Raw genomic sequence first — 55,536 nt, 5'->3', positions numbered from 1 at the left:
ACAACCGTGATGCAGGGGGGCCCGGTGGCTGGGAGAGGTCGTCGTGCGGGACGTGCGGGACGGGAACGCTGGGCGAGGGCGGAGCGCGTCGTGACCAAGGCGCTGTTGCTCGGCGTGTTCCTCCTGGGCATGCTCGCCCAGTTCGTGCAGCCGGTGGGGGACGCGCTGGAGGGCAAGGTCTATGCGGGCGGTGCGATCCTCAGCCTGGTGGGTTACGTGCTCTACGACGCGATGTCCGACCTGAACCAACGGACGCTTCCCGAGTCCGGTTCCGAGATCCGCACGGCTGAACTGAACGAGCACATCGAGCGGGTGCTGGGAAACAGGCGGACCAGGCGGATCCGCATCGACGCCATCGGCTACACGGGAGAGACCGTCCAGGCGCCGGTCAGCCGGAGCCTGGAGGCCCTGGAAGAGGGCGCGCGACGGAACGTGCGGGTTCGCATCCTTGTGCCGGACTTCACCGCGCCGATGGCGATACCGGGGACGCTGGACGCGGACGGCAGAGCGGTGGACGATCCCGCGTACCGCGCGTACCAACTGGACCGGGTGCGGTGGAACATCCGTGAGTTCGGGGGAGCGGCCCGGAGCCTCAGGGGGTCCCGCAGGGCCGAGATGGACGTGCAGTTCCGCATGCTGCGCATCACGCCCCTTCTGAAGTTCTGCCTGATCAACGGTGAAGAACTGTTCGACGGCATCTACGACAAGGTGGTGCAGGAGCCCGCCCCGATACCGCCGGAGCGGCAGATCCTCGACCTCAAGGGCTATCAGGCGGTCCTGACCCACTGGCGCTCCGAGTCGGGGGCCGCGGGGCGCGAGAAGGTCGCTCAGCGGCAGGATCTCTTCGACACGCTGTGGCGTCTGTCCTCGCCGCTGCCCGACGCGAGGGCTTCCTGAGGAGCCGCTCACCGGCAGCCGGGTCGGTCACGCGTAGCGCGTGAGGCCCGTGCGGAGTTGGTCGAACGCCCTGTTCGCCGCCGTCACCGCCGCCCGCCCGACCTCGTCCACGGGCTCGCCCGCCGAGACGCGGCGCCAGGTCTCCTCCGCGAGGATGCGGTGGACGGCCACGATCTGGGCCGCGGCCAGGCGGGCCTCCAGGGGGTTGCCGCCGTGGGCGTCCAGCAGGGCGGTGGCCAGGGCCTGTTCGGAGCGGTCCTGGTAGCCGTAGAGGCGGGCCACCAGGGACGGGGTTCCGTAGAGGAGGCGGTGGAAGGCCAGGACGCCTTCGGCGTCGTTGAGGCCCGTGACCGGGTCGTGGCGCTCCAGGCCGTCCAGGAAGTGGTGGTGGAGGGCGTCGAGTGCGGTGAGTCCGGCGGGGCGGTCGGCCACCGTGCGGGCCGCTTCGTCCTCGTGGTCGGCGAAGCGGTGGAGGACCAGGTCCTCCTTGGACGCGAAGTAGCGGAACAGGGTCGGCTTGGAGATCTCGGCCGCCGCCGCCACCTCAGCCACGGACACCTTCTCGAAGCCCTTCTCCAGGAACAGGGCGATCGCCGTCTCCGAGATCGCCTCGTATCTGCGCTGCTTCTTGCGGGCGCGCAGCCCCGTCGGGCTCGCGGTGGTCTCCTCGGCAGGGCTCATGGGGGGAGTGTAGCGGGGCTTCGGAACTCGGTTACAAATTTAACTCGGTTACATTATTCTGGGCGCATGACGACGACACCCGACGCCCTCGCCCAGGAACGCAGCTACCACGACGCCTGCCGCGCCGCCCTGGCCCGCATGGTCGAAGGCGCCGAGGAGCGGGTGGTCGGCGGGGCCGACGTGTCCGCGTCCGGTGCCGATGCCGAGGTGCTCGGGTACCAGTTCCGGAGCCACGCCAAAGCCATGCGCGAGCTGCCGGAGGCGCCGCTGTTCTTCGGGCGGCTTGACTTCGCCCAGGGGGAGGAGGGCGGTGCCGGTGCTGGTGATCATCGGGGGCAGCGGTACTACGTCGGGCGGCTGCGCATCAGCGAGCATCCCTCCGCGCCGCCCCTCGTCGTCGACTGGCGCGCCCCCGTCTCCCGCGCCTTCTACCAGGCGGGCGCCCGGGACCCGCAGGGCGTCGCCGTCCGGCGGCGGTTCGGCTGGGCGCCCGGCAGCAAGGGGGAGTCGAGCGACCTCACCGGGATGGAGGACGAGTCACTGAGCGAAGGCGCGGAGGGGCGGGAGGCCCAGCAGGCCCAGCAGGTCCAGCAGAGTCGCATTCTTGCCGGGGAGATCGAGCGGCCCCGCGTCGGCCCCATGCGCGACATCGCCGCCACCATCCAGCCCGAACAGGACGACCTGGTCCGCGGCGAGCTCGCCGCCTCCGTCTGCGTGCAGGGCGCGCCCGGCACCGGCAAGACCGCCGTGGGACTGCACCGCGCCGCCTATCTCCTCTATACGCACCCGCAGCGCGTCCAGCGCTCGGGGCTGCTGATCCTCGGGCCCAACCGGACCTTCCTGCGGTACATCGCCGAGGTGCTGCCCTCACTCGGGGAGACCGGCGTGCGGCAGTCCACCGTGCAGGACGAGATCGGGCGGCACCCCGTGCGCGCCCACGACGACGAGGCGGCCGCCGTCGTCAAGCACGACGCCCGGATGGCCGAGGTGCTGCGGCGGGCGCTGTACGTGCGCGTCGCGCCGCCCGTCGAGTCGGTCGCGGTGCCCGACGGGTCGTACCGCTGGCGCGTCTCGCTCGGTGAGCTGGAGCGGATCGTCGAGGACGTGCGACGGGAGGAGCCGCCGTACGCCGTCGGGCGCGAGCGCGTGCGCAGCCGGGTCGTACGGATCATCCAGGAGCAGGCCGAGCGCCGGGCGGGGCCGCAGAACAACAAGTGGGTGCAGAAGGTCGGGCGTGCCAGGTCCGTCAGTGCCTTCGTGGACGCGGCCTGGCCCCGGGTGCGGGCGGACGAGGTGCTCGCGGAGGTGTTGGGGGACGCGGCCGCGCTCGCCGGGGCGGCCGCGGGGATCCTCGGGGAAGCGGAGCAGCGGGCGATCCTGTGGGCCAGGCTTCCGCGCTCGTACAAGTCCGCGAAGTGGAGCGCCGCCGATCTCGTCCTGATGGATGAGATCGAGGGGCTCCTGGAGCGGCCCGCCGGGTACGGGCACATCGTCGTCGACGAGGCGCAGGACCTCTCACCCATGGAGTGCCGCGTCATCGCGCGCCGCTCGGACTTCGGCTCGTTGACGGTGCTCGGCGATCTCGCGCAGGCCACCACGCCCTGGGCCGCGCGCAGTTGGGCGGAGGTGCTCGGCCACCTGGGCAAGCCGGACGCCACGGTGACGCCGCTGACCACCGGCTTCCGGGTGCCGCGTGCCGTCGTCGGGCTCGCCAACGAGCTCCTTGGGCGGCTCGACGTGGACGTACCGCCCGCCCGTTCGATGCGCGGGGACGGGGAGTTGCGGGTGCGGGAGGTGGCGGACGTGGCGGCCGGTGTGGTGGGGGCGGTGCGGGACGCGCTCGGGCAGGAGGGGTCCATCGGGGTCATCGCCGCCGACCACGACGTCGAGCGGCTGCGTGCGGCGCTGGACGCTGCGGGCATCCCGAGCGCGGGGCCCGACGAGCTCGGCGCACGCGTGACCGTGTGCCCGGCGTCCCTCGCCAAGGGCCTTGAGTACGACCACGTCGTCGCCGCCGAACCGGCGGCCGTCGCGGAGGCCGAGGCGCGCGGGCTGCACCGGCTGTACGTGGTGCTGACCCGCGCCGTGTCCCGTCTCGACGTACTGCACAGCAGGCCGCTGCCGTGGTGCGCCTAGGGCCTGTCAGTTTGAAGACAGGCCCTGGAAAACCTCAGCGCTCCAGGACCGCCTCCATGACCGCCTTCGCGATCGGCGCGCCCAGCTTGCCGCCCGCGATCTCCGAGCGCGGGATGTCCATGTTGGACGGGTCGACGAACACGGCGACGGCAACGGGGGACTCGCCCTTGCTGTTCTTGGCGTACGAGACGAACCACGCGAACGGCCGCTCGTCGTTGACGTCCGCGCCGTGCTGGGCCGTGCCGGTCTTGCCGCCCACCGTGACGCCGTCGATCTTCGCCTTGTTCGCCGTGCCGTTCTCGACGGTGTTCTCCATCATTTCCTGGACGGTCTTCGCGGTCTTCTCGGAGACGGCCTGGTTCAGCTCGTGCGGCTCGCCCTTCTCGATCGCCGAGAGGTCGGGGCCGCGCAACTCCTCGACCAGGTACGGCTTCATGACCTTGCCGTCGTTGGCGAGCCCCGCTGTGACCATCGCCATCTGCAGCGGGGTGCTGGTCAGGCTGCCCTGGCCCATGCCGGTCAGCGCGGTCTGCGGCTTGTCGAGCTTCTCCGGATAGCTGCTGGCGACGGCACGCACGGGAATGAACTGCTCTTCGTTGAACCCGAACTTCTCCGCCGTCTCGCGCATCTTGTCCTTGCCGAGCTTGTCCGCGAGGTCGAGGAAGACGTTGTTGCAGGACCACTGCATGCCGGTCTTCACGGACACCTTGTCGCAGTTGGCGTCGGGCACGTCGTTGCCGATGCGGGTGGAGCTGAGGGGGAGTTTGTACGGGGTCTTCGCGCCCGTCGGCTTGTCGATGTCCGTCACGACACCGTGCTCAAGGGCGGCGGCAGCGGTGAGGATCTTGAAGGTGGAGCCCGGCGGGTAGATCTCGCGCAGCGCGCGGTTGCTCAGCGGCTTGTCCTTGCGGTCGCCGAGCTCCTTGAACTTCTTGCCCTCGGCGAGCGAGATGCCCGCGAAGACCGAGGGGTCGTACGAGGGAGTGCTTGCCATGGCGAGCACCTTGCCGGTGCGGGGGTCGAGGGCGACCACCGCACCCTTGGCGTTCAGGTCCACCAGGCCCTGGTAGGCCGCCTTCTGCGCCTTGGGGTCGATGGTCGTGACGACGTCGCCGCCCTGCTGCTTCTCGCCGGTCAGCATGTCGAGGGTGCGCTTGATGAAGAGCCGGTCGTCGTTGCCGCTGAGGATGCCGTTGTGGACGCCCTCCAGGAAGGTGGCGCCCTGGGCCTGCGAGAAGTAGCCCGTCACCGGCGCGTACATCGGGCCCTCCTTGAAGACCCGCTTGTACTTGAAGTCGGACCCGGAGGTTTCCTTCGAGCCGGTGACGGACTTGCCGCCGACGATGATGTCGCCGCGGGGGTGGGAGAACGCCTCGATCTGCACGCGGCGGTTCTTCTTGTGGTTCGCCAGCTCGTCGTTCTCCGCGAACTGCACCCATGTCGCCCGCAGGAGCAGGGCGAGAGTGAGGATTCCGCAGAAGACGGCTATGTGCCGCAGCGGACGGTTCATGGGTGGCTCCCCCCGGTGCCGAAGAATCGTTCCCGCCCATCCTTGCCGCTGCGGCGGTGAAACGGGGGAAGAAACGGGTGTTCTATCGCCGCGTGTCGCGCAGCACCTCGATCACGCTCGCGTAGCTGTCGCCGCCGTGGCCCGCGGCGGCGGTGCGCTCCATCGTCGACTTCAGCAGCTCGGGCAGGGTGTTGTCGATGCCGCGCGCCTCCGCCGCGTGGATCAGATGGTCGATCGCGGCGATCTGTACGTCGACGGTGGCGTCGTCCCCCGGATAGCGCGCGGCGTCCACCTGCGGCGCGTACGTCGTGAGGAACCCGGAGACCGCGCCGTTCAGCCAGCGCAGCGCGATCCGCGTGAAGGCCTCGGCCGACGTCCCCTGTGAGGTGACCAGCGCGGTGCCGTGCAGCCAGCCGGTGAACGACGCCCACATCAGACCGAGCAGCGCGGCGTCGTGGAGCGAGGCGAGGCCCGGCTCCGTGCCGAGGTGGAGCGGGTCGCCGAGGGCGGCGAGGGTGGCGCGGTGGGCCTTGAAGACCGCCTCCGAGCCGCTGTAGAGGAACATCATCTCGGGGCTTCCGACGCCCGGCGGGGTCGTCATGATGCCGCCGTCGAGATACCCGGCCCCGTGCGAAGCCGCCCACCGCGCCATCTCCTCGGCCTGCTCCGGCGCTCCCGAGGTGAGGTTGACCAGGGACTTCCCGGCGAGCGCGCCGGTCGCGGCCAGGGGGTCGAGGACGGTGTGCAGGGCGTCGTAGTCGAGTACGCAGGCGATGACGAGGCCGCTCGCCGCGACGGCCTCGGCCGGGGTGGCGGCCACCTGCGCGCCCCGGTCGGCGAGGGGCTTCGCCTTCTCCGGGGAGCGGTTCCAGACGGTGGTGGGGTGACCGGCGTCGAGGAGGGCGGCGGCGAGGGCGGAGCCCATGAGGCCCAGGCCGATGACGGTTACGGGAGCGGGAGCGGGAGCGGAAGTGGAAGTGGTGGTGGCGTTCATGGGGATCACGTTCGCAGCGCGCGGCCGCCGTCGACAGTGACAGTGGTGACGGTGATCACCAAATTCCTGCCAGCCGTCGCCGGAGGCCCGGACCGTCGTACGCTCCCGGCATGAGCGCTGGTTCCGTCGCGGTCGTCGTGGCCGACGAGATCGGGATCCCTTCCTGGGATCTGTATGAACTGAGCATCCCCTTCACGGTGTTCGGCAAGCCGCAGCCCGACCTGTCCGACCACTGGTACGACCTGCGGCTGTGCTCCACGAGGGAGGCGGGGCACGAGACGGGGCGGGAGGCAGGGCAGGGAGCGGGCGAGTTCGGGATCACGCTGCGTACGCCGTACGGGCTGGAGGGGCTGACCGGCGCCGACACCGTCGTCGTCACTTCGGTGCCGGACGCCTGTATCGAGGAGGACGCGCCGCTGCCCGCGGGCCTCGCCGACGCGCTGCGTGCCGCCCACGCCTCGGGCGCCCGGATGGTCTCGCTCTGCACCGGCGCCTTCGCGCTCGCCGAGGCGGGCCTCCTCGACGGCCGCAGGGCCACCGCCCACTGGATGCACACCGCCCAACTCGCCGCCCGCTACCCGGACGTCACCGTCGACGACTCCGTCCTCTATGTGGACGATGGTGACGTCCTGACCAGCGCCGGACTGACCGCGGGCCTCGACCTCTGTCTGCACCTGGTCCGCCGCGACCTCGGCGCGCACGTCGCCAACCAGCTGGCGCGCCGCATGGTCGTGCCCGCCCACCGCCCCGGCGGGCAGGCCCAGTTCATCGACCTCTCCGTGCCCGAGTCGGACGACGCGGGCCTCGGCCCCGTACTGGAGTGGGCCCGTGCGCGCCTCGACCGGCCGCTGACCGTCGACGACCTGGCACGCCGGGCGGCGATGAGCCCGCGCACCTTCTACCGGCGCCTCCACGAGGCGACCGGCACGACTCCGCTGCGGTGGCTGCTCAACCAGCGGATCGCGCGGGCCCAGAGCCTGCTGGAGACGACGGATCTGCCGGTCGAGCGGGTGGGCGAGCTGAGCGGCCTCGGCACGGCCAACAACCTCCGTCACCACTTCCTCAAGCAGGTCGGGGTGTCACCCGGCGACTACCGGCGCTCCTTCTTCACCCGCCCGGCCGCCTGATCACCCGCCCAGCTGCTTGATCACCCGCCCAGCTGCTTGACCATGCTCATGATTGCGGTGATCTGCTTGCCGCTCTTGTCGGCGTAGTGGGTGTCGCCGCCGTACCCCCACCAGTTCCAGCAGCCGCGCGGGTTGTCGAGGGCGGTGGTGGCCTGCGGGTACAGGACGATCATGCGGTTCGTGTCGGCGTACTCGTTCAAGTAGGCCTGGGACATGAACGTGTCGCCGATCTGGCCGTACGTCTGCTGGCAGCCGTGCAGCGCCACCATCAGCCGACACGCCCCGCCCGACCCCTCCGCGCAGGCCTTCGGGACGTACGCGAAGCCGTCCTTGCCCATGCTGACGGCGGCCGCGTTGCCGCCCGGGACGTGGCGGTTCTGGTCGAAGCGGACGAGGGTGCCGTCCAGCGGGGCGGTGGTGGCGGGGTGCACGGGCGCGCCGAAGAGGTGCGTGAGCATGTCCCGTTCGGGGTCGGTGCCGCAGGTGTTGACGTACGGCGAGGCGGTGGTCGCGCAGGGCACCTTGCCGAGCGGGGAGACCCAGGCGTGGCCCGCGGCGGATGACGTGTCGTAGGAGACGTTCGCGCCGAAGTCCCGGTGGTAGGCGGCCAGGTCGTCGTTGACCGGGCGGTCGACGGTCTTGTCGTTCCCGCCGTGGTACAGCCAGACCGGGTCGCCGGACAGGTTCGCCACGGGGTCGACGCGGCCTGCCGCCGCACGCTCTCTGGTCAGCTGCTCCAGCTGCGCCGGGGTCTTGCGCGGCATGTACGTGTCCATGCAGGCGTAGAGCGCGGTGTTGACGCTGCCCTGCGCACAGTCGTACGCCCCCGCGCTGAAGAGCCCGCGCCTTTGAAGACGGCGGAGTGGGCCACGTGCAGCTGGTCGGCGAGATATCCGCCGGAGGAGACGCCGGAGACGTACGTCGACTCGATGTCGTACGGGCGCAGTTCACCGGGGGTGGGAGTGGGGACGGCCGCGGCGGCGCCGGTCGTGCCGCCGAGGGCGAGGGCGAGGGCGAGGGCGAGGGTGAGAGTGAGGGAGAGCGTGACGGTGGCGGCCAGGGCGAGGGGGGTCTTTCCGCGGGCCATGCGTACCTCCGGGGTCCGGGCGGTGTGGGGGCCGTCATCCTGGGCGGCGCCCGGAGGGGGCGACGAGGTGGGTGGGGGCCACAGTCGGCGGGGGCGGGGTGTGGCTCCGGGCCATCGGGTTCGGCGGGGCGGTGGTCGGCGGGGGCGGGGTGTGGGGCCTGTGCCATCGGGCTGGCCGGAGCGGCGGGCGGCGGGCGGCGGGGGGCGTGGTGTGGCCCCGGGCCATCAGGCTGATCGGGCCTCCCCGCGACGGGAGCGTCAGCGGACCATCAGCGACCCCGAAGCGGTCCGGAGCAGAGTCGTCCTTGTCACCAGGCAACGAGCCGACCGGCCCAGACACGCCGACCGACCCAGCCGCACCACAACCCACCGTGCTGCACCGCACGGCACCGCCCAGGGGGAGCCCACCATGACGACCGCCACAGCCACCGCCTCGACCGCCGCCGCGCTCGCCACTGCCACCGCCTCGACGGCCACCGTGCTGGCGACGGACTCCGCCTCGACGGCCGCCGTGCTGGCGACGGACTCCGCCTCGACGGCCGCCGTGCTCGCGAGGGACACTGCCGCAGCGGCCGGGATCGCCACGGATGCCCTCGCTACGACCGCCGCCGTGCTCGCGACGGACGCCGCCGTCACGACTGCCGTGCCTGCCACGACCGTCACGGGCGTCACGGCCTCGATGGACGCCACCGCCGCGACCGCCCCCACCGCCACAGCGGCCGGGACCGCCACGGACGCCACTGCCACGACCGCCGCCGTGCTCGCGACGGACGCCGCCGTCACGACTGCCGTGCCTGCCACGACCGCCACGGGCGTCACGACCTCGATGGACGCCACCGCCGCGACCGCCCCCACCGCCGCAGCGGCCGGGACCGCCACGGACGCCCTCGCCACGATGGCCGCCTCCGCGACGATGGCCGCCTCCGCGACGACGGACGCCCTCGCCACGATCACGGACGCCACCCCCACCGCATCCCCCGCGCCCTCCCTCTCCCCCTCCTCCCCCTCCCCCCTCCTCACCCCCACCCACCTAGGCGCCCTCCCCCTCCCCAACCGTCTCGTCATGGCCCCCATGACCCGCAACCGGGCCTCCGCCGACGGTGTCCCGGAGCCGGTCATGGCCACCTACTACGCCCAGCGGGCCTCCGCGGGGCTGATCATCGCCGAGGCGTCCACGCCCAACGCGGTCGGGCAGACGTACGCCAACATCACCGCGATCCACAACGACGCGCACGTCGCGGGCTGGCGGCGGGTGACCGATGCCGTGCGCGACGCGGGCGGGCGGATGTTCCTGCAGATCCAGCACGGCGGCCGCGTCGGGCACCCGGACAACAGCGGACTCACACCGGTCGCGCCCTCCCCGGTCCCGCTCCCGGACACCATCCACACCCCGACCGGCCACCAACCGGCCGTCACCCCAAGAGAGATGACGTCCGACGAGATCCACAACACCGTCGCCGACTTCGCGGCCGCCGCCCGCCGCGCCGTCGACGCGGGCTTCGCCGGGGTCGAGGTCCACGCGGCGAACGGCTACCTCCTCCAGCAGTTCCTCGCGCAGAACACCAACCACCGCACCGACGCCTACGGCGGCCCCGTCGCCCACCGCATCCGCTTCGTCGTCGAGGTCGTCCGTGCCGTCGCCGACGAGATCGGCGCCGAACGCGTCGGCGTGCGCATCGCGCCCGGCATCACCGTCAACGGCATCGAGGAGGGCGACACCGAGGACATCTATCCCCAGCTCGTCGACGCGCTCAAGGGCATCGGTGACCTCGCCTACCTCCACGTCGTCTTCGCCGACCCCGACAGCGACCTCTTCCGGCAGCTCCGCGCGAGCTGGCCCGGCACGCTCATCGCCAACCCGGTCCTCGGCTGGGGCGGCCCGCTGCCCGCCGACGGCGGCCGGGGCGCGGGCGAGCGACTGCTTGCCGCGAGGGCGGACCTCGTCTCGCTGGGCCGCGCGTTCCTCGCCAACCCCGACCTGGTCGAGCGGATGCGCCTCGGCGCGCCCCTCAACTCCCCGCGGGACAAGGGCCTGATGTACGAGGGCGGGGCGGCCGGATACACCGACTACCCGACCCTCAGCGGCGGCCGAGCAGCTCGGTGATCCGGGTCGGCCCGTCGGCACCGTGGCCCTCGCCGATGACCCGGCGGACCAGGCCCTCGGCGGCCCGCATGACGCCCGCTTCGATGCCGTGGCCCTCGGAGGTGTGGATCACGTGGGCCATGGTCGACGCGGCCGACGTGATGGGGTTGTCGGCCCCGGAGTACGTGCCGTTGTCCACCTCCACCGCGGATTCCTGGAAGGCCTCCGGGAGGATCGCGCCGATGCCCACCGCGAACGGGGCCAGCTCCTGGGCCGAGATGCCCTCGGCCTTCGCCACCGCCAGGGCGTGCATGTACCCGGTCATCGACGTCCAGAAGATGTCGAGCAGCGCCACGTCGTACGCCGCCGCTCTCCCGATGTCCTCACCGAGGTGGGTGTGCGTGCCGCCCAGCGCTTCGAGGGCGGGGCGGTGCTCCTCGTAGAGCGCGGCCTCACCGCTGTGGATGAAGACCCCGTGCGGCGTCCCGATGGTCGTGGTCGGCGTCATGATCGCGCCGTCCAGGTACCGCACCCCGTGCGCGGCCGCCCAGTCCGCGGCCGACCTGGCGCGGTCCGGAGTGTCGGCGCTGAGGTTCACGACGGTGCGGCCCTTGAGCGCACGGGTGACGGCGGTGTCGCGCAGGACGGCGTCCGAGGCGTCGTAATTGACGACGCAGACCACGGTCAACGGGCTTGCGGATACCGCCTCTTCGGCCGTGCGGGCGCTCAGCGCACCGCGTTCGACCAGCTCGCCGTCCCGCCCGGGCGTCCGGTTCCACACGGTGGTCCGCACCCCGGCGGCCAGGAACGCGGCGGCGAGGGCCCGGCCCATGGGACCGAGCCCGAGGACGGTGACGGTTGCGGTCGCGGCAGACTGTTCGGTGTGAGTGGGCATGATGCAACTCCCTTACGTACGTGCGTATGTATGCGTCTGTGTGCGGATGGGGTGCGGTGAGCGGCAGTGGAGGGGCGGACATGACGCGCAGTCGTGCGCAGGACCCGAACGTGTGCGGTGTGACCGCCGCGATCGCCGTGATCGACGGCAAGTGGAAGACGGCGCTGCTCTGGCCGCTGGAGAGCGGCCCGTGCCGCCCCGGCGAGATGCTCCGGCTCCTGCCGGGGCTGACGGAGAAGGTGCTGACTCAGGCGCTGCGCGAGATGGAGGCGGACGGCCTCGTGCACCGGGAGGTGCACGACGTACGGCCGTTGAAGACCGTCTACTCCCTCACGGACTTCGGCCGCGACCTCTGCGAGGCACTGGCCCCGTTGTCGGACTGGGGCCACCGGCGCCTGGACAGGATGGCGGAGGACCGGGACGAGCCTTCGTCACGCAGAGCGTCTTGACGCGACGTCGTCATCCAGCCTCCCTCCCCGGCCCCGCGGTGCCCTGCGCCCCGCTGCCCCACCAGCTTCTCCACCGGGCGGTCCGCAGCCAAGTACCCACTTAAAAGTGGCTATCGGCGGGTGCGGACGGAGACACGGAGACACGGAGACACGGAGACGACGAAGCCCCGGACAGCGCGACACGCATGCCGTCCGGGGCTTACAGATTCCAGGGAGTGTTCAGGCGCCCACGTACTCCGCAAGATGCTCACCCGTGAGCGTCGAGCGCGCCGCGACCAGATCCGCGGGCGTGCCCTCGAAGACGATCTTGCCGCCGTCGTGGCCCGCCCCGGGGCCGAGGTCGATGATCCAGTCGGCGTGCGCCATCACCGACTGGTGGTGCTCGATGACGATGACCGACTTGCCCGCGTCGACGAGCCGGTCGAGGAGGCCGAGGAGCTGCTCGACGTCGGCGAGGTGGAGGCCGGTGGTCGGCTCGTCCAGTACGTAGACACCGCCCTTGTCGGCCATGTGCGTGGCCAGCTTGAGCCGCTGCCGCTCGCCTCCGGAGAGCGTGGTGAGCGGCTGGCCGAGGCTGAGGTAGCCGAGGCCGACGTCGGCCAGGCGGCGCAGGATGCGGTGGGCCGCGGGCGTCTGGGCCGCGCCGCCGCCGAAGAACTCCTCGGCCTCGTCCACGGACATCGCGAGGACCTCGCTGATGTCGCGGCCGCCGAGGTGGTACTCCAGGACCGACGCCTGGAACCGCCTGCCCTCGCAGTCCTCGCATGGTGTGGCGACGCTCGCCATCATGCCCAGGTCGGTGTAGATGACCCCGGCGCCGTTGCAGGTCGGGCAGGCGCCCTCGGAGTTGGCGCTGAACAGCGCGGGCTTCACGCCGTTGGCCTTGGCGAAGGCCTTGCGGATCGGGTCGAGCAGCCCGGTGTACGTCGCGGGGTTGCTCCGCCGCGAGCCGCGGATCGGGGTCTGGTCGACCGCCACCACGCCCGCGTCGGCGGGCATCGACTTGTGCACGAGCGAGCTCTTGCCGGACCCGGCGACCCCCGTGACGACGGTGAGCACCCCGAGCGGGATGTCGACGTCGACCCCGCGCAGGTTGTGCGCGCTCGCGCCGCGGATCTCCAGCGCGCCGGTGGGCTTGCGCACGGTCTCCTTGAGCGCGGCCCGGTCGTCGAAGTGGCGGCCGGTGACGGTGCCGGAGGCCCGCAGCCCCTCCACGGTGCCCTCGAAGCAGACGGTGCCGCCCGCCGTCCCGGCGCCGGGGCCGAGGTCGACGACGTGGTCGCCGATCACGATCGTCTCCGGCTTGTGCTCCACGACGAGCACGGTGTTGCCCTTGTCCCGCAGGCGCAGCAGCAGGTCGTTCATCCGCCGGATGTCGTGCGGGTGCAGACCGATGGTGGGCTCGTCGAAGACGTACGTGACGTCGGTGAGCGAGGAGCCGAGGTGGCGGATCATCTTGACGCGCTGCGCCTCGCCGCCCGACAGGGTGGCCGCGGGCCGGTCGAGTGCGAGATAGCCGAGGCCGATCTCCACGAACGAGTCGAGGGTCTGCTGCAACGCGGTGAGCAGCGGCGCCACCGAGTCGTACGCGCTCTTCGCCGAGCCCGGCGGCGCCTCGCGCAGGCCGCGGGTCCACTCGGCCAGGTCCCTGATCTCCATCGCGCAGACGTCGGCGATGCTCTTCCGCTTGATCTTCGAGGAGCGGGCCCCCTCGCTGAGGCGGGTGCCGTCGCACTCGGGGCAGGTGGTGAAGGTGACCGCGCGCTCCACGAAGGCCCGGATGTGCGGCTGCATCGACTCCTTGTCCTTGGCCAGGAACGACTTCTGGATCTTGGGGATCAGCCCTTCGTAGGTGAGGTTCACGCCGTTGACCTTCACCTTGACCGCGTCCCCGTAGAGGAAGTCCCTCAGCTCCTTCTTCGAGTACTCACGGATCGGCTTGTCCGGGTCGACGAAGCCTGACTGGGCGTACACCTGCACGGTCCACTGGCTGTCCGACTTCCAGCCGGGGATGGTGAACGCGCCCTCGGCGAGCGACTTGGAGTCGTCGTACAGCTGCGTGAGGTCGATGTCGGAGACGCTGCCCCGGCCCTCGCAGTGCGTGCACATGCCGCCGGTGCGCTGGTACGTCGCCTTCTGCGCCTCGGTCTTGTTGCCGCGCTCCACGGTGATCGCGCCGCTCGCCCGGACCGACGCGGTGTTGAACGAATACGCGCCCGGCGGGCCGATGTGCGGCTTGCCGAGGCGGCTGAAGAGGATGCGCAGCATCGCGTTGGCGTCGGTGGCGGTGCCGACCGTGGAGCGGGGGTCGCCGCCCATCCGCTGCTGGCCGACGGTGATCGCGGTGGTGAGGCCGTCGAGCACGTCGACCTCGGGGCGCGCCTGGTTCGGCATGAAGCCCTGCACGAAGGCGCTGTACGTCTCGTTGATGAGCCGCTGCGACTCCGCGGCGATCGTGTCGAACACCAGTGAGCTCTTGCCCGAGCCGGAGACGCCGGTGAACACCGTCAGACGGCGCTTCGGGATCTCGATGCTGACGTCCTTGAGGTTGTTCTCGCGGGCGCCGTGCACGCGGATCAGGTCGTGGCTGTCGGCGGCGTGCGTCCTGGGCTTGCTCATCGTTGTCTCCGCGGGGCAGCGAGTCCCGTACGTGGTGTCGTACGGGAGGGAGTTGGCGTGAAAGCAGTGCTCTTGGTCACGCTAGCCGGGGGGTCTGACAACCGCGTCCCGACGCAGGCCCGAGGGGGAAGGGGGAGGGGCGGGAGGGAGAAAGGAGCGGGAAAGGAGCGGGAAACACAAAAGGCAAGGAGGGAAACTCACTCCTTGCCACTCTCAACTTATAGCGCACAGGGGGCCTTGCGGCAAGGCCCCGGTCACCCCGCACAATCTCCCCTCCGAGCTCGTCGAACAGGGGATTTTCATGGCTGACGCAATGGCTGACGCAGTGGCTGACGTAATCATCGCCGGTGGCGGACCGACCGGCTTGATGATGGCCGCCGAACTGCGGCTCCAGGGCGTGGACGTCCTCATCCTGGAGAAGGAGACGGAGCCGACCAAGCAGTCTCGTGCGCAGGGCCTGCACGTGCGCAGCATCGAGGTGATGGACCAGCGCGGTCTGCTGGAGCGCTTCCAGGCGGAGGGCAAGGAGATCAGGGCGGGCGGCTTCTTCGCGGGCCTGGCCAAGGCGTGGCCGGAGCGGATGGACACCGCGCATTCGTACGTACTCGCCATTCCGCAGCAGGTCACCGAGCGGCTGCTGGCCGAGCACGCCGCCGGACTCGGCGTCGAGGTCCGGCGCGGCTGCGAAGTGGTCGGTCTCGATCAGGACGACGACGGGGTGACGGTCGGACTGGCCGACGGCACGCGGCTGCGCTCGCGCTACCTCGTCGGCTGCGACGGCGGCCGCAGCGCGGTGCGCAAGCTGCTCGGCGTCGGCTTCCCGGGGGAGCCCAGCCGGGTCGAGACGCTGCTGGGCGAGATGGAGATGACCGTGTCTCCGGAGGAGCTCGCCGAGGTGGTCGCCGAGGTCCGCAAGACGCAGTTGCGGTTCGGCGCGATGCCGCTCGGCGACGGGGTGTTCCGCGTCATCGTGCCCGCGGACGGCGTCGCGGAGGACCGGGCGGCCCCGCCGGTCCTCGCGGACTTCCAGCAGCAGCTGCGGGCGTTCGCGGGCACCGACTTCGGTGTGCACTCGCCGCGCTGGCTCTCCCGCTTCGGCGACGCCACCCGGCTCGCCGAGCGCTACCGGGTCGGCCGGGTGCTGCTGGCCGGGGACGCGGCGCACATCCACCCGCCGACCGGCGGGCAGGGGCTCAACCTCGGGCTCCAGGACGCGTTCAACCTCGGCTGGAAGCTGGCCGCCGCGGTGCACGGGTGGGCGCCGGACGGCCTCCTCGACAGCTACCAGGCGGAGCGGCACGCGGTGGCCGCCGAGGTGCTGGACAACACCCGCGCGCAGATGCAGCTGATGTCCGTGGAGCCGGGGGCGCAGGCGGTGCGCCGGCTGATGTCGGAGCTGATCGACTTCGATGACGTGAACCGGCACCTGATCGAGAAGATCACCGGGATCGGGGTCCGCTACGACTTCGGCGAGGGCCACGAGCTGCTCGGTCGCCGGATGCGGGACGTGGAGCTGAAGCGGGGCCGCCTCTTCGGGCTGCTGCACGGCGGCCGCGGGCTGCTGCTCGACCAGACCGGCCGACTCTCGGTCGCGGGCTGGGAGGGCCGGGTCGACCATGTCGTCGACGTCATCGACGTCAGCGAGGAGCTGGACGTGCCCGCGGTGCTGCTGCGTCCGGACGGGCACGTCGCGTGGGTCGGCGACGACCAGCAGGAGCTGCTCGGGCAGCTGCCTCAGTGGTTCGGCAACGCCACCGGCTGAGGAGCCCCGAGCCCCTCCGACCCCCGCCGGGCCCCGCCGCGTCAGGGTGCTGGACGCGCCGCGAGGACGCAGAACTCGTGGTCCTCCGGGTCGGTCAGGCACTTCCACGGGACGTCGCCCTGGCCGAGGTCGAGGTCGGCGGCGCCGAGGGCGCGCAGCCGGGCCACCTCCGCCTCCTGATCGTCACCGGGGTACGGCAGGAGGTCGATGTGGACCCGGTCCGGCACGGTCTTCCCGCCGGGCGTGCGGAGGAACTCGATGTACGGGCCGACGCCCTTGGCGGACCGCAGCACCGCCTGGTCGTCGGTCACCTCGTGCACGGTCCAGTCCGTCGCCCCGCCCCAGAACCGCGCCATGGCCCGCGGATCCACGCAGTCGACCACGATGGCGGCGACCGGCCCGGTGTCCCGGTACATCTCCCGGGGCTCCAGCACGCAGAACTCGTTGCCCTCCGGGTCGGCGAGTACCGTCCACGGCACGTCGCCCTGGCCCACGTCCACGGGCGTCGCACCGAGCCCCTTCAGGCGCGCGACCAGCTCCGCCTGATGGGCCGTGGACGTGGTGGCGAGGTCGAGGTGCACCCGGTTCTTCGTCCCGGTCTTCCCTTCCGGGACGATGACCACGTCGACGCAGACGGCGGACGCGTCCGGCCAGACGAAGTCGCCGCCGGGCTCGACGTTGGTCACGCCGGGCGCCTCACTGGAGACACCCCAGCCGAGCGCCGCGGCCCAGAAATCGCCGACGGCCTCGTTGTCCAGGGCCTTCATGTTCACGTTCACCGGTCGCAGAGCCATGCTGGTGACGATATGCACGCCACCACCAAAGATCCATAGATCCATGGCACAGGAGAGGCTCGGGAGGGGCTCTGGAGAGCAACTCGCTCCGGCCCACCGGATATTCGGATGCGGGCGGTCGGCGCGGTGGTGTGTGATCGGACCCATGACGATCACGTTGGGCACACCAGGGACCGACGGGCTGGACGAGGCGGTGGGCGTGCTGCGGGAGTGGCAGCACGAGGGGGCGCCGATGCAGCTGCACCCGGGGGACCTGGGCTGGTTCTGGCGCGGGGGCGCGGAGACGACCGCGGCGGCGGTCAGGACGTGGAGCCGGGACGGACGGATCCTCGCCGTCGGGCTGCTGGACGGTCCCGACCTGCTGCGGCTGACGGTCGCGCCGGACGCCCGGCGGGACGAGGAGCTCGCGCGGCACCTGGTCGCCGACGTGACCGCGCCGGAGCGCGGGGTGCTGCCCGAGGGGCAGGCGAGCATCGAGGCGCCCATGGACGCGCTGGTCCACGACCTGCTGGGCGAGGACGGCTGGCCCACCGACGACCCGTGGACGCCACTGCGCCGCGACCTCACCGCCCCGGTGGAGGATTCGGGCCTGCGGATCGAGACGGTGGGCCCGGAGCAGGCAGACGTGTTCGCCGCCGTGCTCCGGGCGTCCTTCGACGGGGCGAAGTTCACGGCCGAGCACTGGCAGCGGCTGGCGAAGGGATCGCCGTACGCCGACGCCCGGTCCCTGATCGCGTACGACGACGGGGACAGCGCGGTGGCGGCGGTGACCGTGTGGTCGGCCGGTCCTGGCAGGCCCGGGGTGCTCGAACCGATGGGCGTGCACCGGGACCACCGCCGTCGCGGCCACGGCGAGCGGATCACCCTCGCCGCTGCGGCCGCGCTCCGGGAGCTGGGCTCGTCGAGCGCACTCGTCGTCACCCCGAGCACCAACGAGGCCGCCGTCGCCACGTACGAGTCGGCCGGTTTCGAGCGGCGCCCGGAGGTCCGGGACCGCTGCCGGGGTCCTGCCGGTTCTTGAACCGGGATCCTCTAAGGGTTCAAAGACAGGCTCTGAGCGCTGTCACGCCGAGGGCCGGGCGAGTTTGGCGGCCACGGCGTCGAGGACCCAGTCCAGGCCGGTCGTGAAGGACGCCTCGGCGTCCACGTCCGTGCCGTCGTGCACGGCCCTGGCCAGCGCCGGGAAGCTGCCGGTGGCCAGCATCTTCGTCAGATGCGGCCCGGCGGCCCGCTGCCAGTCGTGCTTGGAGAGGCCCGTGGCGCGCTCGGCCCGCAGGTTCGTGATCTCGCGCCTGATCGCGCCGATGAAGTAGGCGCTGACGGTCTCCACGGCACGCATGACGGTGTCGACATCGGCGAGGCCGTCGAAGGAGGCCAGCGTGGTCTCGGCCACGACGAGGCCGTTCGGACCGAGGGCCGGGCGACCGCCGAGCAGGTCGGCCAGCCATTCGTGACGGAGGGCGGCCTGCCGGGTCCGCCGGGCGAGGCCGCGCAACGCCTCCCGCCAGTCACCGGGCTGCTCCTCGGGGCGGATCTCGGCGTACACCTCGTCCACCATGAGGTCGAACAGCTCCTCCTTGGAGGAGATGTATCGGTACAGCCGCATCGGCCCGGCGTCCAGGCGGGCGGCGACCTTGCGCAAGGAAACAGCCTCGAGCCCGCCCTCGTCGGCCAGCGCGACAGCCGCGGCGACGATCCGCTCCCGGTCGAGCGGCACGGGTCGAGTCGGCGGCTCCGGCCGGTCCCACACAGTCATGGACACATCGTACTGTTGCGATACGCCGTATCGAGAAAATACAGTGTATCGACATGAGACGCCGTATCACTGCTCGTGTCACCCCTCGTACCGCCCCTCGTGCCCCCCGTCGTATCGACCGTCGTATCGCCGTGGTCGGGAGCGGCCCTGCGGGCCTGACCTTCGCCCGCACCCTGCACCGCCACGGCCACCCCGTGACCGTCCTCGAACGCGATCCCGCCCCCGACGCCCGTCCGCCGGGCGGCACGCTGGACCTGCACGAAGGACTGGGCCAGCTCGCGCTGGACAAGGCGGGGCTGCTGGCCGGGTTCCGGGCGCTGTCCCGTCCCGAGGGGCAGGCCATGCGCATCCTGGACACGGACGGGACGGTCCTGCGCGACTGGCGGCCCCGTCCGGACGACCGGGCCAATCCCGAGATCGACCGGGGGCAACTCCGTGACCTGCTGCTCGGCCCCCTCGACGTCCAGTGGGGCCGGGGCGTGACGCGGGTGGAGCCGGGGACCCGGGACGGCGTGCTGGTCCATTTCGCGGACGGGCGGCAGGAGGCGTTCGACCTCGTGGTCGGCGCGGACGGCGCCTGGTCCCGGACCCGCCAGGCCGTCTCGTCGGCGACGCCGCACTACACCGGCGTCACGATGGTCGAGACCTCCCTCGACGACGTCGACGCCCGCCACCCCGACCTCGCCCGACTGATCGGCGACGGTTCCGTCGCGGTGTACGGCGTGAACCGGGCGCTCGTCGCCCAGCGCAACGGCGGCGGCCACGTCAAGGTGTACGCCCAGTTCCGCACGCCGCTGGACCGGCACGCGACCCTGACCCCGGACCCGAACCCGAACCGGGACCCGGTCGACGCCGACGCCGACGCCGACGCCGAGGCCGTGCGGTCGAGCCTGCTGGCCCTGTTCGACGGCTGGGCCACTCCCGTCCTCGACCTCCTCCGCCACGGCACCGCTTTCGCCCACCGCCCCCTCTACGTCCTGCCCGTCTCCCACACCTGGCCCCAGGTCCCCGGGGTGACGCTGCTGGGCGACGCAGCCCACCTGATGCCCCCTTTGGGAGCGGGTGCGAACCTCGCGATGCTGGAGGGCGCCGAACTAGCCGAAGCCATCGCCACCGCCACCGGCCCCGGCCCCGCCCCCGGAGACCTGGACGAGACCGTCCGCACCTTCGAGGAGCAGATGTGGGCAAGGGCCAGCAGGTGGGCGGAGATCACGACGACCGGCCTGGAACGCCTCGTGAGCCAGGACCCCTCCCAGGCCCTCGCCCTCTTCGATGAGGTCCAGCCGTCCTCGGACGAAGTGGCGTAGCGCACTTTTGCAAGCACCTGCTTGCAATAGTTAGCAAGGGTGCTGCACCATCGAGGCATGGCATCACTCCACGTCGGCAACCTCGGTGAGTACCTGCGCGAGCAGCGGCGCAGTGCGCAGCTCTCGCTGCGGCAGCTCGCCGATGCCGCCGGGGTGTCCAATCCGTATCTGAGCCAGATCGAGCGCGGCCTGCGCAAGCCGAGCGCCGAGGTTCTGCAGCAGGTCGCCAAGGCCCTGCGGATCTCCGCCGAGACGCTGTACGTGCGGGCCGGGATCCTCGACGAGAAGGAGCGGGACGAGCTGGAGACGCGCGCCGTCATCCTCGCCGACCCCTCCATCAACGAGCGCCAGAAGCAGGTGCTGTTGCAGATCTACGAGTCGTTCCGCAAGGAGAACGGCTTCGAGACGTCGTCGTACGGGGACCTCGCTGCGAGCGCGGAGAGCGCCGATCTGGCCGACGGTCCTGATGCCGACCCGAAGCAATCACCGTAATCAGTAATCAGTAATCAGTGCAGCTGCTGACATCACCCTCAAGCAAGCCGAACGCGCTGAACAAGCCGACGCGAATCCGGGAGGACCCTCGTCATGGCCATCACCGATGACCTGCGCAAGACCCTGAGCAACCCCACCCCCGCGTACTTCGTCGCCGGGTCCGCGGACCTCGCCTTCCAGCAGGCGAAGAAGGTTCCTGGCCTCGTCGAGCAGCTGATCGCCGAGGCGCCGTCCCGCATCGACGCGGTGCGCAACACCGACCCGAAGGTCGTGCAGGACAAGGCCAGTGCCCGCGCCAAGGAGGCGCAGGAGACCATCCAGGCCAAGGTCACCGAGGTGTTCGGCTCGCTCGACACCGACCTGAAGAAGCTCGGCGAGAGCGCCCAGGACCTCGCGCTGCGCGGTGTCGGCGTGGCCGCCGAGTTCGCGGTCAAGGCGCGCGAGAAGTACGACGAGGTCGCCGAGCACGGTGAGCAGGCCGTGAAGTCGTGGCGCGGCGAGGCCGCCGAGGAGATCCTCGACCTGGCCGAGTCGGTCGAGCCCGACGAGGAGCCCGCGCAGCCCAAGGCGGCGCAGACCGCCGCGCCCAAGAGCGCGGCCGCCGCCCCGGCGAAGAAGCCTGCCGCCAAGAAGGCCCCGGCCAAGAAGACGACCGCGAAGAAGACCACGCCGCCCGCCAAGTAGGGCGCGATGTGCGGGGGCGGGCACTCACGGAGTGTCCGCCCCGTTGACCGGGTAGCGGGTACCGTGGCCGCGTAATCGATGAGCCGAGACTGGTGGTGGACGTTGTGCTGATGCAAGGGTTCGCGAACTTCATGTGGCTGCTGTCGCTGGCCCTGATCGTCTTCAGCGGATTCGCGCTCATCGACGCCGCCGTCCGGCGTGAGGATGCCTATCGCGCGGCGGACAAGAAGACCAAGCCGTTCTGGCTGATCATCCTCGGCATCGCCTTCGTGGTGAACCTGCTCTTCCCGATCCTGTCGTTCCTGCCGATCATCGGCCTCGTCGCCACCATCGTGTACATGGTCGACGTGCGCCCCGCGATCCGGCAGATCACGGGCGGCGGCGGCCGCCGCGGCGGCTCCAGCAGCGACGGTCCGTACGGGCCGTACAACGGCGGCCGGTAGCCCGACCGCGACGCAGCGGGAACTCAGCGGGACCCGGGCGCCCGGTCCAGGAGCAGTACCGCCACGTCGTCCGTGAGATCCCCGCCGTTGAGGTCGCGCACCTCGTTCATCGCCGCCTCCAGCAGCTCGTCCCCCTGCAGCCCCGCGGCGATCTGGCGGCGGACCATGTCCACCATGCCCTCCTGGCCCAGGCGCTGAGTGCCCTGGCCGACGCGGCCCTCGATCAGGCCGTCCGTGTAGAGCATCAGGCTCCACTTGCCGCCCAGCTCCACCTGGCGGCGCGGCCAGCGGGCGCGGGGCAGGAGACCGAGCGCGGGGCCGCCGTCCTCGTACGGAAGCAGCTCGGCGAGCCGCCCCTCGCGCGCGATCAGCGGCGACGGGTGCCCGGCGAGGCAGAGACCGGCCCTGCGGCCGTCCGGGGCGATGTCGACCGTGCAGAGCGTCGCGAAGATCTCGTCGTCCGCGCGCTCGTGCTCCAGGACCTTCTGCAGCGTGGAGAGCAGCTCGTCGCCGCACAGGCCCGCGAAGGTCAGCGCGCGCCAGGCGATGCGCAGCTCCACGCCGAGCGCCGCCTCGTCGGGACCGTGGCCGCAGACGTCGCCGATCATGACGTGCACGGAGCCGTCGGGCGTGCGCACGGTGTCGTAGAAGTCGCCGCCGAGCAGCGCGCGGGACCGGCCGGGCCGGTAGCGGGCGGCGAAGCGCAGCGGTGAGCCCTCCAGGAGCGGTGTCGGCAGCAGGCCGCGCTCCAGGCGGGCGTTCTCCTGGGCGCGCAGACGCGACTCGGTCAGCTGGCGCTGGGCGGCGTCGGCGCGCTTGCGCTCGACCGCGTACCGGATGGCGCGGCTCAGCAGCCGGGCGTCCAGCTCGTCCCGGAAGAGGTAGTCCTGGGCGCCGACGCGCACGGCCTCGGCGCCCTGCTCGGAGTCGTCGTTCGCGGTGAGGGCGAGGACGGCGTGCCGGGGCGCGAGGCGCAGCACGTGCTTGAGGGCGACGAGCTCGTCCTCGTCGCCCTCGGCGGTGCCGGGGGCGGGCAGGGCGAGGTCGAGCAGGATGCAGTGCACGTCGTCCGTGAGCAGCCGCTCGGCCTCGGTGAGGTTGCGGGCGGTGCGGATGCGGATGGGCTTGCCCGCGGAGTCCAGGAGCTCGGGAACGCTGAGCGACCCTGCCGGGTCGTCCTCGATCACCAGCAGGCTGAGGCCGGAGCCGTTGCTGCTGCCGTTGCTGCTGTTGTTGTAGCCGGTGGCGCTGGTGGTGCTGTTGTAGCCGGTGGTGCTGTTGCCTTCGTGGGCGGGCGCCGTCGTGTCGTGCGGGGGCGCCGCATGAGCCTGACCGCCTTCCGCGGCCGGAATAGCTCTCTGCCGCGGTATGGGTACGGGCATCGCTTGGTTCCTTCCCTCCCCCCGAGGGCATGGCGCCGCGCAGGTCGACGCGGCACCGACGGGGACCATAGCGGTAGCCGCGCCTCCATTGGAATGGCGCGCGGCAAACGGCCACCGTCATATGCCGCATCCAGGAACGCAATTGGGCACGGCAGGGTCCCGCAGGGGATGACGAACATCACGCCGCGAGGGTTGAGCGGGGCGCCGCGGCGTGCGCTGGGTCACATGGGCGACCCGTCCGCCGGGCACCCGGACCACCGGGCGGCCCGGTGCGCCGGTCGGGGGAGGGGGTGGCGGCTACTTGTCGGGGCGTACGACGCCGAGTATCTGCATCGAACCCGCACCCGTGATCGTCACGTCCCGGCCCGGACGCGGTGCGTGCACGATCGCGCCGTCGCCCAGATACATCCCGACGTGGCTCGCGTCCGAGTGGTAGATGATCAGGTCGCCGGGGCGCATGTTCTTCACGTCGACGCGCGGCAGCTGCTTCCACTGCTCCTGCGACGTGCGCGGAATGCCCCGCCCCGCGGAGGCCCAGGCCTTGGAGGTGAGCCCCGAGCAGTCGTACGAACCCGGGCCCTCGGCGCCCCATACGTACGGCTTGCCGATCTGGGCGGTGGCGAACTCGATGGCTTTCTTGCCCCGGGCCGACGCCTTGCCGCCGATGTCCTTCAGGACGCCCGAACTCACCCATGCCGACTGCTTCTTGAGGGCGGCCGCCTCCTCCAGCTTGCGCAGCCGCTCCTGCTCCTTCTTCTCCAGCGTCGACTCGATCTTCTCGGCGGCCGCGATCTTCTTCTTGATCTTCTTCTTCGCGGCGGCCTTGGACTTGCGGTTGGCTTCCAGCTTCGTCCAGCGTGCGGTGGCGTCCTCGGCATAGACCCGCAGGTCGTCCTGGGTTCTCTCCAGCTCGGTCAGCATGCCCTTGGTGGCCTTCTCGCCCTGCCGCATGCGCCGCGCGCCGTCCAGGAACTGGCCCGGGTCGTCGCTGAGCATCAGCTGGGCCTCGGAGGGCATGCCACCGCCCCGGTACTGCGCGCGGGCCGCGGCGCCCGCGCGGGCCTTCAGCTTCTTGAGCTTCGCCTGGCCCTTGGCGATGTCCCTGGCCAGCTGCACGATCTGCTTGGACTGCTTGTCGGCCTTCTCCTCGGCCGCGTTGTACGCATCCGTGGCCACGCCCGCGTCGTGGTAGAGATCGTCGATCTCCTTGCGGACCTGCTCCAGGGACTTGTCCGTGCGGGGCGTCGGGTCGGCGGGCGGCTGCGCCGGAGTCGCGGGGGCACTCGCCGGGCTCGCAAAGGCCGTCCCCGGTGCGGCCAGCACCGTCGCCGCGCAGATCAGCGCCACGGCCGTCGCCGTCGAGTATCGCTTGCCAGTCACGCTCCGCCACCCCCAAAACCTGATTTACCGTCAGTAACTTCCGGTCGTCATCGGGATCGTGCCACGTCAGCGCTCGATAGGACAGAGCCCGACACCAACTCCGGCCCAACAGCCCGGATCTCCCACCCGCCCCATGTGACGTACGGCACGCGGAGTTCGTTCCCTTCGGCCACGGTCACCCGACCATCTCCGGGTGGCGTCCGGGTGACCCCGAAGTGGCCTAGGGGTTCACCCCGACCGGGGGCCGCCTCGGCCGGGGGTCACCCCGACCGCGGCGCCAACGCCTCCCAGCGCACCGTCACTTCGCCCTGCCGCCACCGTGACACCCCGTCAAGGACCGGCCAGTCGGCGGTCAGATCCCGCACCGTCCTGATCCACCGCTGGCGCGCCCCGTACGAGGCATAGGGCGCCGCGGCCGCCCAGGCCCGGTCGAAGTCGCGCAGGAACGCGTGCACGGGCTCGCCCGGCACGTTCCGGTGGATCAGTGCCTTCGGCAGCCGCTCGGCGAGGTCGGAGGGCTGCTCCAGGGAGCCGAGCCGCGTCGCGAAGGTCACCGTGCGCGGCCCCTCGGGCCCGAGCGCGACCCACACGTGCCGCCGCCCGATCTCGTCGCAGGTGCCCTCGACGAGCAGCCCGCCGGGGGAGAGGCGGGCGCGGAGCCGCTCCCAGACGGCGGCGACCTGCTCCTCGTCGTACTGCCGCAGGACGTTCGCGGCACGGATCAGGACCGGCCTCGTGCCGGACGACCCCGCGCCCGACGACCCCGTGCCCGACGACCCCGTGCCCGACGACCCCGTGCCCGACGACCCCGTGCCCGACGGCCCCGTCAGCGGAACCTCGAAGCCGCCGTGCCGGAAGGAGAGCCCCTCGCGCTCGTAGGGCGCGGCGGCCGCGACGCGCGCCGGATCGATCTCGATGCCGACGACACGCGCGCGTGGGGCGACGGTACGCAGCCTGAGGAGCAGCTCGACGGCGGTCCAGGGGGAGGCGCCGTATCCGAGGTCGACGGCGACAGGGTCCGCGGCGCGGCGCAGCGCGGCGCCGTGGACGGCCGCGATCCAGCGGTCCATGCGGCGCAGCCGGTTCGGGTTCGTGGTCCCGCGCGTCACCGTTCCCACGGGGCGGGAAGAGGTGCGTGGGGCCATAGGGGAAGGGTATGCGGGGATGGCAGTTGAGGGACGCCACGTAATGCTTTGGTAAAAACGGACAGGTTGGAAATGGAGCAGCGGGCTCCGGTGTTCTCCCTCTGGAGGAACGTACGGCCTCCTCCGAGCCATGCCCGTACCCATGCACGTACGCAAGGAGGACCGCCAGGTGAGCCAGTACGTGTCCAGGCTCGGGCGTCGCTCCCCGGCGGCACCCCCAAGACTCCGCATGCCCGGCATTCCCGGCTCGCAGCGGCGTCCGCGCCGCGTGGCGATGCTGAGCGTGCACACCTCGCCGCTGCACCAGCCCGGCACGGGCGACGCGGGCGGCATGAACGTCTACATCGTCGAGCTCGCCAAGCGCCTCGCCGCGATCAACATCGAGGTGGAGATCTTCACGCGCGCCACCACCGGCGGGCTCCCGTCCGCCGTGGAACTGGCGCCCGGCATCCTCGTGCGCCACGTCGACGCGGGTCCCTACGAAGGACTCGCCAAGGAAGAGCTCCCGGCCCAGCTCTGCGCCTTCACCCACGGCGTGATGCAGGCCTGGGCGGGCCACCGGCCCGGCTACTACGACCTGGTCCACTCCCACTACTGGCTCTCCGGCCACGTCGGCTGGCTCGCGGCCGAACGCTGGGGCGTGCCGCTCGTCCACGCCATGCACACCATGGCGAAGGTCAAGAACGCGTCGCTCGCCACCGGCGACGCCCCCGAGCCCGCCGCCCGCGTCATCGGCGAGACCCAGATCGTCCGGGCCGCCGACCGCCTCATCGCCAACACCTCCGAAGAGGCCGACGAGCTCGTACGCCACTACGAAGCCGACCCCGGCAAGGTCGCCGTCGTCCACCCCGGCGTGAACCTCGAACGGTTCCGCCCCGCCGACGGGCGCGCCGCCGCCCGGCACCGCCTCGGCCTGCCGCAGGACGCCCTCGTGCCGCTCTTCGCGGGCCGCATCCAGCCCCTGAAGGCCCCTGACCTGCTGCTCCGCGCCGTCGCCGTCCTGCTGGACGAGCGTCCCGCGCTGCGCTCGAACATCGTCGTCCCCATAGTCGGCGGCCCGAGCGGCAGCGGCCTCGCGAAGCCCGAGGGGCTGCAGAAGCTGGCCGCGAAGCTGGGGATCGCGGACGTCGTCCGCTTCCAGCCGCCGGTCGGCCAGGAGCAGCTGGCGGACTGGTTCAGGGCGGCTTCGGTCCTGGTGATGCCCTCCTACAGCGAGTCCTTCGGCCTCGTCGCCATCGAGGCGCAGGCCGCGGGCACGCCGGTCCTCGCCGCAGCGGTGGGCGGCCTGCCCGTCGCGGTGCGCGACGAGGTCACCGGATTCCTGATCCCCGGCCACGAACCGGCCCACTACGCGCGCGTGCTGCGCGATTTCGCCGATCATCCACAGCTTGTGGACCGCATGGGGGCGGCCGCCGCCCGGCACGCGCAGTCCTTCGGCTGGGACACGGCGGCGTCCGCCACGGCCGACGTCTACACCGCGGCGATGCACGACTTCCGCGCTTCTCGCCGTCACGTACGCTCGCACCATGGTTGAGCGGGCTGAGCAGACGCGGGCGACGGATGCAGATGCGGATGCGGATACGGATGCCGCGTCGGTCATCGAAGGGACGCTGAACGACGCCGAGCTCGAATGGGAGACCCCCGAGCCCGGTTCGTACGTGGTGAAGCTGCCGGGCACCCGGAAGCTCTCCACGACGCTCTCGCTCCGCGTCGGCAACCACTCCCTCTCCCTGAACGCCTTCGTGATCCGCCATCCCGACGAGAACCACGAAGCGGTGCACCGCTGGCTCCTGGAGCGGAACCTCCGCCTCTACGGCGTGAGTTACGCGATCGACTCGCTCGGCGACGTCTACCTCGCGGGCAAGCTGCCGCTCTCCGCCGTCACCCCCGCCGAACTGGACCGCCTCCTCGGATCGGTCCTCTCCGCCTCGGACGACTCCTTCAACACGCTCCTGGAGCTGGGCTTCGCGTCGGCGATCCGCAAGGAGTACGAGTGGCGGGTCTCGCGGGGGGAGTCCACGCGGAACCTCGACGCGTTCACGCATCTGACTCAGCCGCGCGGCTGAGCGCCGGTCTTTCCCCGGCTCTGGCTCCAGCCCCCTTCCGTCCGGCGCGGCTCCGTGGCATGCTCCCGGCCATCGCAGACATGAACTCCTTTCATATCCATGAACGATGGAAGGCGGCGGGGCATGGAGCAGGGGTACGAGGGCGAGCGCGGGTCCGGGTCCGGGTCCGGGTCCGGACCCGGGCACGAGTCCGGGTCCGGGCGCGCCCGCCTCGGCAGGCGAGGTCTGCTGAGCGGCGCGATGGCCGTCGCCGCGGCCGCGGCCACCGGCGGCGGCACGGCACACGCGGCATCCACCGCCCGTAGGGGGCAAACCCCGCCCATCTGGGCCGAGTTCACGGCCGCCCCGTACACGCACCCCCAGATCCCCTACATCGGCCGAGCCGGATTCCGTACGGGAAAGCACGCCTTCCCTCCCCGGGACAGTCACCGGCTCATCGACGCCCGCCACTTCGGCGCCCACCCGGACGGCACGTCCGACGCCGCCCCCGCGATCAACCGCGCCCTGGCCGAGGCGGGGCGGCAAGGGGGCGGCACCGTGGTGCTCCGCCCCGGCACCTACCGGCTCGACGGCCTCATCCACATCGCCCACGACAACGTCACCCTCCGCGGCGCGGGCAGCACCCGCACCACCCTCCTCGCCACGAAGAGCCTCACCGAGCTGATCGGCCCCTACGGCTCTCGCTACGGCGGCGACAAGTCCAGCTGGTCCTGGGCGGGCGGCCTCATCTGGCTCTGCCCGAAGGCCCGTTGGGACGCGCTCACCGACGCCGTCAAGGCCAAGGAGTGGCCCTTCGAGGGCTGGACCGGCAACAAGCGCGACGCATGGGAGACCCTCACCACCGTCCGCCCCGCCCACCGCGGATCCTGGTCCGTGACCGTCGCCGACGCCTCCCGCGTCCACAAGGGCGACCTCGTGCTCCTCCGCCTCTCGGACGACCCCGGCCACACCCTCCTGGAGCACATGGCGGGCGGCGGCTCGGGCCCCGAGGCGTACACCTGGGACGACAAGACGAAGCTCACCTCGTACGTCCCCTACGAGTGGCCCGTACGGATCGCCGCCGTCGACCCCGGAAAGCGCCGGGTCACCTTCGAGCGGCCACTCCCCCTCGACGTACGCCCGGAGTGGGATCCCCGCCTGACCACCCACGTCATGGCGCTGACCGGCTCCGGCGTCGAGGGGCTCACCCTGGAGGCCGTCGAGACGGCGCAGTCCCCGCACCTCCTCGACAAGGGCTACAACGGCGTCACGTTCCAGTGCGCGTACGACTGCTGGGCCGACGACGTCGTCGTGCGCCACGTCGACAACGGCTTCGGGCTCGTCGCCGCCTCCGCCTGCACCCTGCGCCGCACACGCGTGGCGGGCCGCGGGTCCCACCACCCGTACTTCTGCCGCGAGGGTTCGCACGACAACCTCATCGACGACTTCCGCATCGACGCCCGTACGGTCCCCGCGCCGCCCGGCACCCAACTGCACGGCATCAACGTCGAGGGGCTGTCCTCCTACAACGTCTGGTCGCGCGGCCACATGGAGATGGGCACGTTCGACAGCCACCGCGGGATGCCGTTCGCGAACGTACGTACGGACATCACCGTCGAGAACAACGGCAGGCACGGCGGCGACGCGAGCGCGGGGCCCCTCTTCGGAGCCCGCTTCACGCACTGGAACATCCGCGTCACCAACGAGCGCGCGGGCCTGATGAAGATCGACGGACTCGCCCCCTACAGCGCGACGGTCGGCCTCAACACGGTCCGCGAGTTCGACCAGACCGACGTCCCGGACTTCACCGGCGACCTGCACACGCGCCTGGAGCTGTACGGCACTACGGGAGAGGTGCGGCCACGGAATCTGTACGAGGCGCAACGGGCGCTGCGGCGCTGACCTCGACGGCGGCGGGAGCGTCGGCCACCGCACCGGGGCCCGCCGTACCGGGAGCGACCTTCCCCGGAGCGACCTCCCCGGGAGCCTCCTTGGGCAGCCCCCGCATCAACCCCCAGTACCCGAGCGCAGCCACCGTCCCGAGCACCGCGCACGTCCCCCACAGCCACTCCGCCCCGAACCGGTCGATCATGAAGCCGGACATCAGCGGGGCGACCAGCGCGGCCACGGACCAGGACATCGTGTACATGCCCTGGTAGCGCCCGCGTCCGTGGACGGGGGAGAGGCGCACGACCAGGCCGGTCTGGGTCGGCGCGTTGACGATCTCGGCGAGCGTCCACACGCACACCGTCAGCGCGAAGATCCCGATCGACCCGGCGAACGCGGTCAGCCCGAAGCCGTACCCGGCGACGACCGAGGAGATCACGAGCAGCCGCCGCGGGTCGCGGTGCTCGATGAAGCGGGTGACGGGGATCTGCATGACGACGATGAGTACGCCGTTCACGGCGATGGCGAGCCCGTAGTCGGCCGGTGTGAACCCCGCCTCGCCCATCGCGACGGGGAGCCCCACGGACCCTTGCATGAAGATCAGCGCGACGAGGAAGGAGAGCCCGACGACCCCCATGAACCGCCCGTCCCGCAGCACGGTCCCGAGCCCCACCTCCGGCTCGGCGGCCTTCTCCACCTCCGTCCGCACGGGCCGCGACTCCGGCAGCTTCGCGAAGACGACGATCGCGCAGACCATCGTCATGGCGGCCTCGATGAGGAACCCGGCCCGATAGCTGTACGAGGCGATGAACCCGGCACCTGCGGAAGAGATCGCGAACCCGAGGTTGATCGCCCAGTAGTTCAGCGAGAAGGCCCGCACCCGGTCCTCAGGGCGCACGATGTCCGCCATCATCGCCTGCACGGCGGGCCGGGACGCGTTGCTCGCCATGCCGACCACGAAGGCGACGCCCGCGATGGCGACGGGGTGCTCCATGAAGCCGAGGACCGCCACCGACACGGCCGTCGAGGCCTGCGCGATCAGCAGCGTCGGCCGCCGCCCGAGCCGGTCGGTCATCACGCCCGCACCGAGCGACGAGACGACCCCGCCGAGCCCGTGCAGCGCGGCCACCAGCCCCGCGTACGAGGCCGAATAGCCCCGCTCCAGCGTCAGGTACAGCGCCATGAAGGTGGCGACGAAGGCCCCGAGCCGGTTGACCAGGGTGCTCGTCCACAGCCACCAGAAGGCGCGGGGCAGACCGGAGACGCTCTCGCTCACGGCGCGTCTCATGGCGGTGTACGGCATGGAGGTCCCCCGGGACGTGTAAGTGGCTCGTGCGGCAGGCACAAATTACGAGCCCCGGCTCCGGAACCGCCACTCAATTGACGACGACAGTCAACTGTCCGCCTCTTTGCCCACCCCTCGGTCCGCCCCTTGTCCGCGCGCGCGGGGCGCCCTGAGGTTCGATTACGCTCAGAGGCATGGCCGACGCACCGTACAAGCTGATCCTCCTCCGCCACGGCGAGAGCGAATGGAACGCGAAGAACCTGTTCACCGGCTGGGTGGACGTCAACCTCAACGAGAAGGGCGAGAAGGAGGCGGTCCGCGGTGGCGAGCTCCTGAAGGACGCCGACCTGCTCCCCGACGTGGTCCACACGTCGCTCCAGAAGCGCGCGATCCGCACCGCCCAGCTCGCCCTGGAGTCCGCCGACCGCCACTGGATCCCGGTCCACCGCTCCTGGCGCCTGAACGAGCGCCACTACGGCGCCCTCCAGGGCAAGGACAAGGCCCAGACGCTCGCCGAGTTCGGCGAGGAGCAGTTCATGCTGTGGCGCCGCTCGTACGACACCCCGCCCCCGGCCCTCGACCGCGACGCGGAGTACTCGCAGTTCTCCGACCCGCGCTACGCCACGCTCCCCCCGGAGCTGCGCCCCCAGACGGAGTGCCTGAAGGACGTCGTCGTCCGCATGCTCCCGTACTGGTTCGACGGCATCGTCCCCGACCTCCTGACCGGCAGGACGGTCCTGGTCGCGGCCCACGGCAACTCGCTCCGCGCCCTGGTCAAGCACCTCGACGGCATCTCGGACGAGGACATCGCGGGCCTGAACATCCCGACGGGCATCCCGCTCTCGTACGAGCTGGACGCCGCCTTCAAGCCCCTGAACCCGGGCGGCACCTACCTCGACCCGGACGCCGCGAAGGCGGCCATCGAGGCGGTCAAGAACCAGGGCAAGAAGAAGTAGCCCTCTGATCATGCCTCCCACCTGCGCACACAGTGCGGATGGGAGGCATTTTCATGCTCGCCCGCCGGTTCCGCGCCCGCCGGTTCGCGCCCGCCCTGGCACCGAGGCGTTACGGCGTCCCCGAATCCGTGATGCCCTCCGCGAGTTGGCCCACCGCGTTCAGGATGCTCTGGCCGAAGTCCGTCGGGGCCACCACGACGCCGAACGCCACCGCCAGCGCCATCGTCACCATCTGGTCGCCCCGGCTTCTGGCCTGCACCTTGCGGCGCAGCAGGAAGAAGAGGATGACGGCCAGGAGGACCGCAACGTTGATCGTCAATACCATCGGCCAGCCCCATGTACGTGAGTTACGCCCCGGCCTTCCTGTGTAACCCGAACTCCGCCCCGTGTCCGTCCGATTACCTGTAGTTGGCAGCAATGTACTCACTCGGGGCCGAATCAATACGCAGTTCAAGCGATCCGCAGGCAGGGCTGGGGCGAGCCTCAATCGGTGCGTTGGTCAGGGGACGGGCCACGTACCCGTCCACGGGTGGTCCGGCGGCAGCGGGCCCGTCTCGCCCTTGCGCTTCGCCAGGCGGCGCCTCGCGATGTGGTACGCCCACGCGTGCGTGGCGACCTTCTTCTCCACGCCGAAGTGCCTGCCCGTCGCCGCCTCCAGGACCTGGTGGTACTCCTGGAGGAGGTCCCAGGACATGTTCTCGAAGTCCGCGTCGGCCCAGCCGTACAGGTGCTGGAGCTCGAACCGTACGGCGGCCATGAACGCCGTCTCGCCGCGGTCCTTCGGCTCGGTCCTGCCGCCGTGCGCGCGCACCCACTCCTTGACCTCGGGCGCCGCCCCGTCCCACTTGCTGCCCGAGTCCCTGATCTCCGCGTAGTCCACCCAGGCCCAGAAGGCCTCCGCGTCGGCTATGTCGGGCGCCTGACGGTGGTGGTCCGAGCAGAGCAGGGCGAAGTTGCGGACGTCCATCGAACCGCCGAGCGACGACGGCACCGCGTGCGCGCGGTCCACGGGAGTGGCCCAGCAGACCAGGCACGCCGGGTCCATCCCCAGGTAGTCGGCTATCGCCGCGAGCTTCGGCGCCGTCTTCCTGTCGTTCTCCGTCACGCCGCGCGGGCGGAGCGGGAGGAGGTTCACGTCGTACCAGAAGCCCGGTCCGGGGCCGTCGGTGGAGTCCGTGCAGTCTTCGGGGGCCTCTGGGTACGAGATGTGCAGCTCGTCGGGGACGTCGTTCCGTTGCGGGTGGTTGTTGCCGAGCGTGTGGAACGGCGTGGTCAGCTCGGTCAGGTAAGGGAGCAGGAACTCCATGGCGAAGTTCCGGATGATCTCCATGGCGTCGCGGTCGAAGCCGCCGACGTCGTTGCGGTGTCCCTGGACCCTCAGGAAGAGGTGACGGGGTTTGCCGGGCATCCGGCTCTCCGCGTTCCGGAGGACCTCGAAGAGGCGTCGGGCACAGCGTTCGAAGTTCTCGTACACCGCCATGTCGTGGTAGATCAGGACGGCCTTCTCGCGAGTGGCGGCAGGGCGTCTGCCGCCACTCGCCTTCTGGCTCTTCCTGCTCCGCTGTTTCTTCTTGGGCATGGGTGGATGTTCGCGTGCGCCGACCGTGTCGCACACCGATTCGGAGAAACAGCGCGCGCGTGTGCGCCGTTGATGCGCCCCGTACCCATGGGCATGCAATGGGCATCAGGCAGTACGTCGTACGCCTACGAGGAGGAGACCATGGCCGAGTCCCCCACGCGCGAATACGTTCCCGAAGTCCCGCTCGGCGCCTGCGGATGCGGCCCGGGGTGCAGCTGCGGTTGCCAGTCGGGCGGTTCCTGCCAGTGCGGCGGCGGTTGCGGCTGACCTGCGAGGCCCGCTGACCCGCGAGGCTCGCTGACCTGCGAGCCCGCTGACCCGCGAGACCCGCCGTACCGAAAGAGCTGTGCCCCGCGCGACACCTGACGTCGGGCGGGGCACACAAAAAGGCTTACGCCCCTTCCACCGGCGTCTGACCCGTCGGCTGGATCTCGTCCGCGTGCTCGCCCGTGACCAGGTACACGACCCGCTTGGCCACCGACACCGCGTGGTCCGCGAACCGCTCGTAGTAGCGGCCGAGGAGCGTCACGTCGACGGCCGTCTCGATGCCGTGCTTCCAGCGGTCGTCCATCAGGTGCTGGAAGAGCGTGCGGTGCAGCTGGTCCATCTCGTCGTCGTCCTGCTCCAACTGGAGCGCCAGGTCGACGTCCTTGGTGATGATGACCTCCGCCGCCTTCGCCATCAGGCGCTGCGCGAGCTGGCCCATCTCCAGGATCGTGGCGTGCAGATCCCGTGGCACCGCGGAATCCGGGAAGCGGAGCCTCGCCAGCTTCGCGACGTGCTGGGCGAGGTCGCCCGAGCGCTCCAGATCGGCGCTCATGCGCAGCGAGGTGACCACGATGCGCAGATCGGTGGCGACCGGCTGCTGGCGCGCCAGCAGGGCTATCGCGCGCGCCTCCAGGTCGTGCTGCAGATCGTCGACCTTCTGGTCGGCGGCGATCACGCTCTCGGCCATCTTCAGGTCGGCGTCGAGCATGGCCGTCGTGGCGCGCCCGATCGCGGACCCGACGAGGCGGGCCATCTCGACCAGGCTGTCGCCGATCGAGTCAAGTTCCTCGTGGTACGCGTCCCGCATGTGGCTGTCCCTCTCTAGTACGTCTCAGGGGGCTGGCCCCTACGCTCCCACGGTGCGGGCCCGACGCGTCCGTTTCCGGCACCCCACATGAATCACCACCGTCATCAAGGTGAACTGTGGGCGACGCGGGACCACATCCTTGATCACCCGGAGCCCGTACCGCCCGGGAGAAGTGAACCAGCACCGTCCCCACGGTGAACTCTGGGCGACGAGTGTTCGAGCCGGCACCCGTACGGCTGTGACCGGCGCTTACTCGGCGCATAACCTTGAGGCATGGACGTGAACGCGGCGGTCGCCGCAGCGGCAGCGATCGCCGGGGTGTGCACCGGTGTCATCGCCATGCTGGCGTTCCGATGGAGCGAGCGCGACCAGAAACGCCCCACCCGGACCTCCCTGCACACCGACCCCGTACTGCCACCGGGCGTGGACACGGTGCTCTCCGTGCTCCGCTCCTCCGCGGTCGTCCTCGACGAGGCCGACAGCGTGGTCAAGGCGAGCTCGGCGGCGTACGCACTCGGACTCGTGCGCGGCGGCAAGCTCGCCGTCGAGCCGATGCTGCAGATGGCCCGCGACACCCGCCGCGACGGGGAGATACGCCAGGTCGAGCTGGACCTGCCGCGGCGCGGCACCGGCCGCGGAGAGGCCCTGGCCGTCTCCGCGCGCGTGGCCCCGCTCGGCTCCCGGCTCGTCCTGCTCCTCGTGGAGGACCTCACCGAGGCCCGCCGCATCGAGGCCGTACGACGTGACTTCGTGGCGAACGTGAGCCACGAGCTGAAGACCCCCGTGGGGGCGCTCTCGCTCCTCTCCGAAGCCGTCATGGACGCCTCGGACGACCCGGAGGCCGTGGAGCGCTTCGCGGGCCGCATGCAGATCGAGGCGACCCGTCTGACCAGCCTCGTCCAGGAACTCATCGACCTCTCCCGGGTGCAGAACGACGACCCCTTGGAGGACGCCGAACCCGTCCGTGTCGATGAACTGGTGGCGGAGGCGATCGACCGCAGCCGCCACCAGGCCTCCCACAAGCAGATCACCATGGCCGCGGGCGGCACCGCCGACCTGCAGATATGGGGCAACCGCGGCCAGCTCGCGGCGGCGCTCGGCAATCTCGTGGAGAACGCCGTGAACTATTCGCCCGCCAGGACCCGCGTGGGCATCGCTGCCCGCCGGGTCTCCGCTCCCGGCGGGGACCTCATCGAGGTCGCGGTCACCGACCAGGGCATCGGCATCTCGGACAAGGACAAGGAGCGCATCTTCGAGCGTTTCTACCGCGTCGACCCGGCCCGCTCCCGGGCCACCGGCGGCACCGGTCTCGGTCTCGCCATCGTCAAGCACGTGGCCGCCTCGCACGGCGGGGAGGTCACCGTGTGGAGCTCCGAGGGTCAGGGCTCCACGTTCACCCTGCGGCTGCCCGAGGCGGCCGCCCACCGCGACCGCGGACCGGGTCACGGCGGCGGACTCGACGACGGGGCCATCCCCGACGAAACCGCCGCGACCACCACGTACGAACCCATTCCTGCCCCGGAGGTCCTTCCGTGACCCGAGTGCTCGTCGTCGAGGACGAGGAATCCTTCAGCGACGTTCTGTCCTACATGCTCCGCAAGGAGGGCTTCGAAGTCGCCATCGCGGCAACGGGCCCGGACGGACTCGACGAATTCGAGCGCAACGGCGCCGACCTCGTCCTGCTCGACCTCATGCTGCCGGGCCTGCCCGGCACCGAGGTCTGCCGCCAGCTGCGCAGCCGCTCCAACGTTCCGGTGATCATGGTCACCGCCAAGGACAGCGAGATCGACAAGGTCGTCGGCCTGGAGATAGGAGCAGATGACTACGTCACCAAGCCCTTCTCCTCGCGCGAACTGGTCGCCCGCATCCGCGCGGTGCTGCGCCGCCGCGGCGAGCCGGAGGAGGTCACCCCGCAGGCCCTGGAGGCCGGTCCGGTCCGGATGGACGTCGACCGCCACGTGGTCACGGTCTCCGGCTCCAAGGTCGACCTGCCCCTGAAGGAGTTCGACCTGCTGGAGATGCTGCTGCGCAACGCGGGCCGCGTCCTGACCCGCATGCAGCTCATCGACCGCGTCTGGGGCGCGGACTACGTGGGGGACACCAAGACCCTCGACGTCCACGTGAAGCGCCTGCGCGCCAAGATCGAGCCGGACCCGGGGGCCCCGCGCTACCTGGTGACGGTCCGCGGCCTGGGCTACAAGTTCGAGCCGTAAACAGCCGGTACAGCCGGTACAGCTGGTACAGCTGGTACGCATGCGTACGAAGAAGGGCGGGACCCCACCGGGGTCCCGCCCTTCTTCGTGGTTTCTACGCCGATCAGTGCCGGACGCCGGTCCCGGCGTCCGCGGTGTCCGACGGGTCGGCGGCGATGCCCGAGTTCTCGTCCGCGTCGCCGGACGGCTTTCCGGAGGGGTTCCCGGAGGGCTTTCCAGAGGGGTTGCCCGACGGCTTGCCGGAGGTGCCCGTGCCGGGCTCCTGCGGCTTTCCGGACTTGCCCGGCTTGGCCGGCTTCCCGTCCGGGGACTCCGGCAGCTGGCTCGGGCCCCACTTGGAGAAGTAGCTGCCCGCCGGTACGACGAACGCTTCCATCTTCACGTCGCCGGTCGTGCTGAAGGCGAAGGTGACGGGCTGCGCGTTGCCGTCCTTGACCGCCTCGCGGCTGCCGGAGAGGACCGCCGAGGCGTTGTCCTTGCCGCCGATGACGATGGAGCCGCCGGCCGGAATGGTCAGCGGACCGTTCGGCTTGGAGTCCTTGTCGTCCTTGCCGCGCGTGAGCTTGGCCTTCTTGTCGGTGCCGTCGACCGTGATGGAGTTCAGGGTCTGGGCCTTGTCACCGGAGTTGAAGATCGTCGCGGCGACCACGGCCGGGCCCGTCGACTCCAGGTCCGGCTGCGTGATGACCATGGCGTTCTGGATCTTGATGTCGCCGACGGAGGTCGCGGCGTTGTCCGGCTTGACCTCCATCGTCTGTGCGTTGTTGCCTGCGGCGCACGCAGTGAGCGAGGCAAGCGAGAACGCGAGGGCGGTGGCGGCGAGGGCGCCGCGTCGAAGGCTGCGGCTCACGGCGGCGGCATCTCCTTGAACGTGGGCGGTACAGGACGGGCGGGCGGCCGTAAAGCCGTCCTAAGGATGTGTCAGCACGCTTACATTACCGAGCCGTTCCCACGCCGCCGCACCCGACCCGCCCCTTAGCGCACGGGACAGCACAGCCGACCGCGCACGCACCGGTGGACCCGGCAGCGAACCCGGCACGCCCCGCGTCCCGCGAGCCTCGCCGACGGTTCTCAGGCCCATCCGCCTCATTGCCCCCTCGGCCACCTTTCGCAAAAGCGTCGTCAAGAGCCCGGGTGTCACGCCTTGCGGATTTCCCGTAAGGAATGCATGGGGGTCCGGAGAATTGATCATCGCGCCGCTTGATCAATTCAGGAATCGCGCCGGACGCCACTTGGCACACCTCTTCGGTCACCGAACGGAGTATCGAAAGTTCACCGCTTGGAACCGCGCAAACCGGGACGTTCAGCCGCTCGGAGCGCTCTCGGGGGGCGTGTGACGGGGGCGTTTCCGGCTCCCCGGAGAGCCGCTCCGACCTGCGAATACCCCGTTCCGCAGGCCCTCCGCAGCACGTTCTTGTTGCTGTTGTCAAGCCCCGAGATATGCCCTGACCTGCGAAAACGCCATTCAGAAGAGGCGATTCTCGTGTTAGGATGGATAGCCACGGAAGGGGTACCTGTCACATGACGTTCAAGGTTGGCGACACCGTGGTCTATCCCCATCACGGGGCCGCGCTGATCGAGGCCATCGAAACTCGCCAGATCAAAGGCGTGGACAAGACCTACTTGGTGCTGAAGGTCGCCCAGGGCGACCTGACGGTGCGTGTGCCAGCGGACAATGCGGAGTTCGTCGGCGTGCGTGATGTGGTCGGGCAGGACGGCCTCGACCGGGTCTTCGAAGTACTGCGCGCGCCGTACGCCGAAGAGCCCACGAACTGGTCGCGCCGCTACAAGGCAAACCTCGAGAAGCTCGCCTCCGGCGATGTCATCAAGGTCGCGGAAGTCGTCCGTGACCTGTGGCGTCGGGAGCGCGAGCGTGGACTGTCGGCCGGCGAGAAGCGCATGCTCGCCAAGGCCCGCCAGATCCTGGTGAGCGAGCTCGCCCTCGCGGAGAACACGAACGAGGACAAGGCCGAGGCCCTGCTGGACGAGGTCCTCGCGTCCTGACGCGGACGGTTCGAGGCGCATGAACGCTCTCGGCTCTCCCGCGTCGACCAGGCGCAGCAATGCCGCGGTGCCCGCTGACCCTTAATGGAGTCGCCGGGCGCTGCGGCATGTTCGTACCCGGAACCTTTCGGAACCTCGCGCGCAGCACCCCGCACCCGTGGGACGACCCCGAAGGGCCATGTTCTGGCGTGCCGGGCTCTTGCGGCTGACTCGACCGAATGTCACGGAAGGGTCCGGTCAAGGCGTCCGTCCCGCCCGGCACGGTGTGGCCATACCCACGTCGGCCGAGCACACAAACCTGAACGGAACCGATGTCTAGCGAATCCCGTACCGCGGTGGTCATTCCCGCGGCTGGGCGGGGCGTGCGCCTCGGCCCTGGCGCCCCCAAGGCGCTCCGTGCGCTGAACGGCACCCCGATGCTGATTCACGCCGTGCGCGCCATGGCGGAGTCCCGTGCCGTCTCCCTCGTCGTCGTGGTGGCACCGCCGGACGGCGCCCCCGGGGTCAAGACCCTCTTCGACGACCACGCGCTGCCCGAGCGGACCGACTTCCTCGTCGTGCCCGGCGGGGAGAGCCGCCAGGAGTCCGTGCGGGCCGGTCTCGACGCGCTGCCGCCCGGCTTCGACATCGTGCTCGTGCACGACGCGGCGCGCCCGCTGGTGCCCGTCGACACGGTCGACGGCGTCATCGAGGCCGTACGCGAAGGGGCGCCCGCCGTGGTCCCCGCGCTGCCCCTGGCCGACACCGTCAAGGAGGTCGAGCCCGCGGCGGAGCCGGGCGGGCCCGAGCCCGTCGTCGCCACGCCCGAGCGCGCGCGGTTGCGTGCGGTGCAGACCCCGCAGGGATTCGACCGCGCGACGCTCGTACGCGCCCACGAGACCGTCACGGGACCGGTGACGGACGACGCGGGCATGGTCGAGCAGCTGGGGCTGCCCGTCGTGTGCGTGCCGGGCCACGAGGAGGCCTTCAAGGTGACGCGCCCCCTCGACCTCGTGCTCGCCGAGGCCGTCCTCGCCCGCAGGAGGGCCAACGATGGCTTCTGAGACCCCCCAGGCCCCGGTCGTGCTCCCGCAGGTCGGCATCGGCACGGACATCCACGCCTTCGAAGAGGGCCGCGAGCTGTGGTGCGCGGGCCTGAAGTGGGAGGACCAGGGCCCCGGACTCGCCGGGCACTCCGACGCCGACGTCGTCGCGCACGCCGCGTGCAACGCGCTGTTCTCCGCGGCGGGCCTCGGCGACCTCGGCGCCCACTTCGGCACCGGCCGCCCGGAGTGGTCGGGCGCCTCCGGGCTGACCCTGCTCACCGAGGCGGCCCGCATCGTCCGGGACGCCGGTTTCACCATCGGCAACGTCGCCGTCCAGGTCATCGGCGACCGCCCGAAGATCGGCAAGCGTCGCGACGAGGCCCAGAAGGTGCTCTCCGAGGCCGCGGGCGCGCCCGTCTCCGTCTCCGGGGCCACCACGGACGGCCTCGGATTCCCGGGCCGCGGCGACGGTCTCGCGGCGATCGCCACCGCGTTGGTCGTACGTTCGTCGTCGTGAGGCGGCGGATGGGGTAGTCGTATGCCTCGTACAGGCGAAAGCGCCGTACGCCCGGTCCACGAAGGAGTGACCCACATGTCCGCCGCACTGTCCGACCAGCTCAAGTCCCTGCTCGACACCCCTGTCTTCATCACCGTGGCGACGATCCAGCCCGACGGCAGCCCCCAGGTCTCCCCGGTCTGGGTGAAGCGGGACGGCGACGACGTGCTGTTCTCGACCACGATCGGTCGCCGCAAGGAGAAGAACCTGCGGCGCGATCCGCGGGTGACGGTGCTGGTGCAGCCCTTCGACGCGCCGTACACGTACGCGGAGATCCGCGGCACCGCGGAGATGACGACGGAGGGCGGCCAGGAACTCATCGACGAGCTGTCGCGCAAGTACACCGGCAAGGACTACGCGGACTTCAATCCGGGCTCCAAGGACGACACCCAGCGGGTCGTCGTCCGGGTGAGTGCGCGGAAGGTCGTCGGCAGCATCTGACGGGGGATCCCAGGGCGCGCCTCACGTCACAGTTCCGTGTGCGGTGGGCCAAGGGGGCGTAGGGCACTGTCCTGCGCCCACTACCCTGGAGTGGTGACGATTCGCCTGTACGACACCAGCGCCCGGCAGATCCGTGACTTCAGCCCGCTCAACAGCGGCTGCGTCTCGATCTACCTCTGTGGTGCCACGGTGCAGGCGGCCCCGCACATCGGGCACATCAGGTCGGGCCTGAACTTCGACATCATGCGCCGCTGGTTCGCCTACCGCGGCTACGACGTGACGTTCGTGCGCAACGTGACCGACATCGACGACAAGATCATCCGGAAGTCGGCGGAGCAGGGCCGGCCCTGGTGGGCCATCGGGTACGAGAACGAGCGCGCGTTCAACAGCGGGTACGACGCGCTCGGCTGCCTGCCGCCCACCTACGAACCGCGCGCCACCGGCCACATCACCGAGATGGTCGAGATGATGCGCGGCCTCATCGAGCGCGGCCACGCCTACGAGTCCGACGGCAACGTCTACTTCGACGTGCGGTCCTTCCCCGGCTACCTGGAGCTCTCCAACCAGGAGCTCGACAATCTGCTCCAGCCCGAGGGCGAGGGCGAGACCGGGAAGCGCGACCCGCGGGACTTCGCCATGTGGAAGGCGACGAAGCCCGGCGAGCCCAGCTGGGAGACGCCCTGGGGGCGCGGCCGTCCCGGGTGGCACCTGGAGTGCTCGGCGATGGCCCACAAGTACCTGGGCACCGAGTTCGACATCCACGGTGGCGGGATCGACCTGATCTTCCCGCACCACGAGAACGAGATCGCGCAGGCCAAGGCCTTCGGCGACACGTTCGCGCGCTACTGGGTGCACAACGGCTGGGTCACCATGAGCGGCGAGAAGATGTCGAAGTCCCTCGGGAATTCGGTCCTCGTGAGTGAAATGGTCAAGCAGTGGCGGCCGATCGTCCTGCGCTACTACCTGGGCACCCCGCACTACCGCTCGATGATCGAGTACAGCGAGGAAGCCCTGCGCGAGGCCGAGTCCGCGTTCGCCCGCATCGAGGGCTTCGTGCAGCGCGTGGTGGAGAAGGCCGGGGGCGTCGTCGAGCCCGCCGTCCAGGTCCCGCCCGCGTTCGCCGACGCCATGGACGACGACATGGGCGTCCCGCAGGCGCTCGCCATCGTGCACACCACGGTCCGGCAGGGGAACTCCGCGCTGGCCGCCGACGACAAGGAAGCCGCCGTGGCGCGCCTCGCCGAGGTGCGGGCCATGCTCGGCGTCCTCGGCCTCGACCCGCTCGACCCGCACTGGGCCGGTGGCGAGAGCGACCGCGGCGAGGACCTGCACGGCGTCGTGGACACCCTCGTCCGGCTGGTCCTGGACCAGCGCGAGGCCGCCCGCGGCCGCAAGGACTGGGGCACCGCCGACGCGATCCGCGACCAGCTCAACCAGTCGGGCCTCGTCATCGAGGACGGCCCGACCGGCCCGCGCTGGACGCTCGGCCCGCGCTAGGCACCCGCTGATGTGCCGCTCGGGCTTCCGGGCGGCACACTTCATAGACGTACACCCGTGCGCGTACCTTCGTACGCGCCCACGCATCACGACAGACAGGTAGGTCATGGCCGCTAACAACCGCCGCATGTCCGGCAAGAAGGGCGCGCAGGTCGGCAGCGGCGGCAATCGGCGCCGCGGCCTCGAGGGCAAGGGCCCGACGCCGCCCGCCGAGGCGCGCAAGGGGCATGTGAAGAACCGCATCGCCAACGCCAAGGCCAAGAAGGCCGCCGGTGCTCCGGGCGGCCGCCGCCCCGCACCGAAGGGGCGCGGCGGCAAGGGGACCTCCGAGATGGTCGTCGGCCGCAACCCGGTCTTCGAGGCGCTGCGCGACGGCGTGCCCGCCTCGATGCTCTACGTCCAGCAGTTCATCGACAACGACGAGCGGGTGCGCGAGGCGCTGCAGCTCGCGGCCGAGCGCGGCGGCATCCACCTGATGGAGGCACCGCGCCCCGAGCTGGACCGCATGACGAACGGCCTCAACCACCAGGGCCTCGTGCTCCAGGTGCCGCCGTACGAGTACGCGCACCCGGAGGACCTCGTCGCCGCCGCGTTCGACGAGGGCAAGGACCCGCTGATCGTCGCCCTCGACGGCGTGACGGACCCGCGCAACCTCGGTGCCGTCGTCCGTTCCGTCTGCGCGTTCGGCGGGCACGGCGTGCTCGTGCCCGAGCGGCGCGCCGCCGGTATGACGGCCGGTGCCTGGAAGACGTCGGCCGGTACCGCCGCGCGCACGCCGGTCGCCCGCGCCACGAACCTGACGCGCGCCCTTGAGCAGTACAAGAAGGCGGGCGTCGCCGTGGTCGGCCTGGCCGCCGACGGCGAGCACGAGGTCGGTGACCTGGAGGCGCTCGGCGGCCCGGTCGTCATCGTCGTCGGCAGCGAGGGCAAGGGCCTCTCGCGGCTCGTCGGCGAGACCTGCGACTACCGCGTGCGGATTCCGATGCCCGGTGGCGCGGAGTCCCTGAACGCGGGCGTCGCCGCGGGCGTCGTGCTGTACGAGGCGGCGCGGCGCCGCGCCTAGCAGGTGCTCGGTACCCCGTAGATGTCCGGGCCGCGGTGATCTCTTGACGCGGTCCGGACATTTCTCCATGGTCAAGGCAGTGTCCTAAACACACATCACTCGGTTAGATGAGTGTGGACACCAGAACACCCCGCACTCCCACTGGGGGAAGCTCGTCAGGTTTCGACGATGCTCCCGCGCTGAGCATGGTGAAGGTGCCGAGCGACCCGGCGCAGGTCATCGTCAATCACGCGAGTTTCCGCGTGCAGCTTCCCGCCGCTGGGCGCACTCAATCCCCGCGTATCTCCCGGCACTTGGGCATGCCCGAAGCGACGGTGCGCGTCCCCGCCGGCGGCGCGACGGCCAAGCGCCGCGCTCCCGTCGTCTGGAGCGGGAAGTCCGATCCGGACGACACGGGCGCCATCAGACTGCTGCAGGCCGTGCGCGGCGGCGGCGTGCGCCGTTCGGCCGAAGAGGCCGGGCCCTACGACGACAGCGGCGCCACCCAGGTCATCCCGCGCGTCGACATCGACGACGGCCCCGCGACCGTCGAGACGCCCGCCGTGATCGGCCCGCGCGCCCCCGAATCCCAGACCCGGATGCTGCCGCAGATGCGGCTGCCCGGCAGTGACTACGACGAGCGGTTCGAGCAGGAGTACGCCGACCGCGACGACTCGGACGACCCCGACGGCTACGACGACGGCAGCGGGGAGAGGGCGCGCAGGCACGGCTCGGACCCGGTCCGGCACGCCTACTACCCGGGCCGCCGCATGAACCTCGGCGTCGTCCTGCTCCCGATGCGCGTCTTCCTCGGGTTCATCTCCATCTACGCAGGCATGGGCAAGCTCTGCGACCCCGTCTACTTCGACGGCGGCGAACGCGGCTCCATGGTCAAGTGGCTGAACTCGCTGCACCCCTGGGCGCTCGCCGAGCCACTGCGCGACTTCGCCCTCCAGCACCCCGTGGGCGCCGGTCTGTGCATCGCCTTCCTCCAGGTCGTCGTCGGCGTCCTGACGGTCCTCGGGCTCTGGCAGCGGGTCGCCGCGTCGATCGGCGTGCTGCTTTCGGCGGCGCTCATCGTCACCGTGAGCTGGAAGACCGTGCCCGCCTACGACGCGCCCGACATCATCTACCTGGCCGCCTGGTCGCCGCTGATCATCGCGGGCGCGCCCGTCTACTCCATCGACGGACGGCTCGCCGGTGAGGCGTGGCGCACGCTCGGCCCGCGCTCCGACATCTGGGACCTGCGGCGGCGCGTGCTGCGGCGGGGCGGTCTGATCGGGTCGGTCGTGGTCGGCCTGACGCTGCTCATCGGCTCGATGCTGGGCGGCGCGGTGCGCGACGCGGACCGGGTCACCGTGCCGGGACCCGGCGAGGCGCCCCGCAACGAACTGCCGGGCTCCGCGCTTCCCCAGGACCCCGCGAAGAAGCGGCAGGGGCGGCAGTCGCAGAGCCCGTCCGCCTCGTCGAGTTCGCCGACGCAGGGCAGCCGCGGCTCCGCGAGCCCCACGCAGGGCGCCACGGCGCCGGGCGCGGCCCGCGAGACGGGCACGGCGGGTTCGGGACAGCCCAGCCAGACGCAGGGCAGCAGCACGGCGGGGCAGGCCCCGCCGCAGCAGTCGGCGCCGCAGCAGCCGGCCGCGGGCACCACCGCGGGGCCCTCGTCCAGCGGTGGCTCGGGCGGCGGTTCGGGCGGCGCCGGTTCGTCCGGCGGCTCGGGCGGCACCGGCGGCGAGGAGCCCGGCGGTCTGCTGGGCGGTGTGCTCGGCCGCTGAGGACCTCTTGACCCCGCTGCCCCGGGTACGCCGATGGGGCCCCGCACACGCACGGTGCGGGGCCCCATCGGCGTACGTACGAGAGGGGCGTCGGCGCGGGCGGTCAACGGCCCTGTGCGGCGAGCTCCTTGGCGGCCTCGGTGAGGTCCTTCGCGGTGTCGATCGCGCGCCAGTAGGCGCCCTGCGGCAGCGGGAAGCCCGCCAGCCGCTTCTCACGGGCCAGCCGGGGGAACGTGGTGCGCTCGTGGTCGCCGAGGTCCGGCAGGAGCGCGGTGAAGGAGGCCGAGAAGACGTACACGCCCGCGTTGATGAGGTACGGGGACGGCGGGGCCTCGATGAAGTCCGTGATGTGGCCGAACGCGTCCGTCTCGACGGCGCCCCACGGGATGCGGGGGCGGGCCAGGGCGAGGGTCGCGGTGGCGTCGCGCTCGGCGTGGAAGGCCGCCATGTCGCGCAGCGAGAAGCGGGTCCAGATGTCGCCGTTCGTCGCGTACCAGGGCCGGTCCGCGTGCGGCAGGTGCCGGGCGGCGTACTTGAGGCCGCCGCCGCGGCCCAGGGGCTCCTTCTCGACGACCGTGCTGACGTTCAGCGGCAGGTCGGCGGAGTCCAGCCACTCCTGGAGTACCTCGGCGAGGTGCCCGCAGGAGACGACGGCGTCCGTCACGCCTTCTTCGGCGAGCCAGGCCAGTTGATGGCCGATGATCGGGGTCCCCGTGCCGGGGATCTCGACCATCGGCTTGGGCCGGTCGTCGGTGTACGGGCGGAGCCGGGAGCCCTGGCCACCGGCCAGGACGACAGCCTGCGTGGGCTTCAGCGTGGTCATGCCGGAAACCCTACGCGGCGCTGCGCGGCGGTCCGCTCAGCCCTTCTGATGGGCCGCGGCCACGCCCGTCGCGAAGGAGGTGTCGCAGACGGGCCTGGCGTACGACTGGGCGCGCGACGGGCCGTAGACCCGGACGGCGGCGCGGCCGAGCGCACGGGCCAGCGCGACACAGTGCCGGGCGAGCGAAGGATGACGGTTCACCTCCTGCTGGAGATGCGTGAGCGCCACGCCCGGGTTCTTCTCCTGGAGTTCCAGGAGGAGCCGGTCGCGCAGGACGTCGTGCGCGGCGCGGGACTTGGCGGGCTTGGAGAGGTTGTCGGCGGATGCGGTGAGCATCGAGTCCGAGGCGTTTCCCGACCAGTTGACGCTGGTGACCGCGAGGGTCCCGGAAAGCACCAGCATCACGGGCAGGACGAGGGCAAGCGTGCGGCCGATGCGGCGGGCGGGGCCCCGGTGCGCTCGGCGCGGCTTCTGGGTGTAGTTGGCGGAGTGCGTCACGCGAGGAGCGTAGCGCTAGGTGATGATTTGGCGACATTTAGTCACTCGGTCGAGCTACAGAGAAGAAGGTTTCTCTGGAGCGGTGTTGACGCCGCCGCGGCGAAATGACCGATGTGCCGGGGTATTTGTCGACAACGGGGCGGTGGGCCCGGCGGGCCGGTCGGGCGTACGCGAAGGGCCCCGCACCAGCCATGGTGCGGGGCCCTTCGGAGACTTGGCGGCGTCATGAGCCGCGTTCGGCCGACGTCAGTCGCTGAGGCGCTCACCCGTCGAGGTGGAGAACACGTGGGTCTCACCCGGACGGGGCACGACGTGCAGCTGCGCGCCCTTGTCCGGGACCTGGCGGCCGTTGACCCGGACGACGAGGTCCTTCGGCTCGCCGTTGACCTCGGCGGTGCCGTAGACGTAGCCGTCGGCGCCGAGCTCCTCGACGACGTTCACGGAGACGGCGAGGCCCGCCGGGGCGTCCTCGGTCTCCTTGGAGAGGCTCTTCGCGGCGGCGCCGTCCTGCTCGACGACGTCGAAGTGCTCCGGGCGGACGCCGACGGTGACCGTGCGGTCGCCGCGGTCGGCGGCGGCGGTCAGCGCCTCGCGGTTCACCGGCACGACCGAGTTGCCGAACTTCACGCCGCCGTCGGTGATCGGGACCTCGACGAGGTTCATGGCGGGGGAGCCGATGAAGCCCGCGACGAAGAGGTTGGCGGGCCGGTCGTACATGTTCCGCGGCGAGTCCACCTGCTGCAGCAGCCCGTCCTTCAGGACGGCCACACGGTCACCCATGGTCATGGCCTCGACCTGGTCGTGGGTGACGTACACGGTGGTGATGCCGAGGCGGCGCTGGAGGCTCGCGATCTGCGTACGCGTGGACACGCGCAGCTTGGCGTCGAGGTTCGACAGCGGCTCATCCATGAGGAAGACCTGCGGCTCACGCACGATGGCGCGACCCATGGCGACACGCTGGCGCTGACCACCGGAGAGCGCCTTGGGCTTGCGGCCCAGGTACTCGGTGAGGTCCAGGATCTTCGCCGCGTCCTCGACCTTCTGGCGGATCTCGGCCTTGTTGACCCCGGCGATCTTGAGCGCGAAGCCCATGTTGTCGGCGACGGTCATGTGCGGGTAGAGCGCGTAGTTCTGGAACACCATGGCGATGTCCCGGTCCTTCGGCGGCAGGTGCGTGACGTCGCGGTCACCGATGCGGATGGCGCCGGCGTTCACGTCCTCGAGCCCCGCGAGCATGCGGAGCGAGGTGGACTTGCCGCAGCCGGACGGGCCGACGAGTACGAGGAACTCGCCGTCCTCGATCTCGATGTCGAGACCGTCCACGGCGGGCTTGTCGCCACCCGGGTAGATGCGGGTCGCCTTGTCGAACGAAACAGTGGCCATGGTGAGGGCCCCCTTCACCGGCAGGAACGTGCCGGACGATCCGAGTAGAGGGAGTGGTGTAGTCCACCTGAGTGAACTGCTCGTGACCGTACCCCGGGGGTCAGCGGTCTGTCAGTAGTCGGAGTGCTGTGACCTTCGAGGAAATTTTCGATGGGGGTACGGGCGGTGTTGGTTACACTGCTCGGGCACGTCCGGCGCTCGCGGGACGTTTGCCTCCTTAGCTCAGATGGCCAGAGCAACGCACTTGTAATGCGTAGGTCGTCGGTTCGAATCCGACAGGGGGCTCCCTTGAAACCCCGGCTCAGATGGCTCTGAGCTGGGGTTTTTTTGTTCAGCGGATGCGGCGGCGGAGGCGGGCGCGGGCCGCGCGGCGGTCCTCAGTCTCAGTTCTAGTCTCAGTCGCGGGCCTGGGAGCCTGTTCCGGGGCAGGCAGGAAGGCGTCTCCCATGCGGCGCATCGCGTCCTTCGAGAGGTGCGAGCGGCCCTTGACGTAGCGGCGCGTCTGACTGATCTGGGTGTGCCGCAGGATCTCCATGATCGTGGGCATGTCCACCCCCAGTTCGTTGAGGATGGTGCCCGCCGTGTGACGGCTCCCGTCGTAGAGACGACGGTCAGTGATGCCCGCCTCAGCCAGCAGCTCCTTGAACTCTCCCCAGTCGTCGCGGGGGTCGATGGGGCGTCCGTCGGCCCGGGTGAACACGGCCTGGTGCTCCTCCCAGAGTTCGCCGACTGCCTCCCGTAGCTCCTCCTGCTGTGCCTTGTGCGCGATCAGGTAGGGAATGAAGGCGGGCGGGATCGGCACGGGGTTGGTGCTCTTCTTCGTTTTGGGCCGGGTGAAGGCCAGACCGCCGCCCTTGCGGGCGGGGCAGACGCTCGCGTGCTTGACGCACGTCTTGGTGCAGGGCTTCGGGCAACCGCGCTTGTAGCCCTTGTGCGTGGCGCAGCCCGGCGGGCAGGGCTCGAAGCGGTGCAGGCGCGCTCCGCAGGTGTGCGCGTCGCCGCAGCCGTGGCGCCAGGTGAGGCGCTGAAGCTGCCACTTCGGGTGGAAGAGCTCTGCTTCCAGGTCGACGTAGGGCCAGCGCAGACCGAGGGTCTCGCCCTGCCGGAACCCCATGCCGACGCCGACGATCCACCGCATGAACGTGGGCCTCTTGGCCGCTGCTTCCAGGAAGGCTTTCGCCTCTTCCTGGGTGAACGGGTTCGCCTCGGTCTCGTCGATGCTGGGCGGGTCGACCAAGGTGGCGACGTTCTCGCTGATCATGCGGCGCCGGTGGGCAATCTTCAGGGCTCGCGACAGGATGCGGTGCACTTTCACCACGTGGGAGGGGGCGTGCCCGGCATCGAGCATGGCCCGGTACATCTGCTCCAGGTGCTCGGGGGCGAGCTTGTCGATGCGGTGCTTCCCGACGCCGGGGACGATGTCGTTGCGGGTCTTGGACCAGTAGTCGTCGAGGGAGCGCGGCTTCAGCTTCAGGCTGGCGATGTCGGTCAGGTAGGTCTCCATCCACTGGCCGACCGTGGGCTTACGGCCCGCTTTGGTCGCGCGGCCCTCATCACGCAGCTTCTCCAGTTCGCGGACCTTGCGGCGCACCGCGGGTTCGGTGCGTGCCATGCGGTGGCGGCGGTCAGGGCTTCCGTCGGGCAGCACGCCCATGGTGACGCGGCCGTGGTACCAACCGTCGTCGCCCAGGTAGACGGATGACTCGTTGTTGGCCTTGCGGGGGCTCATGGGTTCCTCCATGCGGAAGGCGCCCCGAGCGGAGTGCTCGGGGCGCCTTGGGCGTGCGCTGGTCAGTTGGGCAGGGATTCGAGGCTGTCGACGAACGCTTCGAGATCCCGGCGCTTGATGCGGCGCGAGCGCCCCTGTTTCACGTACCTCAGGACTCCGTCGGCCATGAGCTCGTAGACCGTTGAGCGTCCGAAGCGGAGCACGGAGGCGGCTTCCTTGGGGGTGTAGAGAAGCTGGTCGGTGGGCGGGAGAGCGGTGCTCATCCGGGGTGCCTCCTGGGCAGTTCGTCTGTGCCTTAGGGGAGTTGGCCTTGGGGCCTGGCCGGTGTGTGTCCGAGGCTGGGATTTCTGCGTCACCGCGTCACCTGCGACACCCGCGCCTCTGACCTGTGGGTTTCGGGTGACGCAGGGCGCTTGGGGTGCGTCACGTGTGACGCAGGCTGTTCGTCACGCGTGACGCAGGTGACGCGGCGTGACGCAGAGATCGGCCGTCTGCGTCACGCACGTACCCGCAGGTCAGCGGTCGTTTCCGGGGTGGCCGTGACGCAGGTGACGCAGCGTTTCTCACTTAGGAAAAAGGGGAGCGTGTCTGTGGCGGTGCGCGCGGCTCAGAGCGTGAAGAAGGTGCCGCTTCGCGGCGCGTCCAACGCAGGGCGGCGCCGCCGCCGAACAGCAAGAGGAGCACGCATTGCCGGTGGTGCTCCTCTTGCTTGTGCGCCTGTGCGCGGGTCAGAACGCTTGCTGTTCGTGCGCTGCCGTGGTGAGTGAGCGGGTCATTTCGAGGTAGCGGCCCTCCCTGGTGCGCCCGGAGTCGACGAGGACACCGCGGGCGGCGAGGGTGGGTTGGAGCCGCTTGAGGCGGTCGGAGAGGACTTTGCCGGTGGTCGGCCACCCTTTGGGCAGGGGGCGGAAGTCCTCGCCGCTGTAGAGGCCGCTGAGGCAGTGCAGCCACTCCGTGGAGGTCATCCGCAGGGCTGTGCCGGGCTCGATGCCGTCGGCGTGCTTGAGGACGGTCTGTGCGAGGAGATCGCCCTCGATCACGTCGTCGTTCAGGTCATCCAAAGCCGCCCGGTAGGCGGGCAGCACGCCCAGGCCGGTCGCGGCGTCGAGCTGCGCGCACAGGTGCGCGAAGTCCGCCATCCGCAGATCCGTGGGCGTCTCGGCTTCGGCCGCGCGGACCTTGACGGTGAGGTCGAGGAGCGAGCCCAGGACAACGGGCAGCACCTCGGCGTACTCCGCCCACAGCTCCGCCTCGGTGCGCCGGACCCGGGGTCGTACCAGGCGCAGGGGCAGGAGCCGTTCAGCTAGGTCGGGGCGGATGACGCCGACGTCGATGCCCGTCATGAGCAGCGGGCGGCGGTAGCCGACGCGGAAGACGTCGCCGTCGGTGAACAGAGCACGCTTGACGTTCTCGGCCCCGGTGACGATGCAGCACATGGCATCCGACAGGTCCGGCGTCATGTAGGAGAGATTGTCCAGCGCGGTGACCCAACCGGCCGCCACGGCCGCGAGCAGGTTCTCCTCATCCTTCGGGGCGCGGCGCAGGTCGCCGCTCATGCCCTCCACGATCCGCAGGAGCATGCGGCCCGCGGTGGATTTGCCCGCGCCCTGTGGCCCGGTCAGGAACGGGGCCGGGACGGGCACCGACGGACCCAGGCAGCCGATCAACCACGCGATGGCCAGGCACTCGGTTTCCGCGGTGGCGAAGTTGCACAACCGCATCAACAGGTCGATGCCCTTGCCGTTGGTGTCCTTGGTCGGCAGGGGCAGTTCCCCGGTGAGCTGAGTGCGCCGCCAGCACACTTCCCGCGGGTCGGGGACGGCGATGTCCCACCCGGCGGGGTGGATACGCACGGACTGCCCATCGCTGCGGCCCAGGTCCAACCAGGTCGCCCCGTCGTACCCGGGGGCGACGCGGATATGCACGGCCTGTACGTCCTCGCTCAGTGCGAGGGCTTCGATCAGGTCCAACGCCTCTTTGAGGGCGGTGCCGTTGAACACGCCGAGTCCGTCCTTGAACAGCCCGACCATGAGTTCTTGGCGGTGACTGCCGGTAGTGCCCTGGGAACGGATCGGGCGGGCGACGGGATGGCCGTTCTTCTGGGCGTAGACGGTCCCGTCGGCGGTGCGGAAGTACCGGAAGTGGCTTTGCGCGTAGTCGGTGATGACCTCGCGCGCGGGGTTCTTGTCGTCCTCGGACATGTCACAGCCCCAGCGCGGTGCGGGCGTTGGTCCACGCGGTGGTGCAGTGCCGGACGGTTTCGCCCTTGGTCTGCGCGGCGGTGAACAGGCGTGTGATGTGGGCGTCAGTGAGGCAGCCGCATCGGCCGTGGGTGGAGAGCACGGCCAGGAAGGTGCGGTAGACGGTGGCGTGCACGCCGGTGGCGGCCTGGGTGATGCGCTGCTCCGCCATGGCGAGGCCGCGGGCCAGGTAGGTGGGCGTGCGGTGCGGGCACGTCCCGTCCTCGACCGGCGTGGGCACGGTGATGGCCTGTGGCGCGGTCCGGACCGGGGGAGTCGCTTTCACGGCCAGCGCACGGACGGCATCCGGCAGGGCGGTGATGGTGCCGGTGCCGAACCCGAGCCACCGGGCATAGGCCATCGTGGACTTGATGTCGACGCCGGGCCGCACGGCGTTCGCGGACTGCGTCGCGCCCCGGTAGATCCAGTGCTCACCGCGCGTGGTGGGCACGGTGCGTGTGGCGGGCAGATGCTTGCGGGCCCAGGTGATGGCGTCGGAGTTGTCCAGGTCGACGACCGTCAGCCCCGCCCCGCCCGGGTGGTACGCAACCGCGCTCGCGCGCAGCCACGCCCTGCGCCAGATACCGGAGCTGATGACGTCCGGGTCGGTGGTCGCGGCGGCCCAGGCGTGGCAGGGGGCGGGGCAGGTGCAGGGGCCGGGGGTCTTCATGTTCGGTCGGCCGCCGCACGCGTTGTCCGCGCAGCTGCGGCAGTTGCCGAACGGTGTCTTCCCGGCTCGCAATGGCAGGACCGGTGCCCCGGAGATTGCGAGGGAAAGAGCGGTCTGCAGGCGCTCTCCCCGAACATCGGTGGGTTGCGTCATGCTGGAGACCTCCATCAGGTCTGTAGAGGACGGGTGGACAAGGGCGGCCCCGGTTCTTTGGCGAGATGCAGGGGCCGCCTTTGCCTCGTATGGCGGGCGAGCGGGAGTAGGCGCAGGACCATGACGGGTTGGCACAAGGCCGGGGTGGTGGTTGCCGCCTACGGGGTGGGGGTCGTGGTCTTCATGGGGGTGAAGCACTGGATTGACGAACTGCCGTGGCCACAGGCGGCCCTGGAGGCATCGGTGTGGGCGTTGGTGCCGACGGTCTTGGGTCTCGTGGCCGGTTGGGTCCAGCGAGAGCGATCGTGACTGTGGGCGGGCTCAGCCGTGGAAGTGATTGCGCTTGATCACGGCCTTGCGGGCGTTGACCGTGATCCCGCCGCGCGAACCGCCGCCGAAGATCTGGATGGCGATCCATCCGCCGAAGATGACGGCGGCGAGGATGATGAGCTGTTGCACCAGGGCGGCCAGGGCAGCGATGAACGTGGTGAGCAGGAGCAGCCCGCCGCAGATGGCGCCGAAGCCGATACCGCCGAGCGCGATGTTCACCGCCGTCCGTGAGATTGCCGGTTTGGCGGCCACCGGTTCGGGCTTGGCGGCGTCGATGGCGTAGCCGGTGACGATGCGGCCGTCGGGCAGCACGATGGACTGCACGGCCGCCACCGTGGACGGCTGGACCGGTGCGAGCGGAACGCTGGGGATGACGGTGACGGGGGCGGGCTGGTGGACGGTCACGGCCCCTTCCGTGGGCGCGCGGCCGGTGTGGTCGGGATACATGCGGAATCCCTTCGGGTGAGGGTTCAGGGAGGCTGCGGCATCCCCTTGCGGGGTGCGTGTGGAGGGGGTTTCCGGGGGCTGGCGTGTGGTGCCTCCCTGTCTCCCTGAACGATCATTCGTGCAGGTCAGGGCCAGGGAGGCGGGTCAGGGAGGCGGTCAGGGAGTTCTCCCTGCCTCCCTGACCCGAAGCGGCTCGGCTCCCTCTAATCGACGTGCGAAATGGAAGCGTCCGGACCCTCGTCGTCGGGCCGGTTGGCGAGGGCGCGGGCGACTCGGTCGCGGGAGACGACCATCACGCCGTCGGACTTGTACGGCTCCGCCCCGGCCTCGTCGAGAACGCGCTTGAGGTTGATGAACGACCACGTGCCGTACGCGTCCGCACTGAGCGTGGCGAGCCGCGCGAGAACGTCCTTGGTGCGCACGCGGGGCGCGTCCCCGAGCACGGAGAGGATGTCGGTGAGCTCATCGCGCTGCTCGCCGCGGTCGATGGCGTGCAGGGTGGTGACCCCGTCGCGCAGGGCCTTCGCGCGGTCGGTGATGGCCTTGGCGTCGTCGTCGTTGATGTAGTGCGTGCGCACCGTGATGGAGGACTGTCCGGCCGGAATCGCGATGCCGTCGGAGGCGACAACCAGGGTTCCCCGGTCCAGGCCCGGACGGAGCAGGTTGGGGGCCGCACCGCCGTCGACGGCCTTGTCCCCGAGTGCCATGCGGGCCTGCGATTCCGTGCCCAGGGCGAGGGAGGCGCGGGTGTGGGCGCCTTCGCGGACGAGCTTGGGCAGGTTCTCGTTGGTCGGGTCCTGGGTGCCCTGCCACATCAGGACGTTCACGGCCCGGCCCTGGTTGTGGATTTTGCGGACGGCCATGAAGTAGCGGGAGTTGGCCTTGGAGCCGCCGTAGGGGCGCTTCTGGTCGTCCTTGGCCGGGCACATGAACGCCACCTGCGCCTCGTCGACCAGCACGATCAGCGGCGGGAAGATGGTGCCGGGCGGGGCCTGGATGCGGCGGTTCATCTCCTCCACCGCACCCTCGACCATCTCCGTCACCTCGATGACGTGCTCGTCGGTCGGCCCCTGGATCAGGGTCGAGGCGAGGCCGTCGAACATGGCCCAGTCGCCGACGCCCTTGAGGTCGCCCATCAGGAACTGCACCGACTTGTCCAGGGCCAGCCACAGGGCCAGGGAGCGCAGGGCGACGGTCTTGCCCTGGTTGGACAGGCCGGTGATGAGCAGGTGGCGTTGGTAGAGGCTGAGCGCGGCGGCATCGCCGCGCAGGTCCTGCCCCCAGGGGGCCTTGCCCTTGGTGTAGTCGGCGGTCATCGTCTCGTCGGTGACCAGCGGGGACGGGCCGATCGGCTCGTCCAGCGCCCCCGAGTCGGCCACCCACAGGCGCACGGTGCGGGCGGCTTCGGGGAGGGTGATGAACACCTCGTGCTCGTGCCGGGTCAGGTTCTCCGCCAACTTCCGGCGCCGCTGCTGGACTTCGACCGTGGACACCCCGGACGGGAGGGTGACGTCGACTTCGACGCCGCATCCGGCGATTCGGATCGGCCCCAGCATCGCCGCGCCCGCATCGCCCATCTCCTTGATGGCGTTGCGCAGCGCGGGTACGCCGAGGTCGCGCAGGGCCTTGACGACGATGGAGGGGGTGATGGGCTCGCCCTCCCCGTTGCGGACGTTGGCAGGCAGGACCCAGTTCGGTGCGGCCTGCGCCTTGCGGCCCACCGACCACAGGGCGAGCAGTGCCAGCAGCGGACCGACCTTCATAGCGGGACCCCAAACGACGGAGACGATGTTGATGAGCAGGCGGATGAGCTCGATGACTGCCATCAACGGGGTGAGCACATCGGTGACGTCCTCATTGGCGATGGCCAGCACCACCCCGAGCCCGACCAACGTGCCGATGCCCGCGCCGGTCCCGACGGCGAGTCCCTTGGCCGCGTCGACGGGGGATGTGAGGAGGTCCATGCGGCGGCGGTGGCGGGCCTCGCGGAAGCGCTGCAGGCGCTCCTCCCACTCCGCGGCCACCTCATAGTTCCCGGCGGCTTCGGCGGCGCGCAGGAGGCGTTCGTATCGGGCGCCGGTGCGCCCGTCCCAGGTGCGGCGGGTCACGATGCGGGTGCCGCCGATCACGTACATGCTGTGCCGGACCGCCAACCGGCCCGCGTTCTTGGTGTGTTCGTGAGTGACCGCCGTCTTGAGGGCGCGGCCGGAGCGCACCCACAGCGGCACGACCGGCGCCGGGGCGGGCTCGGGCACGACGG

At 70.8% G+C, this 55,536-nt stretch carries 50 protein-coding genes and 1 tRNA gene (1 of these 51 running past the window's edge); 25 read left to right on the top strand and 26 right to left on the bottom strand.

Annotation, left to right across the window (positions count from 1 at the left end; genetic code table 11):
* Positions 1-90 precede the first annotated feature (90 nt).
* Positions 91-897: a hypothetical protein gene (locus ABZV77_RS37090; protein ID WP_356266801.1), complete on the top strand. Its 807-nt coding sequence runs from the start codon at positions 91-93 to the stop codon at positions 895-897.
* A gap of 27 nt (positions 898-924) precedes the next feature.
* On the opposite strand, the gene ABZV77_RS37085 is transcribed toward ABZV77_RS37090, so the two are convergent.
* Positions 925-1,578 carry a TetR/AcrR family transcriptional regulator gene (locus ABZV77_RS37085; RefSeq protein WP_356266800.1) on the bottom strand — a complete coding sequence of 218 codons (654 nt, stop codon included), beginning with the start codon at positions 1,576-1,578 and terminating at the stop codon, positions 925-927.
* Between the two features lie 66 nt (positions 1,579-1,644).
* Between ABZV77_RS37085 and ABZV77_RS37080 the strand changes: the two genes are divergently transcribed.
* Entirely contained in the window at positions 1,645-3,714 is a 2,070-nt protein-coding gene (locus ABZV77_RS37080; protein ID WP_356266798.1) for an AAA family ATPase, read from the top strand.
* 34 nt (positions 3,715-3,748) lie between these two features.
* On the opposite strand, the gene ABZV77_RS37075 is transcribed toward ABZV77_RS37080, so the two are convergent.
* Both ABZV77_RS37075 and ABZV77_RS37070 read right to left on the bottom strand, forming a co-directional pair.
* A complete protein-coding gene (locus ABZV77_RS37075) occupies positions 3,749-5,224 on the bottom strand; it encodes a penicillin-binding protein 2 (RefSeq protein WP_356266796.1) in 1,476 nt (491 codons plus the stop codon).
* Between the two features lie 82 nt (positions 5,225-5,306).
* Entirely contained in the window at positions 5,307-6,218 is a 912-nt protein-coding gene (locus tag ABZV77_RS37070) for an NAD(P)-binding domain-containing protein (protein ID WP_356266794.1), read from the bottom strand.
* Positions 6,219-6,328: 110 nt separating this feature from the next.
* Here ABZV77_RS37070 and ABZV77_RS37065 point away from each other — a divergent pair, with 110 nt between their 5' ends.
* Positions 6,329-7,345, top strand: a complete 1,017-nt coding sequence (locus tag ABZV77_RS37065; RefSeq protein WP_356266793.1) for a helix-turn-helix domain-containing protein — start codon at positions 6,329-6,331, stop codon at positions 7,343-7,345.
* A 20-nt stretch (positions 7,346-7,365) separates the two neighbouring features.
* Here the strand turns inward: ABZV77_RS37065 and ABZV77_RS37060 are convergent, their stop codons facing one another.
* Both ABZV77_RS37060 and ABZV77_RS37055 read right to left on the bottom strand, forming a co-directional pair.
* Positions 7,366-8,109 (bottom strand): PHB depolymerase family esterase, encoded by a 744-nt coding sequence (locus tag ABZV77_RS37060; RefSeq protein ID WP_356266791.1) that lies wholly within the window; start codon positions 8,107-8,109, stop codon positions 7,366-7,368.
* Positions 8,073-8,432 carry a hypothetical protein gene (locus tag ABZV77_RS37055; RefSeq protein ID WP_356266789.1) on the bottom strand — a complete coding sequence of 120 codons (360 nt, stop codon included), beginning with the start codon at positions 8,430-8,432 and terminating at the stop codon, positions 8,073-8,075. The genes ABZV77_RS37060 and ABZV77_RS37055 overlap by 37 nt, the downstream gene beginning before the upstream one ends.
* Before the next feature lie 949 nt (positions 8,433-9,381).
* On the opposite strand from ABZV77_RS37055, the gene ABZV77_RS37050 reads away from it, so the two are divergent.
* A complete protein-coding gene (locus ABZV77_RS37050; protein WP_356266924.1) occupies positions 9,382-10,536 on the top strand; it encodes an alkene reductase in 1,155 nt (384 codons plus the stop codon).
* On the opposite strand, the gene ABZV77_RS37045 is transcribed toward ABZV77_RS37050, so the two are convergent.
* Complete coding sequence (locus ABZV77_RS37045) at positions 10,511-11,410, bottom strand: NAD(P)-binding domain-containing protein (protein ID WP_356266787.1); 900 nt, start codon at positions 11,408-11,410, stop codon at positions 10,511-10,513. The two genes, ABZV77_RS37050 and ABZV77_RS37045, sit on opposite strands and share 26 nt — an antisense overlap.
* 80 nt (positions 11,411-11,490) lie before the next feature.
* On the opposite strand from ABZV77_RS37045, the gene ABZV77_RS37040 reads away from it, so the two are divergent.
* Positions 11,491-11,859 (top strand): helix-turn-helix domain-containing protein, encoded by a 369-nt coding sequence (locus ABZV77_RS37040; RefSeq protein ID WP_356266785.1) that lies wholly within the window; start codon positions 11,491-11,493, stop codon positions 11,857-11,859.
* A gap of 219 nt (positions 11,860-12,078) precedes the next feature.
* Here ABZV77_RS37040 and ABZV77_RS37035 read toward each other — a convergent pair whose 3' ends face one another.
* On the bottom strand, positions 12,079-14,478 hold the full coding sequence (locus ABZV77_RS37035; RefSeq protein ID WP_356266783.1) for an excinuclease ABC subunit UvrA: 2,400 nt from the start codon (positions 14,476-14,478) through the stop codon (positions 12,079-12,081).
* Between the two features lie 325 nt (positions 14,479-14,803).
* On the opposite strand from ABZV77_RS37035, the gene rox reads away from it, so the two are divergent.
* On the top strand, positions 14,804-16,240 hold the full coding sequence (gene rox / locus ABZV77_RS37030; RefSeq protein ID WP_356266782.1) for a rifampin monooxygenase: 1,437 nt from the start codon (positions 14,804-14,806) through the stop codon (positions 16,238-16,240).
* Between the two features lie 41 nt (positions 16,241-16,281).
* Here rox and ABZV77_RS37025 read toward each other — a convergent pair whose 3' ends face one another.
* Positions 16,282-17,034, bottom strand: coding sequence for a VOC family protein (locus tag ABZV77_RS37025; protein WP_356266781.1), 753 nt, complete (start codon positions 17,032-17,034; stop codon positions 16,282-16,284).
* A gap of 145 nt (positions 17,035-17,179) precedes the next feature.
* Between ABZV77_RS37025 and ABZV77_RS37020 the strand changes: the two genes are divergently transcribed.
* Positions 17,180-18,055 (top strand): GNAT family N-acetyltransferase, encoded by an 876-nt coding sequence (locus tag ABZV77_RS37020; RefSeq protein ID WP_356266780.1) that lies wholly within the window; start codon positions 17,180-17,182, stop codon positions 18,053-18,055.
* A 42-nt stretch (positions 18,056-18,097) separates the two neighbouring features.
* Here the strand turns inward: ABZV77_RS37020 and ABZV77_RS37015 are convergent, their stop codons facing one another.
* Positions 18,098-18,790: a TetR/AcrR family transcriptional regulator C-terminal domain-containing protein gene (locus tag ABZV77_RS37015; RefSeq protein ID WP_356266778.1), complete on the bottom strand. Its 693-nt coding sequence runs from the start codon at positions 18,788-18,790 to the stop codon at positions 18,098-18,100.
* Between the two features lie 113 nt (positions 18,791-18,903).
* Here ABZV77_RS37015 and ABZV77_RS37010 point away from each other — a divergent pair, with 113 nt between their 5' ends.
* From ABZV77_RS37010 to ABZV77_RS36995, 4 genes are all read left to right on the top strand, one after another.
* A complete protein-coding gene (locus tag ABZV77_RS37010) occupies positions 18,904-20,097 on the top strand; it encodes an FAD-dependent monooxygenase (RefSeq protein WP_356266922.1) in 1,194 nt (397 codons plus the stop codon).
* 57 nt (positions 20,098-20,154) lie between these two features.
* Entirely contained in the window at positions 20,155-20,589 is a 435-nt protein-coding gene (locus tag ABZV77_RS37005) for a helix-turn-helix transcriptional regulator (protein WP_356266777.1), read from the top strand.
* 93 nt (positions 20,590-20,682) lie between these two features.
* Positions 20,683-21,273 (top strand): hypothetical protein, encoded by a 591-nt coding sequence (locus ABZV77_RS37000; RefSeq protein WP_356266775.1) that lies wholly within the window; start codon positions 20,683-20,685, stop codon positions 21,271-21,273.
* 110 nt (positions 21,274-21,383) lie between these two features.
* A complete protein-coding gene (locus ABZV77_RS36995; protein ID WP_208609543.1) occupies positions 21,384-21,716 on the top strand; it encodes a DUF2516 family protein in 333 nt (110 codons plus the stop codon).
* Between the two features lie 23 nt (positions 21,717-21,739).
* Here ABZV77_RS36995 and ABZV77_RS36990 read toward each other — a convergent pair whose 3' ends face one another.
* The 3 genes from ABZV77_RS36990 to ABZV77_RS36980 form a co-directional block, all read right to left on the bottom strand.
* Positions 21,740-23,098 carry a fused response regulator/phosphatase gene (locus ABZV77_RS36990; RefSeq protein WP_356266773.1) on the bottom strand — a complete coding sequence of 453 codons (1,359 nt, stop codon included), beginning with the start codon at positions 23,096-23,098 and terminating at the stop codon, positions 21,740-21,742.
* A 297-nt stretch (positions 23,099-23,395) separates the two neighbouring features.
* A complete protein-coding gene (locus ABZV77_RS36985; RefSeq protein WP_356266772.1) occupies positions 23,396-24,478 on the bottom strand; it encodes a C40 family peptidase in 1,083 nt (360 codons plus the stop codon).
* 260 nt (positions 24,479-24,738) lie between these two features.
* Entirely contained in the window at positions 24,739-25,623 is an 885-nt protein-coding gene (locus ABZV77_RS36980) for a class I SAM-dependent methyltransferase (RefSeq protein WP_356266770.1), read from the bottom strand.
* Positions 25,624-25,792: 169 nt separating this feature from the next.
* Here ABZV77_RS36980 and mshA point away from each other — a divergent pair, with 169 nt between their 5' ends.
* From mshA to ABZV77_RS36965, 3 genes are all read left to right on the top strand, one after another.
* On the top strand, positions 25,793-27,157 hold the full coding sequence (mshA, locus tag ABZV77_RS36975; protein ID WP_356266920.1) for a D-inositol-3-phosphate glycosyltransferase: 1,365 nt from the start codon (positions 25,793-25,795) through the stop codon (positions 27,155-27,157).
* A complete protein-coding gene (locus ABZV77_RS36970) occupies positions 27,150-27,689 on the top strand; it encodes a YbjN domain-containing protein (protein ID WP_356266768.1) in 540 nt (179 codons plus the stop codon). The genes mshA and ABZV77_RS36970 overlap by 8 nt, the downstream gene beginning before the upstream one ends.
* 240 nt (positions 27,690-27,929) lie before the next feature.
* Positions 27,930-29,570 carry a glycosyl hydrolase family 28-related protein gene (locus ABZV77_RS36965; RefSeq protein WP_356266918.1) on the top strand — a complete coding sequence of 547 codons (1,641 nt, stop codon included), beginning with the start codon at positions 27,930-27,932 and terminating at the stop codon, positions 29,568-29,570.
* Here the strand turns inward: ABZV77_RS36965 and ABZV77_RS36960 are convergent.
* A complete protein-coding gene (locus ABZV77_RS36960; RefSeq protein ID WP_356266766.1) occupies positions 29,512-30,858 on the bottom strand; it encodes an MFS transporter in 1,347 nt (448 codons plus the stop codon). The genes ABZV77_RS36965 and ABZV77_RS36960 overlap by 59 nt on opposite strands.
* A 176-nt stretch (positions 30,859-31,034) precedes the next feature.
* Here ABZV77_RS36960 and ABZV77_RS36955 point away from each other — a divergent pair, with 176 nt between their 5' ends.
* The gene (locus ABZV77_RS36955; protein ID WP_356266764.1) at positions 31,035-31,796 is read left to right on the top strand and encodes a phosphoglyceromutase; all 762 of its coding nucleotides are present in this window, start codon (positions 31,035-31,037) and stop codon (positions 31,794-31,796) included.
* 109 nt (positions 31,797-31,905) lie between these two features.
* On the opposite strand, the gene ABZV77_RS36950 is transcribed toward ABZV77_RS36955, so the two are convergent.
* The 3 genes from ABZV77_RS36950 to phoU all read right to left on the bottom strand — a co-directional run bounded on the left by ABZV77_RS36950 (position 31,906) and on the right by phoU (position 34,450).
* Positions 31,906-32,121, bottom strand: a complete 216-nt coding sequence (locus ABZV77_RS36950; RefSeq protein ID WP_356266762.1) for a hypothetical protein — start codon at positions 32,119-32,121, stop codon at positions 31,906-31,908.
* Between the two features lie 174 nt (positions 32,122-32,295).
* On the bottom strand, positions 32,296-33,375 hold the full coding sequence (locus ABZV77_RS36945) for an HNH endonuclease signature motif containing protein (protein WP_356266760.1): 1,080 nt from the start codon (positions 33,373-33,375) through the stop codon (positions 32,296-32,298).
* 391 nt (positions 33,376-33,766) lie between these two features.
* The gene (phoU, locus tag ABZV77_RS36940) at positions 33,767-34,450 is read right to left on the bottom strand and encodes a phosphate signaling complex protein PhoU (protein WP_306333773.1); all 684 of its coding nucleotides are present in this window, start codon (positions 34,448-34,450) and stop codon (positions 33,767-33,769) included.
* Between the two features lie 273 nt (positions 34,451-34,723).
* Between phoU and ABZV77_RS36935 the strand changes: the two genes are divergently transcribed.
* Together ABZV77_RS36935 and ABZV77_RS36930 are read left to right on the top strand one after the other, a co-directional pair.
* Positions 34,724-35,986: an ATP-binding protein gene (locus ABZV77_RS36935; RefSeq protein WP_356266758.1), complete on the top strand. Its 1,263-nt coding sequence runs from the start codon at positions 34,724-34,726 to the stop codon at positions 35,984-35,986.
* Entirely contained in the window at positions 35,983-36,663 is a 681-nt protein-coding gene (locus ABZV77_RS36930) for a response regulator transcription factor (RefSeq protein ID WP_055566457.1), read from the top strand. The genes ABZV77_RS36935 and ABZV77_RS36930 overlap by 4 nt, the downstream gene beginning before the upstream one ends.
* Before the next feature lie 103 nt (positions 36,664-36,766).
* Here the strand turns inward: ABZV77_RS36930 and ABZV77_RS36925 are convergent, their stop codons facing one another.
* Positions 36,767-37,513, bottom strand: coding sequence for a copper chaperone PCu(A)C (locus ABZV77_RS36925; protein ID WP_356266756.1), 747 nt, complete (start codon positions 37,511-37,513; stop codon positions 36,767-36,769).
* Positions 37,514-38,184: 671 nt separating this feature from the next.
* Between ABZV77_RS36925 and ABZV77_RS36920 the strand changes: the two genes are divergently transcribed.
* The 7 genes from ABZV77_RS36920 to ABZV77_RS36890 all read left to right on the top strand — a co-directional run bounded on the left by ABZV77_RS36920 (position 38,185) and on the right by ABZV77_RS36890 (position 45,003).
* Positions 38,185-38,667: a CarD family transcriptional regulator gene (locus ABZV77_RS36920; protein WP_003953493.1), complete on the top strand. Its 483-nt coding sequence runs from the start codon at positions 38,185-38,187 to the stop codon at positions 38,665-38,667.
* Positions 38,668-38,978: 311 nt separating this feature from the next.
* Complete coding sequence (ispD, locus tag ABZV77_RS36915) at positions 38,979-39,710, top strand: 2-C-methyl-D-erythritol 4-phosphate cytidylyltransferase (RefSeq protein WP_356266754.1); 732 nt, start codon at positions 38,979-38,981, stop codon at positions 39,708-39,710.
* Positions 39,700-40,209 (top strand): 2-C-methyl-D-erythritol 2,4-cyclodiphosphate synthase, encoded by a 510-nt coding sequence (gene ispF, locus ABZV77_RS36910; RefSeq protein WP_356266752.1) that lies wholly within the window; start codon positions 39,700-39,702, stop codon positions 40,207-40,209. The genes ispD and ispF overlap by 11 nt, the downstream gene beginning before the upstream one ends.
* 75 nt (positions 40,210-40,284) lie before the next feature.
* Complete coding sequence (locus ABZV77_RS36905) at positions 40,285-40,689, top strand: PPOX class F420-dependent oxidoreductase (RefSeq protein ID WP_356266750.1); 405 nt, start codon at positions 40,285-40,287, stop codon at positions 40,687-40,689.
* A gap of 93 nt (positions 40,690-40,782) precedes the next feature.
* Entirely contained in the window at positions 40,783-42,186 is a 1,404-nt protein-coding gene (gene cysS / locus ABZV77_RS36900) for a cysteine--tRNA ligase (RefSeq protein ID WP_356266748.1), read from the top strand.
* Positions 42,187-42,292: 106 nt separating this feature from the next.
* Entirely contained in the window at positions 42,293-43,249 is a 957-nt protein-coding gene (gene rlmB / locus ABZV77_RS36895) for a 23S rRNA (guanosine(2251)-2'-O)-methyltransferase RlmB (protein WP_356266746.1), read from the top strand.
* A 107-nt stretch (positions 43,250-43,356) separates the two neighbouring features.
* Complete coding sequence (locus ABZV77_RS36890; protein ID WP_356266744.1) at positions 43,357-45,003, top strand: DoxX family membrane protein; 1,647 nt, start codon at positions 43,357-43,359, stop codon at positions 45,001-45,003.
* Between the two features lie 103 nt (positions 45,004-45,106).
* Here ABZV77_RS36890 and ABZV77_RS36885 read toward each other — a convergent pair whose 3' ends face one another.
* From ABZV77_RS36885 to ugpC, 3 genes are all read right to left on the bottom strand, one after another.
* The gene (locus tag ABZV77_RS36885; protein WP_356266742.1) at positions 45,107-45,826 is read right to left on the bottom strand and encodes a nucleotidyltransferase family protein; all 720 of its coding nucleotides are present in this window, start codon (positions 45,824-45,826) and stop codon (positions 45,107-45,109) included.
* 36 nt (positions 45,827-45,862) lie between these two features.
* Positions 45,863-46,324 (bottom strand): hypothetical protein, encoded by a 462-nt coding sequence (locus ABZV77_RS36880; RefSeq protein ID WP_356266740.1) that lies wholly within the window; start codon positions 46,322-46,324, stop codon positions 45,863-45,865.
* Between the two features lie 246 nt (positions 46,325-46,570).
* A complete protein-coding gene (gene ugpC / locus ABZV77_RS36875; RefSeq protein WP_356266738.1) occupies positions 46,571-47,707 on the bottom strand; it encodes a sn-glycerol-3-phosphate ABC transporter ATP-binding protein UgpC in 1,137 nt (378 codons plus the stop codon).
* A 211-nt stretch (positions 47,708-47,918) separates the two neighbouring features.
* On the opposite strand from ugpC, the gene ABZV77_RS36870 reads away from it, so the two are divergent.
* Positions 47,919-47,992: transfer RNA gene (locus ABZV77_RS36870), tRNA-Thr, on the top strand.
* Positions 47,993-48,038: 46 nt separating this feature from the next.
* On the opposite strand, the gene ABZV77_RS36865 is transcribed toward ABZV77_RS36870, so the two are convergent.
* The 6 genes from ABZV77_RS36865 to ABZV77_RS36840 all read right to left on the bottom strand — a co-directional run.
* Positions 48,039-49,436: a tyrosine-type recombinase/integrase gene (locus tag ABZV77_RS36865; protein ID WP_356266736.1), complete on the bottom strand. Its 1,398-nt coding sequence runs from the start codon at positions 49,434-49,436 to the stop codon at positions 48,039-48,041.
* A gap of 62 nt (positions 49,437-49,498) precedes the next feature.
* Entirely contained in the window at positions 49,499-49,699 is a 201-nt protein-coding gene (locus ABZV77_RS36860) for a helix-turn-helix domain-containing protein (RefSeq protein WP_356266734.1), read from the bottom strand.
* 465 nt (positions 49,700-50,164) lie between these two features.
* A complete protein-coding gene (locus tag ABZV77_RS36855; protein ID WP_356266733.1) occupies positions 50,165-51,637 on the bottom strand; it encodes an ATP-binding protein in 1,473 nt (490 codons plus the stop codon).
* Between the two features lies 1 nt (position 51,638).
* A complete protein-coding gene (locus ABZV77_RS36850) occupies positions 51,639-52,499 on the bottom strand; it encodes a bifunctional DNA primase/polymerase (RefSeq protein ID WP_356266731.1) in 861 nt (286 codons plus the stop codon).
* Positions 52,500-52,820: 321 nt separating this feature from the next.
* Entirely contained in the window at positions 52,821-53,276 is a 456-nt protein-coding gene (locus ABZV77_RS36845; RefSeq protein WP_356266729.1) for a hypothetical protein, read from the bottom strand.
* 203 nt (positions 53,277-53,479) lie between these two features.
* Positions 53,480-55,536 carry the 3' portion of an FtsK/SpoIIIE domain-containing protein gene (locus ABZV77_RS36840; RefSeq protein WP_356266727.1) on the bottom strand. It continues 70 nt past the right edge of the window, so the window shows 2,057 of its 2,127 coding nt (coding positions 71-2,127); its start codon lies off the right edge, out of view; it ends in the stop codon at positions 53,480-53,482.

Source organism: Streptomyces sp. NPDC004732 (assembly GCF_040609235.1).
Classification (GTDB): Bacteria; Actinomycetota; Actinomycetes; order Streptomycetales; family Streptomycetaceae; genus Streptomyces.
This window is presented reverse-complemented; position numbering and strand designations above follow the sequence as displayed.

What these genes read in the sequence shown, in the direction of transcription:
- ABZV77_RS36955 (WP_356266764.1), top strand. Translation starts at nt 31,035, where the DNA reads ATGGCCGACGCACCGTACAAGCTGATCCTCCTCCGCCACGGCGAGAGC.
- ABZV77_RS36945 (WP_356266760.1), bottom strand. Translation starts at nt 33,375, where the DNA reads ATGCCCAAGAAGAAACAGCGGAGCAGGAAGAGCCAGAAGGCGAGTGGC.
- ABZV77_RS36980 (WP_356266770.1), bottom strand. Translation starts at nt 25,623, where the DNA reads ATGGCCCCACGCACCTCTTCCCGCCCCGTGGGAACGGTGACGCGCGGG.
- ABZV77_RS36960 (WP_356266766.1), bottom strand. Translation starts at nt 30,858, where the DNA reads ATGCCGTACACCGCCATGAGACGCGCCGTGAGCGAGAGCGTCTCCGGT.
- ABZV77_RS37020 (WP_356266780.1), top strand. Translation starts at nt 17,180, where the DNA reads ATGACGATCACGTTGGGCACACCAGGGACCGACGGGCTGGACGAGGCG.
- ABZV77_RS36935 (WP_356266758.1), top strand. Translation starts at nt 34,724, where the DNA reads ATGGACGTGAACGCGGCGGTCGCCGCAGCGGCAGCGATCGCCGGGGTG.
- ABZV77_RS36885 (WP_356266742.1), bottom strand. Translation starts at nt 45,826, where the DNA reads ATGACCACGCTGAAGCCCACGCAGGCTGTCGTCCTGGCCGGTGGCCAG.
- ABZV77_RS36845 (WP_356266729.1), bottom strand. Translation starts at nt 53,276, where the DNA reads ATGTATCCCGACCACACCGGCCGCGCGCCCACGGAAGGGGCCGTGACC.
- ABZV77_RS36950 (WP_356266762.1), bottom strand. Translation starts at nt 32,121, where the DNA reads ATGGTATTGACGATCAACGTTGCGGTCCTCCTGGCCGTCATCCTCTTC.
- ABZV77_RS37015 (WP_356266778.1), bottom strand. Translation starts at nt 18,790, where the DNA reads ATGACTGTGTGGGACCGGCCGGAGCCGCCGACTCGACCCGTGCCGCTC.
- ABZV77_RS37065 (WP_356266793.1), top strand. Translation starts at nt 6,329, where the DNA reads ATGAGCGCTGGTTCCGTCGCGGTCGTCGTGGCCGACGAGATCGGGATC.
- ABZV77_RS37025 (WP_356266781.1), bottom strand. Translation starts at nt 17,034, where the DNA reads ATGGCTCTGCGACCGGTGAACGTGAACATGAAGGCCCTGGACAACGAG.
- phoU (WP_306333773.1), bottom strand. Translation starts at nt 34,450, where the DNA reads ATGCGGGACGCGTACCACGAGGAACTTGACTCGATCGGCGACAGCCTG.
- ABZV77_RS36855 (WP_356266733.1), bottom strand. Translation starts at nt 51,637, where the DNA reads ATGTCCGAGGACGACAAGAACCCCGCGCGCGAGGTCATCACCGACTAC.
- ABZV77_RS37085 (WP_356266800.1), bottom strand. Translation starts at nt 1,578, where the DNA reads ATGAGCCCTGCCGAGGAGACCACCGCGAGCCCGACGGGGCTGCGCGCC.
- ABZV77_RS36905 (WP_356266750.1), top strand. Translation starts at nt 40,285, where the DNA reads ATGTCCGCCGCACTGTCCGACCAGCTCAAGTCCCTGCTCGACACCCCT.
- ABZV77_RS36890 (WP_356266744.1), top strand. Translation starts at nt 43,357, where the DNA reads ATGAGTGTGGACACCAGAACACCCCGCACTCCCACTGGGGGAAGCTCG.
- ispF (WP_356266752.1), top strand. Translation starts at nt 39,700, where the DNA reads ATGGCTTCTGAGACCCCCCAGGCCCCGGTCGTGCTCCCGCAGGTCGGC.
- ABZV77_RS36995 (WP_208609543.1), top strand. Translation starts at nt 21,384, where the DNA reads ATGCAAGGGTTCGCGAACTTCATGTGGCTGCTGTCGCTGGCCCTGATC.
- ABZV77_RS37080 (WP_356266798.1), top strand. Translation starts at nt 1,645, where the DNA reads ATGACGACGACACCCGACGCCCTCGCCCAGGAACGCAGCTACCACGAC.
- ABZV77_RS36860 (WP_356266734.1), bottom strand. Translation starts at nt 49,699, where the DNA reads ATGAGCACCGCTCTCCCGCCCACCGACCAGCTTCTCTACACCCCCAAG.
- ABZV77_RS37060 (WP_356266791.1), bottom strand. Translation starts at nt 8,109, where the DNA reads ATGCCGCGCAAGACCCCGGCGCAGCTGGAGCAGCTGACCAGAGAGCGT.
- ABZV77_RS36990 (WP_356266773.1), bottom strand. Translation starts at nt 23,098, where the DNA reads ATGCCCGTACCCATACCGCGGCAGAGAGCTATTCCGGCCGCGGAAGGC.
- ABZV77_RS37055 (WP_356266789.1), bottom strand. Translation starts at nt 8,432, where the DNA reads ATGGCCCGCGGAAAGACCCCCCTCGCCCTGGCCGCCACCGTCACGCTC.
- ABZV77_RS36920 (WP_003953493.1), top strand. Translation starts at nt 38,185, where the DNA reads ATGACGTTCAAGGTTGGCGACACCGTGGTCTATCCCCATCACGGGGCC.
- ABZV77_RS37070 (WP_356266794.1), bottom strand. Translation starts at nt 6,218, where the DNA reads ATGAACGCCACCACCACTTCCACTTCCGCTCCCGCTCCCGCTCCCGTA.
- ABZV77_RS37000 (WP_356266775.1), top strand. Translation starts at nt 20,683, where the DNA reads ATGGCCATCACCGATGACCTGCGCAAGACCCTGAGCAACCCCACCCCC.
- ABZV77_RS37035 (WP_356266783.1), bottom strand. Translation starts at nt 14,478, where the DNA reads ATGAGCAAGCCCAGGACGCACGCCGCCGACAGCCACGACCTGATCCGC.
- ABZV77_RS36970 (WP_356266768.1), top strand. Translation starts at nt 27,150, where the DNA reads ATGGTTGAGCGGGCTGAGCAGACGCGGGCGACGGATGCAGATGCGGAT.
- ABZV77_RS36965 (WP_356266918.1), top strand. Translation starts at nt 27,930, where the DNA reads ATGGCCGTCGCCGCGGCCGCGGCCACCGGCGGCGGCACGGCACACGCG.
- ABZV77_RS37075 (WP_356266796.1), bottom strand. Translation starts at nt 5,224, where the DNA reads ATGAACCGTCCGCTGCGGCACATAGCCGTCTTCTGCGGAATCCTCACT.
- ABZV77_RS36865 (WP_356266736.1), bottom strand. Translation starts at nt 49,436, where the DNA reads ATGAGCCCCCGCAAGGCCAACAACGAGTCATCCGTCTACCTGGGCGAC.
- ABZV77_RS37045 (WP_356266787.1), bottom strand. Translation starts at nt 11,410, where the DNA reads ATGCCCACTCACACCGAACAGTCTGCCGCGACCGCAACCGTCACCGTC.
- ABZV77_RS37005 (WP_356266777.1), top strand. Translation starts at nt 20,155, where the DNA reads ATGGCATCACTCCACGTCGGCAACCTCGGTGAGTACCTGCGCGAGCAG.
- ugpC (WP_356266738.1), bottom strand. Translation starts at nt 47,707, where the DNA reads ATGGCCACTGTTTCGTTCGACAAGGCGACCCGCATCTACCCGGGTGGC.
- ABZV77_RS37040 (WP_356266785.1), top strand. Translation starts at nt 11,491, where the DNA reads ATGACGCGCAGTCGTGCGCAGGACCCGAACGTGTGCGGTGTGACCGCC.
- ABZV77_RS36850 (WP_356266731.1), bottom strand. Translation starts at nt 52,499, where the DNA reads ATGACGCAACCCACCGATGTTCGGGGAGAGCGCCTGCAGACCGCTCTT.
- ispD (WP_356266754.1), top strand. Translation starts at nt 38,979, where the DNA reads ATGTCTAGCGAATCCCGTACCGCGGTGGTCATTCCCGCGGCTGGGCGG.
- rlmB (WP_356266746.1), top strand. Translation starts at nt 42,293, where the DNA reads ATGGCCGCTAACAACCGCCGCATGTCCGGCAAGAAGGGCGCGCAGGTC.